This window comes from Paenibacillus sp. FSL H3-0302 (genome assembly GCF_037982245.1).
GTDB classification, from domain to species: domain Bacteria; phylum Bacillota; class Bacilli; order Paenibacillales; family Paenibacillaceae; genus Paenibacillus_AQ; species Paenibacillus_AQ odorifer.
In genome coordinates, this window is the sequence record NZ_CP150284.1 from 692,057 (window position 1) to 749,727 (window position 57,671).

Annotated in this window: 42 protein-coding genes, 3 rRNA genes and 3 riboswitches (2 of these 48 running past the window's edge); of the genes, 35 read left to right on the forward strand and 10 right to left on the reverse strand. The window is 46.8% G+C overall.

What is annotated here, in order from left to right; all coding sequences use genetic code 11:
• Positions 1 to 457, reverse strand: partial view of an alpha/beta hydrolase gene (locus tag MHH50_RS03065; RefSeq protein WP_139329954.1) — the start only. Its footprint begins 584 nt before the window's first position; the window shows 457 of its 1,041 coding nt (coding positions 1–457); it begins with the start codon at positions 455 to 457; the stop codon falls past the left edge of the window.
• 296 nt (positions 458 to 753) lie between these two features.
• Here MHH50_RS03065 and MHH50_RS03070 point away from each other — a divergent pair, with 296 nt between their 5' ends.
• Positions 754 to 1,497: an IclR family transcriptional regulator gene (locus tag MHH50_RS03070; RefSeq protein ID WP_076124389.1), complete on the forward strand. Its 744-nt coding sequence runs from the start codon at positions 754 to 756 to the stop codon at positions 1,495 to 1,497.
• 1,868 nt (positions 1,498 to 3,365) lie between these two features.
• Here MHH50_RS03070 and acnA read toward each other — a convergent pair.
• Positions 3,366 to 6,107 (reverse strand): aconitate hydratase AcnA, encoded by a 2,742-nt coding sequence (acnA, locus tag MHH50_RS03075; protein WP_038568617.1) that lies wholly within the window; start codon positions 6,105 to 6,107, stop codon positions 3,366 to 3,368.
• Between the two features lie 451 nt (positions 6,108 to 6,558).
• Between acnA and MHH50_RS03080 the strand changes: the two genes are divergently transcribed.
• From MHH50_RS03080 to MHH50_RS03120, 9 genes are all read left to right on the forward strand, one after another.
• On the forward strand, positions 6,559 to 7,593 hold the full coding sequence (locus MHH50_RS03080) for an amidase domain-containing protein (protein WP_036679850.1): 1,035 nt from the start codon (positions 6,559 to 6,561) through the stop codon (positions 7,591 to 7,593).
• A 20-nt stretch (positions 7,594 to 7,613) separates the two neighbouring features.
• On the forward strand, positions 7,614 to 8,705 hold the full coding sequence (locus MHH50_RS03085) for a D-alanine--D-alanine ligase (protein ID WP_076130522.1): 1,092 nt from the start codon (positions 7,614 to 7,616) through the stop codon (positions 8,703 to 8,705).
• Between the two features lie 45 nt (positions 8,706 to 8,750).
• Positions 8,751 to 9,068 carry a hypothetical protein gene (locus MHH50_RS03090; protein ID WP_036679853.1) on the forward strand — a complete coding sequence of 106 codons (318 nt, stop codon included), beginning with the start codon at positions 8,751 to 8,753 and terminating at the stop codon, positions 9,066 to 9,068.
• Positions 9,065 to 10,072, forward strand: coding sequence for a UV DNA damage repair endonuclease UvsE (gene uvsE, locus MHH50_RS03095; RefSeq protein WP_036679855.1), 1,008 nt, complete (start codon positions 9,065 to 9,067; stop codon positions 10,070 to 10,072). Before MHH50_RS03090 ends, uvsE begins: the two co-directional genes overlap by 4 nt.
• 268 nt (positions 10,073 to 10,340) lie before the next feature.
• Positions 10,341 to 11,225, forward strand: a complete 885-nt coding sequence (locus MHH50_RS03100; protein WP_036679857.1) for an inositol monophosphatase family protein — start codon at positions 10,341 to 10,343, stop codon at positions 11,223 to 11,225.
• Between the two features lie 15 nt (positions 11,226 to 11,240).
• Positions 11,241 to 11,507: a hypothetical protein gene (locus MHH50_RS03105; RefSeq protein WP_076130524.1), complete on the forward strand. Its 267-nt coding sequence runs from the start codon at positions 11,241 to 11,243 to the stop codon at positions 11,505 to 11,507.
• A 65-nt stretch (positions 11,508 to 11,572) separates the two neighbouring features.
• Positions 11,573 to 12,895 (forward strand): SGNH/GDSL hydrolase family protein, encoded by a 1,323-nt coding sequence (locus MHH50_RS03110; protein ID WP_340033917.1) that lies wholly within the window; start codon positions 11,573 to 11,575, stop codon positions 12,893 to 12,895.
• Positions 12,896 to 12,996: 101 nt separating this feature from the next.
• The gene (gene def / locus MHH50_RS03115) at positions 12,997 to 13,548 is read left to right on the forward strand and encodes a peptide deformylase (protein WP_036679906.1); all 552 of its coding nucleotides are present in this window, start codon (positions 12,997 to 12,999) and stop codon (positions 13,546 to 13,548) included.
• Between the two features lie 168 nt (positions 13,549 to 13,716).
• Positions 13,717 to 14,337, forward strand: coding sequence for a hypothetical protein (locus MHH50_RS03120; RefSeq protein ID WP_340033918.1), 621 nt, complete (start codon positions 13,717 to 13,719; stop codon positions 14,335 to 14,337).
• Positions 14,338 to 14,793: 456 nt separating this feature from the next.
• Here the strand turns inward: MHH50_RS03120 and MHH50_RS03125 are convergent, their stop codons facing one another.
• Positions 14,794 to 16,110: a glutamate-1-semialdehyde 2,1-aminomutase gene (locus tag MHH50_RS03125; RefSeq protein ID WP_076207520.1), complete on the reverse strand. Its 1,317-nt coding sequence runs from the start codon at positions 16,108 to 16,110 to the stop codon at positions 14,794 to 14,796.
• Positions 16,111 to 16,234: 124 nt separating this feature from the next.
• On the reverse strand, positions 16,235 to 17,281 hold the full coding sequence (locus MHH50_RS03130; protein WP_076220096.1) for an LCP family protein: 1,047 nt from the start codon (positions 17,279 to 17,281) through the stop codon (positions 16,235 to 16,237).
• Between the two features lie 105 nt (positions 17,282 to 17,386).
• On the opposite strand from MHH50_RS03130, the gene bcp reads away from it, so the two are divergent.
• The 4 genes from bcp (at position 17,387) to MHH50_RS03150 (ending at position 24,438) form a co-directional block, all read left to right on the forward strand.
• Positions 17,387 to 17,854 (forward strand): thioredoxin-dependent thiol peroxidase, encoded by a 468-nt coding sequence (gene bcp, locus MHH50_RS03135; RefSeq protein ID WP_076310657.1) that lies wholly within the window; start codon positions 17,387 to 17,389, stop codon positions 17,852 to 17,854.
• Positions 17,855 to 17,977: 123 nt separating this feature from the next.
• The gene (locus tag MHH50_RS03140) at positions 17,978 to 22,261 is read left to right on the forward strand and encodes a 2-hydroxyacyl-CoA dehydratase (RefSeq protein WP_081388233.1); all 4,284 of its coding nucleotides are present in this window, start codon (positions 17,978 to 17,980) and stop codon (positions 22,259 to 22,261) included.
• Between the two features lie 216 nt (positions 22,262 to 22,477).
• The gene (locus tag MHH50_RS03145) at positions 22,478 to 22,930 is read left to right on the forward strand and encodes a MarR family transcriptional regulator (RefSeq protein WP_076130529.1); all 453 of its coding nucleotides are present in this window, start codon (positions 22,478 to 22,480) and stop codon (positions 22,928 to 22,930) included.
• On the forward strand, positions 22,927 to 24,438 hold the full coding sequence (locus tag MHH50_RS03150; RefSeq protein WP_076106051.1) for a DHA2 family efflux MFS transporter permease subunit: 1,512 nt from the start codon (positions 22,927 to 22,929) through the stop codon (positions 24,436 to 24,438). Before MHH50_RS03145 ends, MHH50_RS03150 begins: the two co-directional genes overlap by 4 nt.
• Before the next feature lie 84 nt (positions 24,439 to 24,522).
• Here the strand turns inward: MHH50_RS03150 and MHH50_RS03155 are convergent, their stop codons facing one another.
• Positions 24,523 to 24,828: a zinc ribbon domain-containing protein gene (locus MHH50_RS03155; protein ID WP_052096752.1), complete on the reverse strand. Its 306-nt coding sequence runs from the start codon at positions 24,826 to 24,828 to the stop codon at positions 24,523 to 24,525.
• Between the two features lie 95 nt (positions 24,829 to 24,923).
• The gene (locus MHH50_RS03160; protein ID WP_340033919.1) at positions 24,924 to 25,865 is read right to left on the reverse strand and encodes a YafY family protein; all 942 of its coding nucleotides are present in this window, start codon (positions 25,863 to 25,865) and stop codon (positions 24,924 to 24,926) included.
• Between the two features lie 150 nt (positions 25,866 to 26,015).
• Between MHH50_RS03160 and MHH50_RS03165 the strand changes: the two genes are divergently transcribed.
• Positions 26,016 to 27,278 (forward strand): MFS transporter, encoded by a 1,263-nt coding sequence (locus MHH50_RS03165; RefSeq protein WP_340033920.1) that lies wholly within the window; start codon positions 26,016 to 26,018, stop codon positions 27,276 to 27,278.
• A 14-nt stretch (positions 27,279 to 27,292) separates the two neighbouring features.
• Here MHH50_RS03165 and MHH50_RS03170 read toward each other — a convergent pair whose 3' ends face one another.
• Positions 27,293 to 27,961: a DedA family protein gene (locus tag MHH50_RS03170; RefSeq protein WP_076106058.1), complete on the reverse strand. Its 669-nt coding sequence runs from the start codon at positions 27,959 to 27,961 to the stop codon at positions 27,293 to 27,295.
• 107 nt (positions 27,962 to 28,068) lie between these two features.
• Here MHH50_RS03170 and MHH50_RS03175 point away from each other — a divergent pair, with 107 nt between their 5' ends.
• The 3 genes from MHH50_RS03175 to MHH50_RS03185 all read left to right on the forward strand — a co-directional run bounded on the left by MHH50_RS03175 (position 28,069) and on the right by MHH50_RS03185 (position 32,923).
• On the forward strand, positions 28,069 to 29,442 hold the full coding sequence (locus MHH50_RS03175; RefSeq protein ID WP_340011883.1) for a polysaccharide deacetylase family protein: 1,374 nt from the start codon (positions 28,069 to 28,071) through the stop codon (positions 29,440 to 29,442).
• 132 nt (positions 29,443 to 29,574) lie between these two features.
• Positions 29,575 to 30,933: a DUF58 domain-containing protein gene (locus MHH50_RS03180; protein ID WP_076310655.1), complete on the forward strand. Its 1,359-nt coding sequence runs from the start codon at positions 29,575 to 29,577 to the stop codon at positions 30,931 to 30,933.
• Positions 30,902 to 32,923 carry a transglutaminase domain-containing protein gene (locus MHH50_RS03185; protein WP_340033921.1) on the forward strand — a complete coding sequence of 674 codons (2,022 nt, stop codon included), beginning with the start codon at positions 30,902 to 30,904 and terminating at the stop codon, positions 32,921 to 32,923. Before MHH50_RS03180 ends, MHH50_RS03185 begins: the two co-directional genes overlap by 32 nt.
• Positions 32,924 to 33,035: 112 nt before the next feature.
• Here MHH50_RS03185 and MHH50_RS03190 read toward each other — a convergent pair whose 3' ends face one another.
• Positions 33,036 to 33,224, reverse strand: coding sequence for a hypothetical protein (locus MHH50_RS03190; RefSeq protein ID WP_312151757.1), 189 nt, complete (start codon positions 33,222 to 33,224; stop codon positions 33,036 to 33,038).
• Between the two features lie 181 nt (positions 33,225 to 33,405).
• Between MHH50_RS03190 and guaA the strand changes: the two genes are divergently transcribed.
• From guaA to MHH50_RS03265, 15 genes are all read left to right on the forward strand, one after another.
• Entirely contained in the window at positions 33,406 to 34,944 is a 1,539-nt protein-coding gene (gene guaA / locus MHH50_RS03195; RefSeq protein ID WP_036679874.1) for a glutamine-hydrolyzing GMP synthase, read from the forward strand.
• A 147-nt stretch (positions 34,945 to 35,091) separates the two neighbouring features.
• Positions 35,092 to 35,556 carry a hypothetical protein gene (locus tag MHH50_RS03200; RefSeq protein ID WP_340033922.1) on the forward strand — a complete coding sequence of 155 codons (465 nt, stop codon included), beginning with the start codon at positions 35,092 to 35,094 and terminating at the stop codon, positions 35,554 to 35,556.
• Between the two features lie 202 nt (positions 35,557 to 35,758).
• Positions 35,759 to 35,858: riboswitch (purine riboswitch) on the forward strand.
• A 122-nt stretch (positions 35,859 to 35,980) separates the two neighbouring features.
• Positions 35,981 to 37,381 carry an NCS2 family permease gene (locus MHH50_RS03205; RefSeq protein ID WP_036679893.1) on the forward strand — a complete coding sequence of 467 codons (1,401 nt, stop codon included), beginning with the start codon at positions 35,981 to 35,983 and terminating at the stop codon, positions 37,379 to 37,381.
• Between the two features lie 400 nt (positions 37,382 to 37,781).
• Positions 37,782 to 40,037: a glycosyltransferase 87 family protein gene (locus MHH50_RS03210; RefSeq protein WP_340033923.1), complete on the forward strand. Its 2,256-nt coding sequence runs from the start codon at positions 37,782 to 37,784 to the stop codon at positions 40,035 to 40,037.
• Positions 40,027 to 41,805, forward strand: a complete 1,779-nt coding sequence (locus MHH50_RS03215) for a phospholipid carrier-dependent glycosyltransferase (RefSeq protein WP_340033924.1) — start codon at positions 40,027 to 40,029, stop codon at positions 41,803 to 41,805. Before MHH50_RS03210 ends, MHH50_RS03215 begins: the two co-directional genes overlap by 11 nt.
• Positions 41,806 to 41,902: 97 nt before the next feature.
• Positions 41,903 to 42,883, forward strand: coding sequence for a glycosyltransferase family 2 protein (locus MHH50_RS03220; RefSeq protein WP_036679898.1), 981 nt, complete (start codon positions 41,903 to 41,905; stop codon positions 42,881 to 42,883).
• Positions 42,870 to 43,277, forward strand: a complete 408-nt coding sequence (locus MHH50_RS03225) for a GtrA family protein (protein ID WP_076130538.1) — start codon at positions 42,870 to 42,872, stop codon at positions 43,275 to 43,277. The genes MHH50_RS03220 and MHH50_RS03225 overlap by 14 nt, the downstream gene beginning before the upstream one ends.
• A gap of 102 nt (positions 43,278 to 43,379) precedes the next feature.
• Positions 43,380 to 44,045, forward strand: a complete 666-nt coding sequence (locus tag MHH50_RS03230) for a class D sortase (RefSeq protein WP_340033925.1) — start codon at positions 43,380 to 43,382, stop codon at positions 44,043 to 44,045.
• Positions 44,046 to 44,158: 113 nt separating this feature from the next.
• A riboswitch (cyclic di-GMP riboswitch) is annotated at positions 44,159 to 44,241 on the forward strand.
• A 74-nt stretch (positions 44,242 to 44,315) separates the two neighbouring features.
• A riboswitch (cyclic di-GMP riboswitch) is annotated at positions 44,316 to 44,396 on the forward strand.
• A gap of 13 nt (positions 44,397 to 44,409) precedes the next feature.
• The gene (locus MHH50_RS03235; protein ID WP_038568647.1) at positions 44,410 to 45,219 is read left to right on the forward strand and encodes a transglutaminase-like domain-containing protein; all 810 of its coding nucleotides are present in this window, start codon (positions 44,410 to 44,412) and stop codon (positions 45,217 to 45,219) included.
• A gap of 366 nt (positions 45,220 to 45,585) precedes the next feature.
• Positions 45,586 to 47,143: ribosomal RNA gene (locus MHH50_RS03240) — 16S ribosomal RNA — on the forward strand.
• Between the two features lie 232 nt (positions 47,144 to 47,375).
• Positions 47,376 to 50,301: ribosomal RNA gene (locus MHH50_RS03245) — 23S ribosomal RNA — on the forward strand.
• A 128-nt stretch (positions 50,302 to 50,429) separates the two neighbouring features.
• A 5S ribosomal RNA gene (gene rrf, locus MHH50_RS03250) occupies positions 50,430 to 50,546 on the forward strand.
• The 16S, 23S and 5S rRNA genes sit together here, the layout of an rRNA operon.
• A gap of 238 nt (positions 50,547 to 50,784) precedes the next feature.
• Positions 50,785 to 51,537: an acyl-ACP thioesterase domain-containing protein gene (locus MHH50_RS03255; RefSeq protein WP_076279490.1), complete on the forward strand. Its 753-nt coding sequence runs from the start codon at positions 50,785 to 50,787 to the stop codon at positions 51,535 to 51,537.
• A 196-nt stretch (positions 51,538 to 51,733) separates the two neighbouring features.
• A complete protein-coding gene (locus tag MHH50_RS03260; RefSeq protein ID WP_076128449.1) occupies positions 51,734 to 52,321 on the forward strand; it encodes an RNA polymerase sigma factor in 588 nt (195 codons plus the stop codon).
• Positions 52,296 to 53,483, forward strand: coding sequence for a DUF4179 domain-containing protein (locus MHH50_RS03265; RefSeq protein WP_340033926.1), 1,188 nt, complete (start codon positions 52,296 to 52,298; stop codon positions 53,481 to 53,483). Before MHH50_RS03260 ends, MHH50_RS03265 begins: the two co-directional genes overlap by 26 nt.
• Before the next feature lie 107 nt (positions 53,484 to 53,590).
• On the opposite strand, the gene MHH50_RS03270 is transcribed toward MHH50_RS03265, so the two are convergent.
• Together MHH50_RS03270 and tsaA are read right to left on the reverse strand one after the other, a co-directional pair.
• The gene (locus MHH50_RS03270; RefSeq protein ID WP_340033927.1) at positions 53,591 to 54,508 is read right to left on the reverse strand and encodes an AraC family transcriptional regulator; all 918 of its coding nucleotides are present in this window, start codon (positions 54,506 to 54,508) and stop codon (positions 53,591 to 53,593) included.
• 50 nt (positions 54,509 to 54,558) lie between these two features.
• Entirely contained in the window at positions 54,559 to 55,005 is a 447-nt protein-coding gene (gene tsaA / locus MHH50_RS03275) for a tRNA (N6-threonylcarbamoyladenosine(37)-N6)-methyltransferase TrmO (protein ID WP_076128454.1), read from the reverse strand.
• Between the two features lie 127 nt (positions 55,006 to 55,132).
• On the opposite strand from tsaA, the gene MHH50_RS03280 reads away from it, so the two are divergent.
• The gene (locus MHH50_RS03280) at positions 55,133 to 57,268 is read left to right on the forward strand and encodes a DNA topoisomerase 3 (RefSeq protein ID WP_340033928.1); all 2,136 of its coding nucleotides are present in this window, start codon (positions 55,133 to 55,135) and stop codon (positions 57,266 to 57,268) included.
• A 161-nt stretch (positions 57,269 to 57,429) separates the two neighbouring features.
• Positions 57,430 to 57,671, forward strand: the 5' portion of a protein-coding gene (locus MHH50_RS03285) for an MFS transporter (protein WP_339281646.1). It continues 982 nt past the right edge of the window; 242 of the gene's 1,224 nt are visible here — the first part of the coding sequence; it begins with the start codon at positions 57,430 to 57,432; its stop codon lies beyond the right edge, outside the window.

Sequence of the window (57,671 nt, forward strand, 5' to 3'; positions counted from 1 at the left end):
GGGCAGCAAAGCCGTAATCAAACATCACGACATTGAAATTAAGACTGTGTGCATAGTGAGCGAGATCGTACATAGGTACCCAAGATTCTTCCCGGTTGGCGCCATAGCCATGGCTGAACACGATAGTTTTGGTAGCCCCTTCGGAGGGAATATACCAGCCGCTCATCATCCGACTTCCATCTTTAGCTGGAAACGTCACATCCTCGTATGCGAGACCTTTGGCCTGCATGGGATTGGAATACAGAGGTGCGACCGTTGGATTAGATAATACCCAGGCGATATAGCCATGAAGTGAGACAAAGCAGAAGGCTAAGAAGAAAAAAATAGATAATAGCAGTGCAACGATAATATGCTTCACACGAATCATCCGCAGCGATAGCCGGGACGAACTGCCTTGTTTAGGTAGTTTAGGTCGACGGGAGACGGTTGTGCCGGTTTGGCGAGTTGCCAGATCCATATGGTCCCCTCCTAAGAATGATGTGAGTACTAGTGCCTAGAAGAATTTGTAAAAATGATTCTAAAGCATCAGTAGATAATTTAATATGTTAATCGTATGAAAAAGCCCTTACAAAGTCAATGAATTAGATGCTTTTGTAATGTAACTGTAAAGTGCGGCCCAACCTTTTCCGGCACATTTTTGGCACAACTCCGGCGGAGTGAATATACTGGACTTTCCATAGAGTTTTGCACTAAGATAGAGTTAGTTATAATGTAACCGAGTTTCATTTGATGAAACACGAGGGGGAGATTGTCATGGAGGACCGAAAGCTTACAGTGCGTGCGGTAGAACGTGCGCTTGATATATTGCTTTGTTTTACGCAGGACAGAGATTTAGGGTTGACGGAGATCGCTTCAAAGATTGATTTACATAAAAGTACCGTCCATAGGTTGCTGGCAACCTTGGAGGAAAAGGGCTTCCTCATTCGTAATCCGGCCACTGAGAAATACAGCTTGGGTATACGAATTTGGGAATTGTCTACGCATTTGCCTGCTTTTGATGAGTCGGCCGCGGTATTATTGCCGTCAATGGAACGGCTGCGGGATCGGTTAGGGGAGACCGTTAGTTTATACTTACGCGACGGCATAGAACGTGTGCGGATTCAGGCGGTTCAGAGCCAGCAGGCCATCCGGCGAGTGGCGCAGATCGGTGCGAGATTGCCTTTATCTGTGGGCGCATCAAGTAAAGTGCTGGCAGCCTATGCTCCTCCAGAGGTGCTGAAAGAATTGCTGGAGAGTTCGGGATGGCCGGACTACGTTGAGAAGGATGTCTATCAAGAGCAGCTTAATGACATTATCCGGCTCGGATATGCCACTAGTTTCGAGGAACGCGAGCCCGGCGCGGCCGCGGTGGCGGTGCCTGTTACGGGCCGCGGTGGAAATGTGATCGCGGCGTTATCACTGTCCGGCCCAGTTAGTCGCCTATCCCGAGATACGCTAGTGGAATATGCCGCGGTACTGAAGGAAGCGGCTAGTGAAATGGGCATGATGATTCCTTAATTCGCTGGCTGAGACATACCTTGTTAAACAGCAAAGCAGCGATCTCTCCGTTACTGGAGGATCGCTGCTTTGCTGTTTTGGGGAGGGACTTAGCCGATTGTGGGTAAGTGGCTGAAAACTGATGGCTGAATGATGGGGGACTGACGGGTAACTGATGAGTAATTGAGAGTAATTGATGGCCTGATGAATGACTGACGAGTGATTGATGAGTGACTGACGAGTGGCTGATGAGTGACTGATGGGTAACTGACGGCTGACTGATGGGTAATCAACAGCTAACTGACGGCTAGCTAATGGCTAACGGCTCCCCTACCTTGCGTTGGTTTGGTGAGCTTCAGTGAATATACGTTTCTTTGGAATCCTCAGTAACTCGTAATGCTGAGGCTCGAGCGTTTGAACCCCGGGTCTAGATAGGCGGATGGCCGGAGGGGCGGGAGGATGGAAGGACGGGAAGGTAGAGAACCCACCATGAACCTACGAGCCAACGATCCTACGAGCCAACGAACCCACGAACCCACGAACCCACGAACCCACGAACCTACGAGCCAACGAACCTACGAACCTACGAACCTACGAACCTACGAACCTACGAACTAATGAACTTACGAACCAATGAACTCACAAATCCGCGAACCCGCGAACCCGCGAACCCACGAACCTACGAGCCCACGAACCCACGAACCCACGAACCTATGACCTCACGAATCCACGAACCCACGAACCCACGAACCCACGAACCCACGTATCTCATAACTCGTACACAAGTAATCTCGGGTTGTTATTTAGATATTCCCTGAGGCTTCCGGACTCAGAAGACGCTATTTGCCCATTTAAAGCCTTTTTGGCAGAGTTTCGGACCCCAGTGCAGCTATTCGGCAAAAATGGGCTCCTGTAGCGTGTTTTTCATGCCAATAGGGTCTATGGAGTCCGATCGCACGCCAAAAGTCGGATAATCGAGCGTATAGGGACATCTGGGTCCGATAGCGCCGAATTCTAAGCGTCCCCTGAGACGTGCGGACTCAGGGGACGCTATTTGCGAATTGACAGCCAGTTTGGCGTAGTTTCGGACCCCAGTGCAGCTATTAAGCAAAAATGGGCTCATTCAGCGTGTTTATCATGCCAATAGCGACTATGGAGTCCGATCGCACGCCAAAAGTCGGATAATCGAGCGTATAGGGTCATCTGGGTCCGATAGCGCCGAATTCTAAGCGTCCCCTGAGACGTGCGGACTCAGGGGACGCTATTTGCGAATTGACAGCCATTTTGTCGTAGTTTCGGACCCCAGTGCAGCTATTCGACAAAAATGGGCTCCTGTAGCGTGTTTTTCATGTCAATAGCGACTATGGAGTCCGATCGCGCGCCAAAAGTCGGATAATCGAGCGAATAGAGTCATCTGAGTCCGATCGCGCGGAATCCTAAGCGTCCCCTGAGACGTGCGGACTCAGGGGACGCTATTTGCGAATTGACAGCCAGTTTGGCATAGTTTCCGACCCCAGTGCAGCTATTCGGCAGAAATGGGCTCATTCAACATGTTTTTTATGCCAATAGCGACTATGGAGTCCGATCGCACGCCAAAATTCGTAAATTTGTTCATTTAGAGTCATCTGAGTCCGATCCCACGCCAAAAGTCGGATAATCGAGCGAATAGAGTCATCTGAGTCCGATAGCATGGAATCCTAGGCGTCCCCTGAGGCGCGCGGAATCCTAAATGTCCCCTGAGCCTCACGCAGCAATGGTGAAGATTCCAAAGACAACAGACAGAAGCACCCCACCCGCCACAAATTGGCTGCTGGAACGACTCCATAAAAAAGGGACTGCTCACAGCCACTCATGGCCGTGAAACAGTCCCTTTTTAAGTTACTTTAAATCTATTCTACCGACACCGCGGAAGAGTCTGTAGCATCTGCCAGCATCTGGCGAAGAACAGTCTGCAGGATACCGCCGTTGCGATAGTAATCAATATCGACTGTACTGTCGAGTCGTGCAATGACAGGGAAATCGAATTGTGTGCCGTCTTCACGGGTAGCCGTGACAGTTAGCTCTTGACTTGGTGCCACGTTGTTATCGAGACCAGTAATGTTGAAGGTCTCGCGTCCTGTCAGTCCCAAGCTGCTCCAGCCGTGGCCTTCTTGGAATTGAAGTGGGAGTACACCCATACCGACCAGATTGCTGCGGTGAATCCGCTCAAAGCTCTCAGCGATAACTGCTTTAACGCCAAGTAGAAGCGTACCCTTAGCCGCCCAGTCACGTGAGCTTCCTGTACCGTACTCCTTACCAGCGATGACGATCAGATTTTGTCCAGCATCCTGATAGAGCATGGAAGCATCATAGATGGACATAACCTCGTCGCTTGGCAAGAAGGTAGTAACGCCGCCTTCTGTACCAGGAGCTACTGCGTTACGAATCCGAATGTTAGCGAACGTACCGCGCATCATGACTTCGTGATTTCCGCGGCGTGAGCCGTAGGAGTTGAAGTCTGCACGTTCTACACCATGATCGCGTAAATATTCGCCAGCAGGACCAGAGGTAGAGATATTACCCGCTGGTGAGATATGGTCGGTTGTCACGGAATCAGCAAGCAGCGCTAGAACGCGTGCATCTTTGATATCCTTAATGTCTCCCAGACCGTCTGCCAGATGTTCGAAGAATGGCGGATTCTGGATGTACGTGGAATTATCATCCCACTCATACAGCTCGCCTTGCGGAACAGGAATCGAATTCCAACGTTCGTTAGCGGTGAATACATTTTCGTATTTGCTACGGAACATCTCCGGACTAAGGGAGAGACCAATGGCTTCGCGAATTTCAGCAGTGGTTGGCCAGATATCTTTCAGGAATACTGGCTCACCTTGCGGATCAAATCCAAGTGGCTCAGTTTGCAAATCGATATTTACTGTACCAGCCAGTGCGTAAGCAACTACGAGCGGCGGTGAAGCCAAGTAGTTTGCTTTTACCTGAGCATGTACGCGGCCTTCAAAGTTCCGGTTACCGGAGATGACTGCGGCTACGGTCATGTCATTGTCAGTAATGGCTTGACTAACTTCTTCAGGCAATGGACCGGAGTTACCGATACAAGTGGCACAGCCATAACCAGCCAAGTAGAAGCCCAGTGCTTCGAGTGGTTTCAGCAAGTCTGCTTTTTGCAGGTATTCAGTAACCACCAAGGATCCTGGAGTCAAGCTGCTCTTAACGTAAGCTGGTTTGGTCAGACCACGTTCCACAGCTTTTTTCGCCAAAAGACCTGCTCCAAGCATAACGCTAGGGTTGGAAGTATTCGTACAGCTAGTAATAGCTGCGATTACGACTGCGCCTGTGCTGAGCTTGCTGGTAGTATCATTTTTGTGCTGTACTTCTACGACTTGAGCGATTTTCTCATCGCTGAGACCATAACCGCCTTTGTCTACAGGTGTACGGATAATACCTTCAAAATTTTCCTTCATATGCGTAAGTTCGATCCGGTCTTGTGGACGTTTTGGTCCAGCCAAGCTAGGAACGACAGAAGCTAAGTCAAGCTCAATCACATCGCTGAACTCAGGGTCTGGCGTATCCGAGGTACGGAACATCCCTTGTGCTTTGTAATAAGATTCAACCAACGCCACCAGATCATCCGGACGGCCCGTGCTGCGAAGATAAGCGAGTGTCTCGTCATCTACAGGGAAGAAACCGATAGTTGCTCCGTATTCTGGCGCCATGTTGGCAACAGTTGCCCGGTCAGCCAGACTGATGTTAGCAAGGCCAGGTCCGTAGAATTCGACGAATTTGCCGACTACACCCTTTTTACGCAACATTTCAGTTACTGTCAGTGCCAAATCCGTTGCTGTAGCTCCTTCGATAAGGCTGCCTGTAAGCTTGAAGCCCACTACATCAGGTGTAACAAAATAGAGCGGTTGTCCAAGCATTCCTGCTTCAGCCTCAATACCGCCTACACCCCAGCCCACAACACCCAGACCATTGATCATCGTGGTATGGGAATCCGTTCCTACAAGGGAATCTGGATAAACGACAGTTTCACCATCGATAGTTTTAGTAGTGGCAACGGAAGCTAAATACTCTAGATTTACCTGGTGCACGATACCTGTTGCTGGTGGAACTGCACGGAAGTTGTTAAAAGCTGTCTGTGCCCAACGAAGGAAACGGTAACGCTCCTCGTTGCGTTCGAACTCAACGTTCATATTGTATTCCAAGGCGTCTGCTGTACCGAAAGCATCAACCATGACAGAGTGGTCAATTACAAGGTCAACCGGGACAAGCGGATTGATCTGTTTAGGATCTCCTCCGGCTTTTTTTACAGTATCACGCATAGCTGCGAGATCCACGACTACCGGAACTCCGGTGAAATCCTGAAGCACGATACGAGCAGGGATAAATGGAATTTCTTTATTACGGTCAATGTCACCTGACCAATCGGCCAGTTGTTTCACATGTTCTTCAGTAATTGCCCGTCCGTCAAACTGACGTACAGCAGCCTCTAGTAGGACTTTGATCGAAAAAGGCAGGGAAGAAATAGAGCCCAATCCTTGTTCCTCAAGGGACTTCAGATCATAATAGCGATAAGATTTGCCGCCTGATTCCAGGGTCCGAGCCAATGAAAAATGATCCTTGCTTGGCATATATGCGCCTCCTTGTTTCGTCTAATGAAACCCAATTTCAAATTGCTTCTAGCTTAATTATAACGGTTACAAAGTGGGGAGTAAAGTTTTTTTTCCTACATCTAAAGCCCGAATTATGCCTGAGAAAAATGCCAAGCTACCCTTCCATTGTTATATTGTATCGTTTCGGGATATTCTTTTTACCTCAAAAAGAGCCATTTAAAGGAGATAATTCGAAAGAATTCACCGGAATCCTTGGTTTTACTTAATTATTAGGCGAAATACACACTGAATTTCTCTTCCTCAGTCATTAGGTGATAGGGTCCTCGTTGTCGATATCGGATTGAGATGTCGGACTTGGGGTTAGAGTTTTTGCTTGAAACATTCTTAACTATTCGACCGATCTGTATAGCGGCCTGTTTCCTTTCATATACATAGAACAGCAGTTAAAAGGGAAAGAAGGGGCGCGAGTATAATGGAACAACAGTGGAAGCAAAGTCTTTATGTATATGTTGATCAAGTAAATAAGGCCAGGGTGGAGCCTAAGTCATCATCGCATACCGTTTCCGTGTCCGTTAAGGATCCGCGTTTTCTGGTAGAACAAGGGGAGCGTTCAAGACGTCTTGCGGAGTGGTATAAAGAACGTGGGATAACTCCTTTGCGCGGAGAGACAGGGGTTAAGACTTTGCGGACCGTCCGGCAGACTCCGACCGAGGTAGTAGCAGAGGTTACACTGCATAGTGCGCTTTATTATGAAAAAGGCGGCGTTAACCACCGCGAGGATATTATCGAGCTGGAGCGGCTAACCTTTGTACGGGACGGTGGGGGCTGGGAGATTGCTGGTGTGGAACGAAGTGTCCCTGAAAGAAATACGGTTCATCGGGCAGAGGTAGAGCTATCGGGCAGACTATCCAAATGGGGAGAGGCTTTGCCGGCACCGCTGCCATCACAGCCCCTGCTTAACCGGAATGTTCTCGGAGAAATTGCGGGTTCAAGAGAGGTTCGTTATAACCGTGAAGAAGCTGTGGCGTATGCCGACCGCTGGTGGAAAGACGGCAATCCGGAGTTCGAAACCTTCGAGGTGGATTGCACAAATTATGTCTCCCAATGTCTCTTTGCAGGGGGAGCACCTATCAACTATACTGGTAAAAGAGAAACGGGCTGGTGGTACAAAGGTTACCAAGGCAAACAAGAATGGTGGAGCTATAGCTGGGCTGTATCAGACAGTCTGCAACGCTATTTGAGCGGAAGTCGGAGCAGTGGCTTGCGTGCGGAAGTCATGGAGCGGCCGGAGCAATTGATGCTGGGCGATATCATTCAATATGACTGGGATGGCAACGGGCAGTATCAGCACAGCACAATCGTCACAGCCTTTGATGCAGGAGGTATGCCGCTTGTGAATGCACGTACCGTTAGCAGCCGTCATCGGTATTGGGATTATCGTGATTCCTACGCATGGACTGATCAAACGAAATACCGTTTTTTTCATATTAACGACTACTTATAGTACAGAAAGAGGTTAAGGGAATGGGGAACGCAAAACTAACCGTAGGGCTGGTGTACGGGGGCAAATCAGGAGAACATGAGGTATCGCTACAGACGGCTTTTGCCGTGATGAACTCATTTGATTATGATAAATATGAGATTATACCTTTTTACATTTCAAAACAGGGATTGTGGAAGGTTGGAGAGAAGTTATCAGCGCCTTACAGCCAAGTGGAGCAGCTCAAGCTTGCAGAAGCGACCGAAGATATGGGCACAGCCCTGAACGTGGTATTTAGTGGATTATCGGGTGCTGACCAAACAGTGGACGTAATGTTCCCGCTGTTGCACGGCACGTATGGTGAGGACGGAACGATTCAAGGGTTGTTCGAAATGGCGAATATTCCTTACATCGGTGCTGGTGTTCTTGCCTCTTCGGCAGGTATGGATAAGGTGGTCATGAAGAAACTGTTCGCTGATGCCGGTCTGGATCAATGCGAGTTTTGTTATTTCAACATCAGCGCTTGGAAAAGAAAACGTCATGAGTTGATTGTTGGTGTAGAGGATAAACTGGGATATCCGGTATTCGTGAAGCCTGCCAATCTAGGCTCAAGTGTAGGTATTTCTAAGGCTGCCGATAAGGATAGTCTTGTAAAAGCCATTGATTTTGCTTTCCGCTATGATACCAAAGTTATTATTGAGGAGTTTGTGGATGCGCGTGAGGTAGAGGTTGGCGTGCTTGGAAATGATGAACCAGAAGCCTCTGTTCCGGGTGAAATCGTTTCTTCTGGTGAATATTATGATTACGCAGCCAAATATACGGACGGCAAATCGCAAATGATGATTCCTGCACCAGTGGATTCTGAAGTGGCCGATCGTTTGCGGGAGTCCGCGATAGTTGCTTTTCGAGCGATTGAGGGCAGTGGAATTACCCGGGCAGACTTCTTCTTGCGAAAATCGGATGGTAAAATTCTAATTAACGAAGTGAACACGATGCCTGGTTTCACTCCTTACAGCATGTATCCGCTATTGTGGCGTGAGACGGGTGTATCTTATAGAGCTCTGTTAGACCGAATGATTGAGTTAGCCTTGGAGCGCTATAATTTTAAACAAGGTCTTAAGTACGACAACGAGTAATAGAAGCTATAGCGGGAATATCCCGACTGGAAGGAGAGAAGAAACATGGGTTTTCAAACAGAATTCAACTCCGTCTGCAAATTCAAGAGTGAACAAGAGCTGTACGAGCTGCTGGAATATGGGCGCACCAAAATGGTGAAGCAAGGCTTTCGTGTGTATCCGACGGGTCAAAAGGTTATTGCTTACACCCCTGAGAATGTAGCTGTAGCCATTGTCAAAATTTCAGCCTCGATTGCAGAGATTAATTTTCAAGGGCATGAGGTTACCGCGGTCGAGATGGAGCTTGTGCGTAAGCTGAATGAAGAAGAGTCCAGAGTGCAGACTGCTTTGGCTGAGGAAATGTTTTTCGGAGCACAGGGATGATTGTCCGCTTCGGATATGTAGCGATGTCCACCGTTATCAAAGACTGCTCCCCATCTAAGACAATGACGATGGCCTCTTTTAAGAAGCTGGATGACCGTGAAGCGGCACTTCGGCGTTTGGAGAACATCGCTAGAATGAATCTGCATAATACGCTGCGGTTGATGAAGCATAATGTGGCTTCGGACATCATGGTGTACCGCCTCACTTCCAAAATCATTCCTCTGGCGACGCATCCGGATTTGCAGGACTGGAATCCGTTTGCGGCGCTCGCCGAGGAATTTGCGGAAGTGGGCCAATATGTGAAAAAGCACGGGCTGCGTGTTTCTTTTCATCCAGATCACTTTACAGTACTTAGTACACCCCGTCCGGAGGTGCTGATAAACTCCGTACGGGATTTGCAGTACCATGTGGACATGCTAGTTGCTATGGGGCTTCCTGCCATGGCGAAGAACAATATCCATATTGGCGGAGCTTATGGGGACAAGCCTGTAGCGGCGAAGCGATTCGAGGAGCATTTCCGCGCGCTGCCGGCAGCGCTGCAGGAGCGTATAACGCTGGAGAATGACGATAAGACATTTACAGCTCCGGAGACACTGGCAGTCAGTCAGAGCGTAGGATTACCGATGGTACTGGATATTCACCACCAATGGGTGAATAATGAAGGAGAGCTCCCTTGGGAGCTGTGGCCTGACATTTTGCAGACATGGCGAAGCGAGCTAGCACAGAAGGACGTTCCTTCGGGAGAGCTTTTGCCGCCTAAGATTCATGTATCCAGTCCGCGCAGCCCGTCTGATCCGCGCAGCCATGCGGATGGCGTGGAACCTGCGCCTTTGCTGGCTTTTCTGAAACGTATTGCCGCAGATACGCCTGCTGTCGATGTTATGATTGAGGCGAAACTAAAAGATGGCGCGTTATTTGGATTGATGGAGGCTATGAAGGAGCTGGCTGAGGCTGGTAACGGAATTTCCTTATTAAATGGGGCAAGCGTGAATATTGAACCTTAAACAATGAAAATAAGGAGATAGGTCCCGAATACGGGTCCTATCATGACTTGATATGTAACTTGAAATAGGGTACGTTGAATGAAACTTTAATCGCTTATCGTCTTTATATGGACCTGGGGCATTTATGCTCGCAGATGAGAATTGGGTCCTCTTTTGGCGGAACTTTGGGAACTTGGGGAACGTTTTGACGTATTGCACGGTATTGTGAATAGGATTGCTTTAGAATTAAAGCCATTGGCGATTATGTTCAAGAAAGTGGAGTGAAGATATGAGTCCTTTAAATCCAGAGGGTAAGAATGAACGTGAACCCTATGTAGTAACAAGCAAGGGACATACGGCGGTGGCCATTAATGCGGCTGCCAAAGCAGGAGAATGGATAAAGAGCAGACAGGGTCTCGTGAAGGAGCTGAATACAAAAACTTCAGCACAAGATCTGGTTACGGAAGTTGATAAAGGCGTTGAGCAAATGATCCGCAGGCTGATCCTGACACATTTTCCCGACCATGCCATTCTCGGGGAAGAGGGGGTTTCGCCGGGAGCAGCAGCGGCTACCGCTGCATTGGAAGAAGCTCGTGAGCATGAATATTTGTGGATTGTAGATCCTGTAGATGGTACGACTAATTTCGTACACGGATTTCCTTTTTACTGTGTCTCCATAGCATTGGTGATTCGCGGTGAACTAACTGTAGGCGTTATTTATGATCCGACTCGTGATGAAATGTTCGTCGCTGAAAAAGGAAAGGGAGCTTACATGCACGGTGTTCCTACCTCGGTCTCTACGGAGACTGATTTTGGGGACAGCCTGATTGCTATGGGCTTTCCGCCGGATCGTGAGTTTGCACAACCTGTGAATATGGCAGGACTGCAAAGTATTCTTCCGCAGATTCGTGGTATTCGTGCCGGAGGCGCGGCTGCTCTACATTTAGCTTATGTGGCGGCAGGCCGTGTAGATGGCTATTGGGAAGTGGGCTTAAGCCCTTGGGACTGTGCAGCAGGAGTACTGCTTGTACTTGAATCAGGAGGCAAGATTACGGATACCCTAGGACGTTCATATGATATTGGTACACGCCATGTAGTAGCAAGTAATGGCCACATTCACGAATATTTGGTTTCGTCACTGAAGAATGCTGAAGCAACAGGATATAAGCTTTAGGGAGGACGATACAGCATGAGTGAGAAGGATGATTTGGAACGCAAGCTGAGCGAAATGTTGGTAGATGGTGAGATGGAACAAGGCGATCGTACGGCTAAGGAAATCCGGGAAATCTCACCTAAATATGAAATTCGTATTCAGACTACGCTCGATCCTATTGTGGAAGAAACATTACGTTATCGTAAGATTGGATATGAGCTGGATGACCGTTATGATAAATATCTGGAGCGTGCAGGGCAGAAGTTAGAGTCAGATGAAGATTCAGACAATAATAGCCAGTGATTTGCGAGGGGCGGTTTCCTGAATATAGGAGGCCGCTCTTTTGCGTTGCTATCCTGGATGGTAGAATGGAATTAGAACAATTTGGGAGGGATACGATGCTAGGCAATTGGAAAAAAATTTGGGCAGCTGGCATAAGCAGCCTGCTTTTGTTATCTGCGCTGATTAGCGTAGGAGCAGGCACGGCAAATGCGGCTGACACGACTGCAATACAAGACTCTGGGCAAGATGTCTTTCGCATCGTAGCTCTAGGTGATTCCATTACTGCTGGCTACGAGCCAGGAATGACGGACGTGAATACTAAGCCATACGGCTATGCGGAGAGATTGCTTGAGCAGGGCTGGTATCATGGCAGAAGTGCACTTACTAATTATGGTATTCTAGGGCTGACTACGGCCGGATTACGTAATTACACAGGAGCGATCAAGGATGGTTCAGTGATTACTGCTGAAGGAGTTCAGGCAGGTCTCCCAGATCCACGAATAGAGCAGTTCGTGAAGCTAACTCCGCAGATCGCAGCAGAGCTTAAGGAAGCTGATCTGATTACCATTACGATTGGTGGGAATGATGTAAGCAGTCTGTTCTTGCAGTTCAAGGAGCTGACGGATGCGGATTTCCAAACACAGCTGGACCAGCGGCTAGCGGATTATCAAACAAATGTGAAGGCAGTGCTGGAGAATATTCGTGCGGTAAGTCCGCAAACGACGATTATACTGGCCGATCAATATCAGCCTGCCCCTAAGGTTGCGCTTGGTCAAATGTACAACAGATTAATGACGGCAGCGGGCAAATTTACGGAAGCAGCGGATAGTGTAGCTGCAAGCGTGAACCAAGAGGGAGCGAAGGTGTTTGTAGCTCATGTTGCGGCAAAGTTTGCCGGGGTAGAAGGCTCGCTGACACATATTATTGGAGCAGGGCAAACTGATTTTCACCCGACGCAGCTTGGATACGAGACTATTGCTAAGGTCTTTGCGGAGTTACAATGGGGAGAGTATCGCGTTCCTAGTGTAGCTACAATGGCTACTGCATCGGTACCGATGTCGATTGTAGTGAAGGGCGTGGAGTTGAATACACCCAATAAGCCTATCCTTAAAAATGGGCAGAACTTTTTGGCGCTAAAAGATATTCTAAATGCTGTGGGCGCAAGCGGGAAGTGGGATAACAAAACCTCCAGCGCTACCATCGTGTATGGTGGAAGAACCGTTGTGATTACCATTGGCTCGAAATTTATTAAGGTGAATGGAGAGAACGTGGCTATTGATACTCCAGCTTTTCTGCAAAAGGTAGGCAAGGAGGACAAAACCTACTTACCCCTTGCCGCTTTGGCGACAGGACTTGGATTCGATGTTAATTACAGCAGCAAACTGCGAACTGCTTTCATAAATCCATAAAGCTGCATACTATACATCATAAGAAATTAAATTAAGCCCGTAAGGAAAAGGTGGATGGAATATTGTCTAGTTCAAAATATAATGCTGAATATATCATCACCATGGATGATATAGTGCGGGAGGGTCATCCCGTACTTCGTACCGTAGCACAACCAGTAGAGCTTCCATTACAGGCGGAAGATCGTGAGGCTTTGCAATGTATGCTTCAATTTCTGAAGAACAGTCAGGACCCGGAGATTTCCGAAGAATATAAGCTGCGCTCTGGCGTAGGTCTGTCGGCGAATCAAATCGGACTGGAGAAGCGTATGTTCGCGATGTATCTTACAGACGAGAGAGGGCGGGCTGTAGAGCATGCTTGGGTTAACCCTAAGATCATAAGCCACTCCTTGTCTATGGTGTACTTACCAGAAAGCGAGGGCTGTCTGTCCGTTGATCGTCCCGTGCATGGCTTTGTACCTCGGTATGAAACCGTGAAGGTGAAGGGTTATGATCTGGAGGGCAAGGAGGTTGTCCTTAAATTTAAGGGCTACCAAGCTATCATCATCCAGCATGAAATAGACCATCTCGATGGGATTATGTTCTATGACCGAATTAACAAGGAGAATCCGTTTAAGCTGCCTCAGGGCGTGGAGATCCGGAACTTATATGAGTAGGAGAGTAACTCTGAATTAAAAAGCGGGCGACCTTACAGCGTAAAGCTGATGGTCGCTTTTTTTTACCTATCGGCAAGATTATAATATTTCAAATATTTTACAAATTAATCGGAAGGATGTACCCTTACAATTAATGGATTTAAATTAGTAATAAGAGGAGGGCGTTAAATGAACTGGAGCAGAATGCCAATTAGAGGATTCGCCAACGAATACAATGATGAGGTTAAAAAGATTGATGAGCAGATTTTGAGTCTGATTCAGGAACGTAAAGCTATAACAGGCAAGAAACGATTATCCCCTGATAGTAAGCTACTTGAGGAATGGGCAACTAGATTCGAGATGAATACTACTCAGATTGTGCAGCATTTGCATCTTATGAATGAAACTGTACCTAGAAGACAATATTGGGAAGAGCCTGGTTTATTGCTGGGAGTGCTTCCGATTGTGAAGCGGACGGTCGTTGAAGAATGCGAGTATATACTTACGCATGCTATGCAGTATGAAGCCTTCAGCATAGTTACTGTGGAAATCAAATATTTAAAAGAAGCTGTAGGACATATCCATCTTCGAACGGCTTTAACGCTTGAAGTGGTGGGTGAGAATGAATATGAAGTGCAGCCGCATGGTGGTCATGGAGGTGGAGCGCATACACAAATGCAATTCTTGGTCGCCCCAACGCTGCCGGAGCATCTGGAGGGTGTAGAGTTTTCACTAGTGCCTGGGAGCGAGCAAATGTTAAGACCGTTAATGACTGAGATTACGTTGGACAAGCAGGTGGATTTTACATGAGAGCAGTAGAATATTTGGATTTCCAAACGCTGTTAGCGGATGAAATCCATAGATAAAAGTGGTCACTATCAACCTATATTCTCTGTAAATGAACAGAATTAGGGATTTCCTCCCTAAAAAATGATGTAAGTTCTTTGTTTTCCGCTAAATCAGCTAAATTATAGGGAGGGTTTCCCTAATTATCTATTCAAGCTCCCTAACCCTTGTACTAAACTCCGGGAAGGTCTGGCGATACCTGTTACGTAGCCTAGAGAAATTGACGCTTGAGATCGGCTGGCTTAAGCTTGCCACAAGCTACAGATGCAGACCGTGGATGAGTAAAAATGTAGAGCAGCGATCCTCCAATATAGGAGAATCGCTGCTCTTTTAACATTTGCGGTTTATGGGACTGGGACAGCCCCTTAATCTATGCAGCTATTATTCAGCTTATAGAGCACTGCGTTTCATAATCCATTCTTATTTCTCAGCCGCCATAGCGCGGAAGGATTCTTCAGCTGCGATAAGTGTAGCATCAATATCTGCATCAGTATGTGCTGTGGTCAGGAACCAAGCTTCGTATTTCGAAGGGGCAAGATTAATGCCACGGTTCAGCATATGCCGGAAGAAGCTGGCGAACAATTCGCCGTCTGTATCCTGAGCCTCGTCATAATTCGTAACCGGATGATTACAGAAATGAGTGGAGAACGAACCACGGATGCGGTTGATTGTCAGTGGAATGCCATGACGGTCTGCAGATGCTTGAAGTCCATCAGCGAGACGGATTGCAAGCCGATCCATTTCTTCGTATACACCCTCTGCACTCAGAACCTCTAAACAAGCAATCCCTGCAGAGATAGACGCAGGATTGCCCGCCATTGTGCCGGCTTGATATGCCGGTCCAAGTGGAGCTACCTGTTCCATAACATGCTTGCGGCCGCCGTAAGCGCCGATAGGCAGGCCGCCACCGATGATTTTGCCAAGTGCAGTAAGGTCAGGAGTAATGTCCTCATGATTATCCAGCCCCGCATAGGTTTGTGTAGAACCATAATGGAAGCGGAAGGCAGTAATGACTTCGTCATAAATAACAAGGGAGCCATTATCGTGAGCCAGCTTGCAAAGTCCTTCGAGGAAACCAGGCTTAGGCATCACCATGCCGAAATTCCCCACAATCGGTTCAACCATAACAGCTGCGACATCTTCGCCCCATTTCTCCAGCGCCTCTTTCAGGCTGTCCAGATCATTAAAGGGAACGGTGATTACCTCCTGGGCGATACTGCTTGGAACACCGGCACTATCTGGAATGCCAAGTGTAGAAGGTCCGGATCCTGCTGCTACAAGCACCAGATCAGAGTGGCCGTGGTAACAGCCAGCGAATTTTACGATTTTGCTGCGTTTTGTATAGGCACGGGCTACACGAATCGTTGTCATAACCGCTTCGGTTCCAGAATTGACGAAACGTACTTTATCCATAGAAGGAATGGCTTCTTTTAGCATTTTAGCAAGTTTAATTTCGAGCTGGGTTGGGGTTCCGTAAAGAACACCATTTTCTGCTGCTGTCGTAATTGCTTTGGTAATATGAGGGTGGGCATGGCCGGTAATGATCGGTCCATAGGCTTGGAGATAATCGATATATTCATTGCCGTCTTCATCCCAGAAGTGAGATCCACTGGCGCGTTTCATAAATACAGGTGCTCCGCCGCCAACGGCTTTGAAGGAGCGGGAAGGGCTATTTACACCCCCAACGATATGCTGGAGGGCTTCGTGATAAAGTTGTTCAGATGTGGAGCGATTCATAATGTGATCATCCTTTCGATTGTTGGTGCTCAAGGGAACGGGCGAACAACGGTGTTTTCCGTTGTCCGCCCGTATTATACCAAGTCACTGCTTTGTGTACATGTGAACTTTGCTTGTCAGGCCCTTAATGGGTCCCGCCAGAACTGCTATTGGAGGTGTTCTCCGGTGTAGGGGTTGGTGTTGGCTCAGGACCATTTATGGTATCCTGTATAAATTCTTTTAGCTTCTTTTCGCTACGAATTCCGATAACCTGTGATCCGTCACTTGTAGTCTCCTCAGTAAGCAGATCCATTGGCGGAATTTGCTCACTGCCACCCATACTGCTATTATACCCTACGCTTGCCAGCTTCCACATATCATTAACTGACATATTGGTTTCAATATAAGGCGTAACCTGCGACAGGATATTTGGCAGCTTGACAATGGAGGTGGTGCTGATCAGCTTATCAGCCACAGCCTTGAGAAAACCGCGTTGGCGCTCGGTTCGAGTGAAATCGGAGGTAGCGTCATGCCGAAAGCGAACATATTGTAGCGCCATGTTGCCGTCAAGATGCTGATATCCTTTTTTTAGATCAATATCATATTCCGGACCGTCTGCAACGGTTTTGTAGACCATATCTTTTTCGACTTCATAATCCACACCCCCAACGGCATCAACCAGCTTGATGAATCCTTGGAAGTCCGTGTAGACATAATATTGAATTGGGATACCGAGCAGATCGCTGACGGTCTGCATCGCAGTATTAGGTCCATAAATAATCGCTGTGTTAATACGTTTCTCGCCATGATCTGGAATCGGAACGTACGTATCTCTCAGTATTGAAAATACACTGATTTTCTTCTTCACAGGGTCAAGAGAAGCGACGAGCATTGTATCTGAACGGGGGATTTCCCCTTTCTTCACACCTCGGGCATCTACACCCATTAATAGGATATTAACAGGCTCTGTACCTTCCCACTTAGGAGGCTCAGGGGTATCGACATCAACGGTCTCTGCATTTTGAAAAGGTGAATCTTCAGTATTCGACATGCTACCAAGCTCATTGTAAATGGTTGTAATGTAGAAAATGGCCCCACCGATAATAAGGAGGAGTATAATGGCCAGCGTCCAAAGCAGCGGTTTCTTTTTTGACTTACCAGTCTTGGCGTGCCTTTTCTTTCTAGGTGGCATTTCTCGTTCTTCCTTTCGCATTCACGTTGACTACATTATAATTTCTTTTGGGGATACGTGCAATTTAGGAATAATTCCCCAATCTTAAGAAGGAGTGGATATATCTTGATCGAAGTAGCTATTGGACAAAAAGTACCCAATTTCACCCTTCCCTCTTCCAATGGGCATGAGGTTAGTTTGAGTGATTTCTTGGGCCGAAAGGTCATCTTATATTTTTACCCTAAAAATATGACACCAGCCTGCACGCAGGAGGCCTGCGAATTTCGTGATGCTTTTGATCAAATCACGGCGGTGGGTGCGGTTGTTCTGGGCATTAGTCCGGACTCTTTGGCCTCACACGCTAAATTTACAGAGAAGCATAGTTTGCCCTTTCCACTGCTGTCTGATGAGGATCATAAGGTATGTGAAATGTTCGGCGTATGGCAGCTCAAGAAACTTTACGGCAAAGAATTTATGGGAATTGTGCGATCTACTTTTCTGATTGATGAGCAGGGGATATTAGTGGAAGAATGGCGGAAGGTACGGGTAAAAGGGCATGTCGCAAACACGATAGCAGGAATAAGCGAATCATAAATTTTACTAATTACTTTTTATAGATGTCTATTACATTTTTAACAGCTTATATAAGGTGTTGTCATGATATAGTTTCCTCATAATTGCTTCAAATTTGGAGCAAGAAGAGGTGGTGGAGTGATAATGCTGCATATTGGGCTTGATATCGGATCAACTACTGCTAAATTAGTTGTCATAGAGCGGGACATCATTGTTTATCAAGACTATGTAAGACATTATAGCGATATTAAAAAAGCGGCCCTCTCTCTTCTGTCTGATGTACGCGACAGATTCCCAGAGAGGGGAGCTAGGCTTACTGTAAGCGGTTCCTCGGGGTTGTCTTTATCCAAATTAGGTGGAGTTCCCTTTATTCAGGAGGTGATTGCCTGTACGAAGGCGATCAGTGCGCTGATCCCGGAATGTGACACGGCGATTGAACTGGGTGGAGAGGACGCTAAGATAATATATCTTCGGGGCGGCATTGAGCAGCGTATGAATACAGCCTGCGCGGGCGGAACGGGAGCGTTCATCGATCAGATGGCAGCGCTGCTGCAGACCGATCCGGCAGGCTTAAATGTTTTGGCGGAGAAGCATGAGCGAATCTATCCCATAGCTTCACGCTGTGGTGTCTTTGCCAAAAGCGATGTACAGCCGCTGCTTAATGAAGGAGCACGCCGGGAGGATGTGGCGGCTTCGATCTTTCAGAGTATCGTTAATCAGACGATTAGCGGTCTTGCTTGTGGACGTCCGATTCGAGGACGGGTGGCTTTTCTTGGCGGCCCGCTGACCTTCCTGCCTGCCTTGCGGCAGCGTTTTGCGGAAACGCTGGAGCTGGCGGAGGAGGATATCCTGTTCCCGGAACGCTCACAGTATTTCGTGGCGATTGGAGCTGCGCTCTCCGAAGCTGATCCAGTCGTATTGCCACTTTCAAGCTGGATCACGCGAATTGCGGCGGTTGATTTTACTGCGGATCGAGCTGCGGATGCTGAATTGCCTCCGCTTTTTGAGAATGCCGCTGAGCTTGCAGAATTTCGGCTTCGTCACGGCAAAGCCTCTGCAGCGAGATCAGATTTAGCCTTATATCGTGGACCTTGTTATCTAGGAATTGATGCCGGCTCAACCACAACTAAACTCGTGTTAACCGGTTCGGCTGACGAAATTCTCTATACCTTTTATGGCAGCAACAAAGGCAACCCGCTGCATTCGGTCAGCGATGCACTGAAGGAGATCTACCGGGTTCTGCCTCAAGGCTGCCATATCGCAGGATCATATGTGACAGGGTACGGTGAGGGGTTAATCAAGGCCGCTCTGCGGACAGATGGCGGAGAAGTAGAGACTGTTGCACACTATAAGGCAGCTTCCAAGTTCATGCCAGAAGTAGATTTCATACTGGATATCGGTGGGCAGGACATGAAGTGCATCAAAATCCGTGGCGGTGCTATCGACAGCCTTATGCTCAATGAAGCTTGTTCAGCCGGTTGTGGCTCTTTTCTGGAGAGCTTTGCCTCTGCCCTCGGACTTGGGATCGAGGAATTTGCCAAAACTGCACTCGAAGCGACTCAGCCTGTTAATTTGGGCTCGCGCTGCACGGTGTTCATGAACTCTAAGGTCAAGCAGGTTCAGAAGGAGGGCGCATCATTAGCGGATTTATCGGCGGGTCTTGCCTACTCTGTGATCAAGAATGCTCTGCAAAAGGTAATTAAAATCCGCAATCCGGAGGACTTAGGGCGAAATATCATCGTTCAGGGCGGTACCTTCTATAATGAAGCTGTATTGCGCGCCTTTGAGTCCTTGACGGGGCGGACGGTGGTTAGACCGGATATAGCTGGCGTAATGGGAGCTTACGGCTGTGCACTGATTGCGCGTGAGCAAGCAGGGGTTAACGGATCCAGTACGCTGCTTGGAGCAGAGGAGCTTGCCAGCTTTAAATATGAGGTCTCCTCAGGCCGCTGTGGCCGCTGTGGGAATAACTGTGCGCTGACGATCAGTCGTTTTCCGGATAAGAGCTTTTATGTGACCGGCAATCGCTGCGAACGCGGCGCAGGAGTCAAAAAAGAGAAAAATGTCCTGCCGAATCTGATGCAGTATAAATATGAACGGTTTTTTGAGTACGAGAGTTTACCGGAAACAGGGGCATGGCGGGGGACCGTCGGGATTCCGCGTACCATGAATATGTTTGAGAATTACCCGTTCTGGCACACTTTTTTCACCAAACTGGGCTATCGGGTGATTCTCTCCCCTAAATCAAGCAAGAAGCTCTTCGAAAGCGGCATGGATACGATTCCTTCAGAATCGATATGTTATCCTGCGAAAATGGCCCATGGACATGTGCAAAGCCTGATCGGTAAAGGTGTCGATTTTATTTTTTATCCAGCGGTGGTGTATGAGAAAAAAGAAGATGAAGCTGCGGATAACCACTTCAATTGTCCAGTAGTCGCCTCTTATCCCGAAGTCATTCGCAACAATATGGATGGGTTAAAGGACAATGGAATCAAGCTTGTCAGTCCATTCCTGACCTTCGATGATATTTCTGCGCTGACCAAAGGGCTGGTGAAGACATTTACCAGCATTCCGCGAGAAGAGATTGCGTCCGCGGTGCAAGCGGGACTTACAGAGGCTGATAACGCCAAAGGTGATGTGCGTACCAAAGGGGAAGAGACCCTTGTGTACCTAGCTGATACTGGAACCAAAGGAATCCTGCTCTGTGGGCACCCTTATCATGCCGATCCTGAGATTAATCACGGGATAGCGGATATGATAACCGGGATGGGACTCGCCGTGCTGACAGAAGATTCTGTCTGCCATCTGGACCACAGCGAAGGGGATGTGGCTGTTGTTAATCAGTGGACCTACCATGCCCGGATGTACCGTGCAGCCCGCCTTGCTGCAGTCCGCTCGGATCTGGAGCTTGTTCAATTGACTTCCTTCGGCTGTGGGATCGATGCGATCACTTGTGATGCCGTACAGGATATTATGGAAAGACATAACAAGGTATATACATTGATCAAAATCGATGAGATCAGCAATCTTGGTGCAGCGCGCATTCGGCTTCGTTCATTGCTGGCGGCAATGCGTGAGCGTGAAAAAGGTAAGGTAGTGCCGCAAAAGCCGCCAAAAGTGCAGGCTAATGTGTTATTTACAAAGGAAATGAAAGAGACCTATACCATTCTTGCGCCACAGATGTCGCCTATTCATTTTGAATTGTTTGAGCAGGTGTTTCGCGATGCCGGATACCGCCTGAAGATACTTGAGACGACCGGACCCGAAGAGACAGAAGAAGGTCTGAGATACGTTAATAATGATGCGTGTTATCCGGCAATTGTGACGATTGGCCAGATTCTGTCGGCGCTGAAAAGTGGGGAATACGATCCGGATCGTACTGCTGTGATTATGTCACAGACGGGTGGCGGCTGCCGGGCTACGAATTATATTTCTTTGCTGCGCAAAGCCTTAAAGGATTCAGACCTTGAACAAATTCCGGTGATTTCACTCAACGCTTCAGGGATGGAGAATCAGCCGGGTTTCCGTATCAGTCTTAAGCTGGCGAATCGGTTGATAGCTGCCGCTTGTTATGGTGATCTTATGATGCGGATGTTAAATCACTTTAGGCCGCATGAGGTTGTTTCAGGAAGTGCGGAAGTTCTATTCCGCAAAGGGATGGAGCGTTGCAAGGCAAGCTTATCCAACTTTTCATTCCGAGAATACAAACGCCTGATTCGTGAGATTGTTGCAGAGTTCTGCAAGCTGCCCGTTACAGGTATTACTAAACCAAGAGTAGGCATTGTCGGTGAGATCCTGATCAAATTCCATCCGGATGCCAATAACCGCATTATAGAGATGATCGAGGCAGAGGGCGGGGAAGCGGTAATGCCGGACTTCCTGGATTTCATTTTCTATTGTGTATATAATCCGATCTACAAAGCTGAGCAATTCGGCAAAAGCAAACGGCTCGGCTATATCAATCCCATGCTGATCTCTTATCTGGAAATTTACCGTAAGCCGATTAAGGTTGCCCTTGAGGATGCGGGGCTGGCTAAAGGACGGGAGAATATTTATGGTCTTGCCGAGAAGGCCAGCCGACTGGTGTCCGTAGGGAATCAGATGGGTGAGGGCTGGTTTTTAACCGCAGAAATGATGGATTTGTTGGATAATGGTGTGAACAACATCGCCTGTATTCAACCGTTCGCGTGCCTGCCCAACCATATCACCGGGCGTGGGATGATTAAAGGTCTTAAGGAATTATATCCGGGTGCAAATATCGTGGCGATTGACTATGATGCTGGAGTTAGCGTAGTCAACCAAGCGAATCGGATTAAGCTGATGATGTCAATTGCCAGCAGCCAGGAAGAGACTAAGCCATCTAATTTAAAACTGCAGGATAAGCCTCAGCAGCAGACTTTACCTGAAAGTTCATACAGCTTAACCTGAGCATTGTTCAGACGAAAAAGCGGGCCAAGGATCTACCTTGGTTCGCTTTTTTTATGCTTTGTGCACTTATGTATGATTTTCATGTTTTTCCTGCAATATAAAATTACCTTTCAGAAAGTTACAGCAAAATATTGACCGAAATTTAGTTAAGGTGTAAAATAGTACGCATGCGAACTATTAGATGGTCTAACTAATTAATTCTTTGGAGGTGAAGATTTGGAAGATAAGGAGCAGCAATTAGATGATATATTCTCCTCTTTTCGCCGGATTAGCCATGCATTTCAGCAGCTGCTGTGGAAGGATGCTGAAGAGCTGGACATCACACCAACACAGTTGATGGTTCTCCGCAAAATATCTGCAAATCCCGATATTGGCATTACAGATCTTGCCGAGCTATTACATTTGGGGAACAGTGCAGCGAGCGGCGTAGTGGACCGGATGGTGAAAGCCGATTTGATCACAAGACAGCGCTCTGAGGTAGATCGGCGTATATACAACTTGGCGATTACTGAAAAGGGCAGAGAGATCAGGGAAAGAAGTAAGCAATCGCTCAGAAGACACTTACTTCCACTATCCAATATACCTGCCGAGGATGCAGGCGAATTACTTAGGATTCATACCGAAATCATTCAGATCTTAGAGCAGGGGAGAGACAAACAGAATTTATGAGTACAATTACAGGTAACGCTGCAGCGGCAACTAAGGGAATACGTAGAGGACCGATTATTGCAGCGCTCTTAATAGGTGCATTTGTCGCACTTTTGAACCAAACACTTCTTAATGTGGCATTGCCGAGCATAATGGACGATCTAAAAATCGCAACGAATACGGCACAGTGGCTAACAACGGGATTTATGCTCGTGAACGGTGTGCTGATACCGATTAGTGCGTTTCTGGTGGAAAAGTTTACGACCCGCCAGCTATTCATCACCGCGATGTCACTTTTTTCGTTAGGTACACTTGTCTGTGGAATCGGAACAGGCTTTGAAATGATCATGGTCGGCAGAGTCATTCAGGCGGTTGGCGCAGGGATTTTGATGCCGTTAATGAATATTGTGTTTCTTCGCATCTTCCCAATTGAAGAGCGGGGAAAAGCGATGGGGCTAATGGCGGTAGCCATGATTTTTGCTCCAGCTGTAGGTCCAACGTTGTCAGGGTGGGTAGTTCAGAACTATTCTTGGCGCGTATTGTTCTTTATCGTTCTTCCGCTGGCTATTCTTTCTACCTTGCTAGGTATGAAAACAATGCAAAATGTAGGGCAAACAACTTCTCCGAAGCTGGATAAAACGGGTGTTATCCTGTCTACCATTGGTTTTGGGGGATTGTTGTACGGCTTCAGTGATGCTGGAACCGATGGTTGGGGAAGTGCAACAGTCATTACCTGCCTCATTGTGGGTGTGATTGCACTGGCTTTATTCGTATGGAGAGAGCTTAAGGCTGAGACACCACTGCTTGAGTTCCGGATTTTCAGATACAATATGTATTCACTCACGACATTAATCAATATCATCATTACGATGGCTTTATATTCGGGTATGATTTTGCTGCCGATTTATTTGCAGACGATCCGTGGCTTTACGCCAATGGAGTCCGGGCTTATGCTGTTGCCGGGAGCCATTCTAATGGGAATTATGTCTCCAATCACGGGGATTATATTTGATAAAATCGGGGCAAGATGGCTGTCTGTGGTAGGCCTGATTATTACAGTAATTACGACCTGGCAATTCAGCCAGCTTACAGACAGTACGACGTATACGCATATGATTATTACTTACACGGTTCGGATGTTAGGCATGTCGATGTTATCGATGCCGATTGTAACGGCTGGACTTAACCAGCTTCCACAGCGTTTAAGCTCGCATGGTACAGCAATGTCGAATACGTTGCGGACGGTCGGAGGCGCGCTGGGAATGGCGTTGTTCGTCAGTCTAATGACCAATAAGACGAAGAGCACAATCACTGATACGCTTATGAGCGGAACGGTTTCGTTAAACGATAAAGCAGCGATGCTTAAGCTTACGCAAGAGGCTACAATTAGCGGGGTTACGCATGCCTTTAACATTGCTACCTGGATCACTGTAGTTGCTTTGGTATTGGCTTTCTTTATTAAAAAGACTTCACCGCAGCCAGACTTCCTGAAGACGGAAGAAGTGCAGCCACAGCAGGACAATCAATAAAAAACTGGGTTAACAAAGAATGGAAAAAGGAGCGTCCTACGAACTGTTATGGTTCCGTAGGGCGCTTCTTTTGTTGTGATGCTATTAGTTAGCTGGAGACACAGCTGCAGGATCGCTCCAACGTTTCAGATGTGGCAGCTGCTCCGCGAGAAGTTTACGGGCAACATTCTCATCCATTCCTTCTTCGACCATATAGCCTGTACAAATGTCAGCCATTTCTTGCAACGTGATGTTAGGCTGTTTGAATGCGCCATTCTCATAGCAGTACACGCAGTAATCTTCGATCTTGTTGCCATTCTGGTCCGTTCCAAGCAATTCCGCCGTAGGCATTGGCATTCCACAGCTTTGACAAATTTTAAGATCTCCTTGCTCTACATGTTCATGTCCCATATTTAACACTCCTTTAAAGGTATGCAAGCTCTCGAGCGCCCGCTTTAAGTTCAGTATAGAACAATAAACCTGACGACATTCCGTCAGGTTTATTGTTAGGTTGTATATTTTGCTGCTATGCCTGCTGCAAGCTGCCCCAGCTTTTGCCGAATATGCGGTGGCTCTAAGATTTCTACATGCATCCCGAAGCTTAGCAGGAAACCATACAGCCATCCATCCTCAGGATAGTTGATGGTAACCTTGTAACCTCCATTACCGTCGGGCAGTAGCTCGGTAGAATCAAACCGCTCTTCCGCTAGATGTTTGCTTTCAGCCTTAAACTGCAAAACGATGGGTGTTGCTGTTGTTACGGTTGATCTCTGATACTCGTTGCTCCAAGGCAGCTCGCTTGCATCCACATCTTTTGCAATAAAAACTTGGGTATTCTTAACGAGCTCTTTCATGCGCAACAGCTTAAATAGACGGAAATCCTGACGATTGAGACAAAATCCATATAAGTACCATGCTTGCCCCTTTAGCACTAAAGTATAGGGCTCTACCGAACGCTGGCTTGTCTGACCCGCAGCATCCACATAATTAAAGTTTACGGTCACGCTTTCCTCAAGTGCTTCTTTTAGAGTGGCAAGCTTTTCTTCCAGAATACGTTGAAGACCCCATGGGGAGAAGTCGATGATGAGCTGAGTCGTTTTGCTGCGGAAGGCGGCGGATTGGGAGGGCGGGATTACGCTGCTGATTTTTTCCATGAGCAGAGTATGTTCATTTCCTCCATAAGACGAGACGCTCTGCAGAGCCGTGAAAATATCCGCCAGCTCACGATCCGTCAAAACATTGCGGTCCAGCCGGTATCCTTCCATAAGCCCGATCCCACCGTTCGCTCCCTGATAGGTAACGATAGGAATTCCGGCCCCATTAATGCTTTCAATATCACGATAAATCGTGCGCACAGATACCTCGAACATATCGGCTAGCTCCTTCGCCTGAATTAGGCGGCGGTTCATTAGCAGGATAACGATAGAGAGCAATCGATCTATTTTCAAAAGACAATTCCTTCTTTCCCGGAGATTTCCGTGAAGTAATGCTGTATTTCATCTTAGCAAATCCTTGAAAATAAAGCATTGTCATAAATTAATGATTCGATTAATATCTAATTAGATATATGTATAAATAGATGAAATGAGGTTTATTTTATGAATAATCACTCAGCTGTTGCGATGTTTAGGAGTCATAAGGGATATTCACGATTGTTCACAGCCGGCTTGATCAATGGAATTGGTGATCGTTTTACTAGCGTTGCAGTACTAGCGCTGGTTCTGCAGTTGACGGGATCAGGCATGGCGGTAGGGATTTCGTTAGGTGTGAGACTGTTTCCTTATTTATTTCTGGCCCCGCTTGGAGGCATACTTAGCAGCAAAATTCCACGCAAATATATCATGATAGCTACAGATATGCTGAGGGTCCCAGTAGCCTTAGCCTTTTTATGGGTGGATGGGGAGGAGAAGCTGTGGTTGTTATATATGGCAAGTTTTTTGCTGGCAGCGGGTGAAGCCATTTACAGCCCTGTTCGTAAGTCCACTATCCCCTTGCTCGTCACCAAAGATTCTCTGCTGACCGTCAACGGACTAGAGCAGTTAATGAGCGGCTGCGTGCTGATCCTTGGAGCGTTCAGTGGAGGGGTGGTGTCGATGTGGTTTGGTCCGGAGGCAGCGTTCATTATGAATGCAGTGTCTTTTTTAATCGCAGCGATGTTAATTTACGGTATCGATTTTCCACAACATACGGAAATGGTGACGGTGGCTAAGAAGGCTACATATTCTCCTGAGGGGGACTTAGAAAAATCCGATAAAGAAGCACAATACGGTCGGCTGCGTGCTCTGGGAATGGTAATTGGCGGAAGCTTAACGTTGCAGGTCATTTTCGGTTATGAGCTGTTGGTGCCGTTGCTAAATGGTCTGGATAATGTACTGATCAGTGTCTATGCGATACAGGTATTTCACGCGGGGGATATTGGAGTGGGGGCATTTTATGCGGCGCTTGGCATCGGTCTTAGCCTTAGTTTTTTTACCTCACGTTATTTAAAAAAGGGGCTGCTGATTGTAGCCATCGGAGGGCTTTTACTAGAAGGTGTGTTACTCATGGGCATCAGTGTCAGCAATCATTTTGCGGCAGCATTTATGTTATACATCCTGCTGTCATTTGCCGGGGGGACGGGGAATGCCTGTCTGGATACGCTCGTTATGCAGGAAACCCCATCTGCTATGCAGCCCTTTGTGTTTGGACTCCTGTCTGCAGTAGGAAATACGCTGCTGGGATTATCTATGCTGTTCGCCGGGTGGCTATTAGAAGGGGTGGAACCAAGAATGGTAGGGTTTGCTGGGGGAGCGGGATTTGCCATAGTTGCGCTTTTACTCGCAGGATACGCGGGGGTACGCAGCAAGAAAAAACGTACTTAAAAAGGGCGGTGGCTTCACCGTCCCTTGGAAGTTTTTTTAACCTGAGTCTGTAGCTTTATGGCAGCTTTGCGCGGGAACAGGCGGATGCTTATCTTTTTGCGATAGCGATACAGGATTACAAGGGCAGCTATAGCTACACCGCCAGAGATAATCCATAGTGCATATAACTCGAATAAATGGAAAATACCCATCCACTGCGGACCAAATACCCGTCCTATGCCAAGAAACAGCACTACCCAGAATAACGCTCCACTATAAGCGTAGAGGGCGAATTTACGGAAGGGCAGCGCAACTATACCAGCAAAATAGCCGGTAAAGTGACGAACGCCTGGAATAAAATATCCGATGGAAATAAGGATACTGCCGTATTTCTCGAACCATTTTTGCGTTTTATCCAGCTTGGCAGGGGAGAACAGCAACCACTTTCCGTATCGCTGGATGAAGGGCATTCCGGCTTTTAAGCCGACAAAATAGGTGAGGGTCATCCCGGCTGTGGTCCCAGCAAACGCCACTAGAATCAACGTTATGAAATCAAGTCTTCCCGTATAGGAAAGAAAACCTGCAAAAGCCATGGTAGTTTCTCCGGGAAACGGCAAGGCAACGAATTCGAGCAGCAATCCAAAAAACAATACGCTATATCCATATTTGCTGAATAATTCTTGTATAAAGTTCAGCATTTCCATAAGATTCTCACTCTCCAAGGGGCAGTTGCCTTATTCTATTTTGAAGCTTGTCTTCATACAATCTACCAAATGGCTTTTGAGCCAATAGAATGCTGGAGGTAGAGAAGATGAAAGGTAACAAAAACACTCACGGCCGCCGAAACTTGATAAGCGGATTGCTTGTTATGGTTGTAATCGTCATCGTAATGCTGGGATGGAACGCAGGGGAGAGTGTAGATTCTTGGATGAATCGTTCATTACAGTCCGCAAGTGCGGAGTCTGTCTCTGTTAAGAATAATCTCCCGTTAGTGGCGATGCAAGAATTGCCTCCTAAAGCAGAGTCCATTGTGACTGCTTCTCCAGAAGTTAAATTGAATTCCAGTACGGCACAAGTATCCAAGGTGTCGACAACATATTCAGCAATTACGGCCGCAAAGAAAGCTTCAAAAACGGTCTATATTACATTTGACGACGGACCGAGTGACAATACCTTCAACGTTCTAAAAATTTTACAGCAGCAAGGTGTGAAGGCGACCTTTTTTGTCCTTGGTAATCAAGCGAAAAGCCATCCAGAGCTAATTAATGCCATATGGGAACAAGGACATGCTATTGGCAATCATACCTATAATCATAATTACCATGATTTATATAGTGGATTCACTGAATTTTGGAGCCAGATTAAAAAGACCGAAGAAATTGTTCGGGGCATTACAGGGGTTCGCCCACAACTTATCCGCGCCCCGGGCGGAACCTTTGATCACTTTGATAATACCTACTTCAATTTGTTGAAGCAAGCCGGTTATATCGTTACGGATTGGACGGTGGACAGCGGGGATTCTAAACGCAAAGGGGTACCGGCGTCAGAAATCTTAAAAGAGTCAACTGCAGACCTGAAGTCCTCTCGGGTTATTCTTCTGCTGCATGATGGCGGCGGCCATCAGGAGAGTGTTAAAGCACTGCCTGATATTATTGCGCGTTATAAGGCTGCTGGGTACAGCTTTGGCCTTTTAGATGAGACGGTGGAGCCTGTACAATTCAGAGTCTCCTCAAAAGCAAATAGCTTGGGCAGAGTGAAACCTTCGGAAGCTTGGATCACCTCGAATATCATACCGAATGCAGAGCTGTTTGCGCCCGGCAAACCTTTGGTGCTGGAGGTTGGAAAGCTGGAGACGAAGCTGGCGCCAGGTGAATATGCTCTGCAAAAAGGGAAATATATGGTGCCACTTCGCGCTGTGATCGAACGGCTGGGAGGGCAGATTAATTGGGATGCGGGCAGTCGCAGTGGGAAGATTGCCTGGAACGGCAAAGATATCATCGCGGATGTGGCGAACAAGGAACTCCTGTTAAATCTTCCTGATCATGTTCAAAAGATAAACGGTGCCAGTGTGGAGATGATTGGCGGTTCTATCTGGGTATCGCTGCGTGAGCTGCTGGAGACAGCCGATCATCCTCCTTTAAATATAAGCGTGACGGAAGGTGAGCGCCGGGTAATAGCCTTCTGAGATTTAGCGCTCAGGCAGTTTTTTTAAAAGAAAAAAACAATGTCTGGGCACCCTTTTTCATGGGAAGAATAGATAGTAATAAGTTCCTCAGCTGGGAACAAGTCTAGACCCAAAGGAAGGGTGTTCGTTCCATTGTCCTCTTCAAAAAAAGTAGAACACAAATTAAATAACAAGACTGAAAGAGTTAGAAGCTATCCGCGTAGCCGTAGTGCGTTGGCTGAATGGCTGCGGATGCTGACTGTGGCTGGAATTATAGGTGTTTTATATGCATGGCGCGGAGGTGCATCACTCTTATTTCTGCTGATCGCTGTAGGCGTTATCATGGTTGGCGGACTGATTGTTCAACTTTCAGGTCCACGGGCGATAAAGATTGAACGGACAATCACTCCAGTAAGACCGATAGCTGGAAGTACACTGCTTGTGAAGGTACGGGTGAATTTCTCTGCCCGGCTTCCACTGCCATGGCTGACTATCGCTGATTTTTGGAGGGATAGAGGACATCACAAGCTACTGTTTCCGGGATTCAGACGCTCTTTTGAATACACCTACCTTCTTGAGAATATGCCGCGGGGACATCATCATTTGCAGGGCTGTAGAGTAACCTGGGGAGATTTGCCCGGCTGGTTCACAGGCCGATCTGAGCCTGCTGAAGAGCATAGCGTTAAAGTGCTGCCAGCCCCCCTATATTATGGCGGAGCAGTCCCGGATAGCGGCTTTATTAGCGGTAATTCGCTCTATTCCAGAAGGGGAAGAAGCAGCAATGATGAGACCATGGAATCGCGGGAATATGAGCCCGGTGATCCGCTTAGCCGAATTCATTGGAAGAACAGCGCCCGGCTAGGAAATCTGCAGAGCAAAGTTCCAGAGCGTGAAAAGGCAAGAATGAGCTGTATCGTGTTGGCTAATGATCCCAAAAGCTATGAGATTCCAGCCAATGCACTTACACCTCGTGGCAGTCGGGAGGAGCAGCCTCCGGTATTTGAGAAGGCGGTGTCAACGGCGATGGGGCTGATGCTCTTTGCTGAGCAGTCAGGTGCTTATGTCCAGTTATTTAGCGGAGGCTGGCCGGAAGGAATGGCTAGGCATGAAGGACTGGGTAAAATCCCAGGGAGAGTGCTGGATATTCTAACTGATATTTCTCCGAATGGAACAAGAACCCTGTCCGAGCTGTTGGAGGATGCTTCTAGAGGCTGGATTCCGGGAATGACCGTTGCTATAGTGACCGGAAGATTAGAGGAACAATCCGCTAAGGTTATCGCTAAATTCTTAGTGCAAGGTGTAAAAGTTGAGCTCTATTATGCTTGGGATCAGCCAGCTCCGCTGCCTGCTGAGGTAATGCTGCAGGAGATCCGCCAGCCTGTGCGGGGAACGGTCGGGGATAGTCTGGGTCGTCTGGGAGCACGGATGTTTTGTCTGGATGATGCATTGCCAGCTTACAGGCTCAGGGAGGTAGAGTACCATGAATCATCCGGAAAACCAACGCTACGGTAAGCGGATACCGGGTGACACAAGCTTCTCTATGAATGAGCACAGTGGGAAGGAACCAAAGCAGCTCCATTTGGAAAAACTGGAGAACAGTCATGCCGGTAAACAGAGAAAGATACCTCTGTATTATCGCATGCTGTTCTCTTTGGCTATTTTGGGGCTGTTTTTAGAATGGCTGCTCCCTTTATATAGAACGACTTCATTGGAAGATACTGCTAGATTGCTGCAGATTCTGATGATTTCTGCTGCCGTGCTGTTGATGTGGGGAATCCTTCAGATTCCCGGGTGGCTATTGCTAAGTATCCAATGTTTGATGATCGGCACAGCTTGGCTATATCTATGCAGCGAGAGCGTAGGGACAGGATGGCTGGGCATTTATGCAGTAGAAATTCCAAATGATCTGATTTTGCTCTTTTCCGGGCATGTTTCTCAGCTAAGCGAGATCAGCAGACTTTTGATTTTGATTGTTGGCTGGGGGCTGCTGGTATCTTCGGTGCAGCAGCTTGCACTTTTCAGAGGTAGTACGCTGCTGTTTACAGCGGTGACCCTCATTTATCTATTAGTTCTGGATATTGGCTTTGGCGTTAATACGACAACGGATGTTGTAATATCAGTCGGGCTTATTGTATGGATGCAAGCAATGAGTGGTTTGCTCCGTCTGCGGGAACGGGTGGGCAGCATTCACCTGCCGTATGCCCGATGGGGAGTTTTGGCATTAGCAACTGCTATATTCGTCATGATGACAGCATGGTTTGGTGGGCAGGTATATGAAGTACGACCGCCTAACCAAACTACACTCCAGTCAACCTTTGAAAAGCTGCAGGAATGGGCTTCGGGCCATATGCCGGAAGATAATGAGGCTATACCTGCAGGAACAACAGGGTATAGTACAAATGATGGAGAACTGGGTGCTCCATTATCACGCAATACCGAGCCAGTCTTCACAGCATTGACCAGCCAGCGTACCTATTGGCGCGGGGAGAGCATTGCCTATTATGACGGTCGCCGTTGGATCAGAGGGGGTGAGGAGTTTACTCCGCTTAACTTGTCCAGCCTGCCTCAGATTCCGGCGACGGTAACCACCACTAATGGGGGGCGGACTTTGCAACAGCGGATACAATTTGCCAGCCCCTCTTCCGGCGGAATTCCTGTATTCAATGCGGGCACCCTAACAGATGTTGAGACAGTTCAACTATCCAATGGCAGCCAGCTTGGTTATGTTCTGGCGAATAAGGACAGGGATACCTTTCGTCTGCCAGATTCGGTGGGGTCAACTCGGATCACAGAGTATATAGTTGATTCTATACTTCCCGAGAGTAATCCAGTACTACTGCGCGGTTTGGGTGACGCTGATCCACAAGAAATAAAGAATAAATACTTGCAGCTGCCTGATTTATTACCTGAGCGAGTGAAAGCTCTGGCAGAGAAGCTCACAGCTTCCTCGGGCAACCGATATGACTCCGCAACCGCCATTCGGGATTATTTGCAAAACGGGTATTCTTACACGCTGGATACCATGGTTCCGCCAGCTGGGGCTGATTTTGTGGATCATTTCCTGTTTGAGACCAAACAGGGTTACTGTGTGCATTTTGCCACAGCGATGACCGTATTGCTGCGAAGCACAGGTATTCCAGCGCGGTATGTTCAAGGCTACGGACCTGGAACCCAGCAGGAGGAAGCCATGCCGGCGAAGTATTTAGTCACCCAAGGGGATGCGCATGCTTGGGTAGAGGTTTATTTTGCCGGCGCAGGTTGGGTTCCTTTCGATCCGACGCCGGGTCCTGCGCTTGCGGCTGGCTTCCCTGCGCCGGCACGGCCTGCGGCCGCAGCAGTCGCACCGCAAGCAACGCGCAGCGCGGAACTGCCCGCCCTGCCGCTGGCCGCAGCGGGCCCTTTTCAGCGCCGCTCGCTGCCGCGGCGCTGCTTCCCGCCGCCGCTTGGCGCTGGCGGCGCAGCCTGGCTCTGCTGCTGGCCGCGCGTCGCGGCAGCAGCTTGAGCCGGGAGAGGCAGCTGCGCGCGGCCTCTATGGCTTGGCACGGGTTGGCGGAGCGGTTTGGACCGCCGCCGCCCGGCGTTACTGGCAGGGAGTATGTGGACTCCCTGCGGATTTACGATGCCGGACTAGATGTAGCCGTCCGGCAGTTTGTCCGCCAGTGGGAGACCCTGGCGTACGCGCCAGCTTCGGCCTCCACAGCCGTGATCTCTGCCCGCGACAATCCCGTAGACTCCGCTCCCGCCCTTGGCGGCGAACCTGCGGCTTCTGATGCGGCCGCGTTTATTCGCGAATGTCTGCTCATTACCTTCCGTTTAACATAAACGGCTAATAACGCTTAGATCCGCTATCTAATTTATGCCATAGCAAGGAAGGTTCTGCATGAAGTTTTATCACTCTCTGATTATGAGAGGCGTGTCCTCCTTTCCTTGACGATGAGAATTAACCATGAGTATAATGAATCCAATAATCAAGGGAGGCACGTAATGAACAAGCCAAATGAAATTATCGTCGTTCTCGATTTTGGGGGACAATACAACCAACTTATCGCGCGCAGAATTCGGGACCTGGGAGTATACAGCGAACTTTTGCCGTACAATACGCCAGTTGACAAGATTAAAGCACTTTCGCCTAAAGGAATTGTCTTCTCTGGCGGACCTAGCAGTGTATACGCTGAAGATGCACCACACGTAGATCCGGCTATTTATGATCTAGGAGTGCCGATCTTCGGTATTTGTTACGGTATGCAGCTGATGGCTCATCAGCTTGATGGTAAAGTAGAACGTTCGGCTAAACGGGAATATGGTAAAGCTGATGTTGACTTTGCAGAAGGAACTGCTTTAGTTGCAGGATTGGAGAACCGCCAGACTGTATGGATGAGCCACGGTGACCATGTAGTTGAGCTTCCAACAGGCTTCAAGCTGGATGCAGGTACAGAAAGTGCTCCAATTGCAGCAATGAGCAACGCGGAGCGCAAACTGTTCGCTGTGCAATTCCACCCAGAAGTACGTCACTCCGTTCAAGGTAACGAGATGATCTCGAACTTCTTATACCAAGTTTGTGGTTGCGACGGCAAATGGACAATGGAATCGTTTATCGATGAAGCCGTTCAAGATATTCGCAATCAAGTCGGAGATAAAAAAGTACTCTGCGCTCTTAGTGGCGGAGTGGATTCTTCCGTTGTGGCTATGCTTATCCACCGTGCAATCGGAGATCAATTGACCTGTATGTTTATTGACCACGGCCTTCTGCGTAAAGGTGAAGCAGAAAGCGTTATGGAGACTTTCGTAGGCAAATTCGATATTCATGTAGTGAAAATCGATGCACGCGATCGCTTCATGAGCAAACTTGCAGGTGTTGAAGACCCTGAGCAAAAACGTAAAATCATTGGTAACGAGTTTATCTACTGCTTCGACGAAGAGTCAGCTAAGCTCGGAGATTTTTCATTCCTTGCACAAGGTACGCTTTATACGGATATCGTTGAGAGTGGAACAGCTACAGCGCAAACCATTAAATCCCACCACAATGTGGGCGGCCTGCCAGAAGATATGAAATTCAGCTTGATCGAGCCGCTAAACACCTTGTTTAAGGACGAAGTTCGTAAACTCGGTGAAGAGCTTGGCATGCCACGTGCGATCGTATGGCGTCAGCCTTTCCCAGGTCCAGGTCTTGCTATTCGTGTCTTGGGTGAAGTAACAGAGGACAAGCTTACCATCGTTCGTGATTCTGACTACATTCTGCAAGAAGAAATTGCTAAAGCGGGATTAGACCGTGAAATTTGGCAATACTTCACTGCCCTGCCTAACATGAAGAGTGTCGGAGTTATGGGTGATGCTCGTACGTATTCCTACACAGTAGGTGTTCGTGCAGTAACTTCCATCGATGGCATGACCGCTGACTGGGCACGTATCCCATGGGATGTTCTTGAGAAAATCTCTGTACGTATTGTCAACGAAGTTGAGAATGTAAACCGCGTAGTGTATGACATTACTTCGAAACCACCTGCAACGATTGAGTGGGAATAGCATATAGCAATAACAAACCTGCAGCTCCTTATTTATTAAGGGACTGCAGGTTTTTTTTTATTAACCGTGAAGCTTGTGACGGACCCTATATAGCAACTTTAGAGAATGTGATAAACTGGGAAAAATAAACTTACAGGAGCCATTAGAATGGGATTCTCACTTATTGGAACACTAATAGCTATGGTTATTCTTGCCCCAAGTTTACTGATGATTAAGTTTCCGCCCGATCATGTTCCCAGCGGTTTAAAAGATGCCGGTATCTTTTACACTCTTTTGGAGAGAGTAGGGCAGTTGGGGTGTATAGCCATTCTTGCGATTTCAAAGGATGACTTTGAAAATGTAGAATTCGGGATCTGGGCTGTACTTATCTTTGTGTTTATCACGATTTATTACGGTTTATGGATTCGTTATATGGTTAAGGGGCAGCAATTTAGATTATTATGGGCTCCATTATTGTTTCTTCCGATTCCCATGGCAGTTCTCCCTGTTTGTGCATTTGGATTTGCGGCTATATGGGGCAGATCTTTCTGGTTGGGTATTGCAGTGATTTGTTTAGTTATAGGGCATTTTGCTAATTCTTGGCATAGCTATCAGTATTCCAAAGGGCAATAAGCCAGGGAACATCGAAATCGTTTTGTAGGGAAAAATACCCATTTGATAAGGCTTTTGATAGTTAATAAGCTGCATGATTTAAAGGATTTTGGGGTTGAAGTTAAAGATAAAAATGTATGAATTACGAACAATAGAAAAAATAAAGTCGAAAATGTTCGCTTTTTTCATTGACAACTTATGTGATGTCCACCTAAAATGATAAAGCACAACAACATAATTCTTTCGTATATTTCCGGGAATAGGCCTGGAAGTTTCTACGAGGTCACCGTAATGACCTGGCTACGATTAAGAAGAGCTGAGCAACCCGTATTGTCCTGAATCTAGGGCTATAGTCATGGGTGCTACTCTTTTTTTCGAGCCGGTGTCGATCAGATACCGGCTTTTTGTTGCTGTCAGCCACAACATACCTTAGGGGGAGAACAATTTGAATCGGTTTTTCAAGTTGAAAGAGAACGGCACTACAGTACGTACAGAGATAATGGCCGGCTTGACTACGTTCATGGCTATGGCTTACATCCTGTCGGTTAATCCGAGCACATTAACAGCATTTGGCCGCATCGATATGGGCTGGTACTCTGTATTTCTAGCGACTGCGCTGGCAGCAGGTATTTTCACCATTGCAATGGGCGTGTTTATAAACTTTCCAGTAGCATTGGCACCAGGTATGGGACTTAATGCATACTTTGCTTCCGTAATTTTGTCTTCTGCAACCTCAGAACATCCATTCACTTGGCAAATGGGTCTGACCGCAGTATTTATTTCCGGTTTGATCTTCATCCTGCTCACGGTTACCCGAGTGCGGCAGATCTTACTGACAGCCATTCCTGACAGCTTGAAGCATGCCATTACCGTAGGTATCGGGATGTTCATTACAATCCTTGGGCTTAAGAACAGTGGTTTGATGACGATTGGTGTCGAAGCTGGTAAAGATATTTCCGCCAATACATTCACAGATGTCCTATCCTTTGAAACAATCATTCATATGGGTAGTCTAGAGAACACTGATGTACAGTTGGTAATTATCGGATTGCTTCTTATTTCCATCCTGATGGTACTGCAAGTTAAAGGTGCGATTTTATTCGGTATCTTGGGTACAACCCTCGCGGGTATACTGATGGGTGTAGTTGATTTTGGCTCTTTGTCCAGTCCGACAACCCCTTGGGTGCCTGACCTGACGCAATTGAACTTTTTCGAATTTGACTGGGATGGTATCCTGCACACCGGTATTGTTTCAGCAATCGCAACATTCACTTTTGTAGAATTGTTCGATACATTTGGTACACTTGTAGGTACTGCTCAACGCGCTGGTATTATGGACAACCCTGAAGAAGGTAACAAACGTGTAGGTAATGCAATGTTTGTCGATGCCATTGCTGTTGCTGGTGGTGCGGCATTGGGTACTTCCACTACTACTGCTTTTGTAGAAAGCGCGGCAGGTGTTGCTGAAGGTGGACGTACAGGTCTTACAGCTGTAACAACGGGTGTGTGCTTCTTGCTTGCGTTGTTCCTAGCACCAATAGTTGCTCTGATCCCTGGATCTGCTACAGCCGCAGCATTGATTGTCGTAGGCGTGCTCATGGCACAATCGATTCGCGAAATTGATTTTCAAGATATGGTTGTTGCGATTCCAGCGTTCCTTACTCTAGTAATCATGCCTTTCACTTATAATATTGCTAATGGTATTTCCTTTGGTATCGTAACTTATGTAATCCTTGCTTGTGTAGCTAACCTTGCTGGCAAGAAAAAATACGATATTCACTGGATGATGTGGGTACTTGCTATTCTGATTATTCTCCGTTATGTATTTCTTGGTAGTGCGGGCTAACTCATATATAGCATACAGATGTGCATTCAACGGCTCCTTCATAACTGAGGGGGCCCTTTTTTTATATTTTTGTTGGCACTTAACCATTCAGGCTAGTCTATGTTTCTAGCTTTTCATCATCTATGATTTAGATTATATTGTTGAAGAGGTGATGTTCAGGACGAGGCAGCCTTGGCGTTAGAGTCCAATTTGTTCCCTCCTTGATCCTGATCTCTGTTTATTTTGTACTGAAAATACTTCAAACCCCTAGATGGTCCTATGGTCTTACCATTTTGTTAGTTCTCTCGCTTTATGCTGATAGAATGGCCTGTTTTTTTGCTCCGGTATTTGCTTTAGCCACTGCGATTCTTCTATTCTATATAAGAGTCTATATAAGAAACTTGAAGCTTAGAGCGATCCTATGGAATGGAATATTGTGGATGGAAGGGTCTGCGATCCAGATAAGGTTAACATACCCTATATTTATATGCTCTTTTATGAGAAAATCAATCCAAATGATTTCTTAGCAACGGTGAAATACACTAATTCGGGAGCTGTTTTTCAGAAGGGATATGCTTTTGGCTGGACTAAGATGAATATAGGACGAGGTGAGGTTGGGACGATGATCAAGAGTACACGTGCGGCCGTAATGACTGTATTGATGCTGTTATTGTTTGTGCTTCCTGTAACAAGCATTTATGCAGAGGGGAATCTATTGCAGAACCCTGGCTTTGAGGAGGGGGGAGATGATGCGCCTTCTAACTGGACTAAGGATATGTGGATTTCAGGAGACAACTCAGCTCTACTTTCAATCCAATCGGAGGAAGTTCATTCCGGCAGCAAGGCGGCAGTCATTGAGAATATCGAGCCCAATCATTCGAAATGGGTGCAGACGATTGAGGCTACGCCGAATAGTTATTATAAAATCTCTGGATGGATCAAAGTAGTAAGTACAGCAGGCGAGGGAATGGGCGCCAACATTCTTGCCGTTGGAGTAGGCGGGGGGTATCCCAGCGTAACTGATACGGCAGGTGAATGGCAGTATCTTGAATATATCGGCCAGACAGGACCGGAGCAGAAGTCATTTGGCATAGGCGCAAGTCTGGGCGGCTACTCTAGCTTGATTCAAGGTAAGGCTTATTTTGATGATTTTGCTGTAGAAAAATTAGACGCGGCTCCCGAAGGGGCTAACGTCATTTCGCTGGATAGTTCAGCGGTTAGTCCAGATGCCGGCGATAAAAAGGCAGACACTCCACATAAAGTATCTCCAACTAAGATGTTGCTGATCTCAGCGCTGTTTAGCGTGTTTTTTGCAGTGCTTTATACTAAGGCATTCCGTAGTGAGAAGCTTATGAAGCAGCCTGAGAATATTTATTCCAAATGGCTGAGCATTGCCATCGGAATTGCTTTTATCCTGAGAGTGTGGATTGGTCTTACCGCGCAAGGATATCAGAATGATATGAATACCTTTATTTCTTGGGGACAGCGTATGGTGGATTTAGGTCCAGGCAAATTTTATGAAGAAGGTTATTTTGCCGATTATCCTCCTGGCTATTTGTACATATTGTACGTGCTTAGCGCCATTCGTGGCGTTTTAGGATTCACTCAGGGCTCAGGTGGAGAGAATTTGCTCTTCAAGCTCCCTGCGATCCTTTCTGATTTGGTGCTCGGCTACTTCATTTATCAAATGTCACGCAAAAAACTCGGCACAGGAATAGCTTTCGGCTTAATGTTGTTGTTTCTGTTTAACCCAGCGGTACTTATTAATTCAGCGGCTTGGGGACAAGCAGATTCATTCTTTTTGATCTTCCTGCTGCTCAGTATCCATGGCGCTGCGAACAAAAAGTTTGTCCGCTCCGCAATTTTGTTTGCCTTAGCGACGCTAATTAAACCGCAAGCGTTGATATTCACGCCGGTATTGTTGTTTGCTTTTTATCATCACCGCGCTTGGAAGCAGCTTGGATTCGGAGCTTTGTATGGATTAGGGATCTTCGGATTGCTTGCGGCACCGTTTTTCTGGAATAACGGAGGATTGGTAGGGGTTATTGATCTTTACAAGAGTACGTTATCTTCCTATCCGTATTCTTCAGTGAATGCATTTAATCTGTATGCACTGACTGATCCGATGTGGTCATCCCTTGATCTAACCTGGCTTGGCATTCCATACCGTGTATGGGGCTTCATATTTATTTTAGTGGCTGTAGCTGTTGCGGCATTTTATTCCTTTAAAAAGGATCGCTTGGACCTGACCAAATCCTATTTTATCGGGATGGTGCTTATAGTAGTGGTCTTTGTGCTTGGCACCAAAATGCATGAACGTTATATGTTCCCTGCTCTTATTCTTTGTTTGTTTACTTATATAGAAAGTCGGGACCGCCGCTTTTTATCGCTATTTCTCGGATTCAGCTTAACGCAATACACCAATGTGGCGTACACCTTATCCCACCTGAATGCAGATGTTAGCCCGGGTGCAGACGGAATCGTATTAGTGACTGCTATAGCTAATCTAGCATTACTGCTTTATATGCTGAATATCGGATACGATGTGTATGTCCGCAAGGGAATAAAACCTCTTCCAGCGCCAATTACACCGGAAGAACAGTATGAAGAAGATTTGAGAGTTGTCGGGCAAATTAAACCGCATCAGAAGGGAGGGCGATTTAACGATGAAGTTTAAGCGTATAGATTGGATATGCATAATAGCTATTACGGCCGTTTACGCAGCGCTTGCTTTATATAATCTTGGCTCTACTAAATCTCCAGAGACCTTATGGGAGCCTGCTGCCAGTGGTGAAAGCTTCTATGTAGATTTGGGGCAGAGTAAACCATTGGAACGGGTCAATATCCTTGGTGGCGTGGGCACGGGTAAGTTCAAGCTGGAATTCAGCGACAATCCTGAGGTCTGGAGCAGTCCGATGGATGTCAGTGAGGATGTCGGGAATGTCTTCATCTGGAAAAGCCAACCCCTGAACGTTACTGCGAGATATGTGAAGTTTACAGTTACCTCTCCAGGGTTCACTTTGAACGAAATGGCCTTTTATGAGCAGGGGGGAGAAAGAATCCCCCTTCCTATTGCCGGTGTGACACCGGATGCTAACGCTGTACCTAAAAGAGGAGCAGCGGCCAATCTTTTTGACGAGCAGGCGCTCATTCCGGAATATTCTAACTTTATGAATAGTACTTATTTTGACGAGATCTATCATGCGCGAACAGCTTATGAATATACACACGGGATTGTGCCTTACGAGAATACGCATCCACCGCTTGGCAAGCTGTTGATTGCCATAGGTATGGAGCTGTTCGGAGTCAATCCATTCGGCTGGCGTATTATCGGAACATTGTTCGGAGTTGCCATGTTACCTCTTATATATGTAATGGCGCTGCGTTTGTTTAAGAAAAGCAAATACGCCGCCCTCGCGGCAGGATTGTTTGCGCTGGATTTCATGCATTTCACACAGACAAGAATCTCCACGATTGACGTATACGGAGTATTCTTCATTATGTTGATGTTCTATTTTATGCAGCGGTATTACACAATGAATTTCTACAAGCAGCCTTTAAGAAAAACATTAATTCCGTTATTCTGGTCTGGCTTATTCTTCGGAATCGGCGTAGCTTCGAAATGGATTGTGCTCTATGGAGGAGCAGGGCTGGCCATTATGCTGGCTATCTCCCTTTGTGAACGCTACAGAGAATACCAAGCCTCCGGACGCCTGCTGGCAGAGGGGAAGATTAAAGACAAGGAATTGCTGGGCACCTGTCGTGAAGCAGTAGATTCTTTTTGGAAAAAGACTATTATTACGTTGGCTAGTTGTATCGGGTTCTTTGTAATTATTCCAGTAATTATTTATAGCTTATCTTTTGTGCCGGGGTTATCTGCATCAGCAGAGGGCTTCACTATAAAAGGTTTGATTGATTCCCAAAAGAATATGTACAACTACCACAGCCAGCTTGTAGCTACACATCCTTTTGCTTCCTCATGGTGGCAATGGCCGTTTATGAAGAGACCGGTCTGGTTCTTTAGCGGCGGTGAAGGTTTGCCGGAAGGTCAGGTCAGCAGTATAGTGACTATGGGGAATCCTCTTATCTGGTGGACGGGTATTTTTGCGATGCTGGCAACGCTGTGGATTACGCTGAAACGTAAAGATAAGAACCTCTACATGATCTGGATCGCCTTCTTCTCGCAATATGTTCCGTGGATGCTTGTCCCAAGAGAAACGTTTATTTACCATTATTTTGCTATGGTGCCATTTATGATTCTTGGTATTGTATATATAATGAAGTTGCTGGATAGTAAATTCCCTGAGGCCCGTTACGTACAGTATGTCTATGTAGCTGTTGCTTTGCTGCTCTTTATTGCTTTCTACCCGGTACTGTCAGGGATGCAGGTCAGTGGAGATTACGTGAAAGATATGCTGCGTTGGTTCCCAACTTGGGTTTTCTAGGATTTAATAAAAATCTATAAAATAAGTTTATGCATGCAGCGTTATTATGAAGTGTAGATGGATGTAACGCTCCAAAAAGCTTGTAGGAGGAATAAAGGTGAAAGCCAGATATAGTGTGATTGTACCCATGTTCAATGAGGAGCAAGTAATTAGCCATACTTATGAACGTTTGAAAAAAGTAATGGACGAGTGCGGCGATACTTATGAGCTGGTCTTCGTCAATGACGGCAGTCGTGATCGTTCCGCCCAGATGATTCGGGAGATCTGTGAACGAGACGAGCATGTCAAGCTGATTGACTTCTCGCGTAATTTCGGACATCAGGTAGCGATTACAGCTGGCATGGACTATGCCGAAGGTCAAGCGGTTGTTGTTATTGACGCTGATCTTCAGGATCCTCCGGAGGTCATTCTGCAAATGATCGAGAAGTGGAAAGAGGGCTACGACGTTGTATATGCGAAACGCCTGAAGCGCCACGGAGAAACGATGTTCAAAAAGGTCACCGCGAAGCTTTTTTACCGCCTGCTCAGCAGTATGACAAGTGTAGATATTCCTACGGATACAGGCGATTTCCGTCTTATTGACCGTAAGGTATGTGATGTCCTGCGGGGACTTAAAGAAAAGAACCGCTATGTCAGAGGTTTGGTGAGCTGGGTTGGCTTCAAGCAGACTATGGTGGAATATGAAAGGGAAGAACGTTTTGCTGGAGAAACCAAATATCCGCTGAAGAAAATGATTCGTTTTGCGTTAGATGGCATCACCTCTTTTTCACATAAGCCGCTTAAGATTGCTACGTATATTGGATTCTTTCTTTCATTTTCTAGCTTTCTCTATTTATTTTTCGTCTTGTTCCAAAGGATATTTTTCACCTCCTGGACGGTTCCGGGCTGGGCTTCCATTGTAGGTGTCAATCTGCTCTTTAACGGTATTGTTCTGATGCTGTTGGGTGTGATTGGGGAGTATATCGGACGGATTTATGACGAGTCTAAAGATAGACCGCTATATATTGTTAGTGAGACTAAAGGCTACCAGAACGAAGAACAACTGGACCGCCGGAAGGACCACAATGATGTCAGATAAGAACTTGCGCGCTGCATTCATACAGTTCCTCAAATTTAATGCCGTAGGTTTGCTCAATACGCTTATTGATTTTGTGATTTTCACATTGTTGAATTCACTAGGGATGGTATACGCATTGGCGCAGGTGATCTCCTATAGTGCAGGCACGGCGAATAGCTTTATTTTGAATAAAAAAGTTACCTTTCGTGATCGCAACCGGGGGAATAAAGAAGGCTTCGACCGCGTACAGCTGGTCAAGTTTATCGTGCTGAATCTGGTAGTGCTCGGAATATCACTGTTGTTAATGCATCTGTTGACAGATAAACTAGGTATTCAAGTCTTGATCTCCAAGGTGCTGGTTACCTTTATCACGGTGATCATCAATTTCTTTGGAAGTCGTAAATGGGTATTTTAAACATTAATTTCAGGCAGAAGGAGTTGCTATGCTTAAAGGCAAGTAGCTGTTTCTGCTTGATTTGTATATAACCATAGAAACAATATACGGAGGTGAATAACATTGCGTAAATTCTCCTATCTACTCATACTGGCTGGGATACTTATCATGTTATATCCGACAGCTAACGAGTGGTACAACGACAGGCAGCAGGAGAAGTTATTAGAAACGGCTGAACTAAGCACTGCCGATAGTACTCCCCAGCCAGATCTAAAGAGCAGGTATGCTGAAGTTACTCAGCTGTTAGCAGAGGAATCGGTTCTGGATGCTCAGGCACAGCCCCAACCCCAAGAGACAGAAAAGCCTGAACCGGAGATTGAAGTCGGTGGCAAAGTAATCGCACTAATTGAAATCGATAAGATTGATTTGAAGCTGCCTGTATTAGAAGGGGCTACAAAAGCTAATATGAAACATGCTGCAGCCCATATGAAAGAAACGGCACCCCTTGGAGAGATCGGGAATGCTGCAATCGCGGCGCATCGGGCTAGAACTACGGGTCGTTTGTTTAACAGATTGAATGAGGTTGTTGTGGGGGACGTCATCACGATAAAGACTAGTGATCAGGTGTTTAACTATGAGGTGTATGATATTTCTGTTGTAGATCCGAGTGACGTCTCCGTTCTTGACGGGAATAACAAGGATAAGATTCTTACTCTGATTACATGTGATCCGCTAGTGAATCCAACGCATCGGCTGATTGTTCATGCCAAATTAACAAAAGGAGAATAGTGAATGACAAGAAAACACAAATACCGGGAGATATTTATAAAATAATGGGTAATCTAGTAAATTAGGTCTTGTTCACAACTATAAATATGATAGTATTATACTATGAAAGCTAAACACGATAACGGCAAACCTTCCGAAAGGTAGGGACGCAAAGCTAAAGGGCCTTTTCCCGAAAGGATGGCAGCCAGCTACCGAATGAAGAGGCTTTTTTTGTTTGTTTCGAATGGATTCTATCAATTATATCTAGTAAAGCTAGAACAGATAGAGCTTATACGATAACGGCAAACCTATCGAAAGGTAGGGACGCAAAGCTAAAGGGCCTTCCCGAAAGGATGGCAGCCAGCTACCGAAAGGAGTTTTATCCGTGAAAAAGGTTTATTTTATGCTGGTGGCGTTGTTCGTCCTAATGACTTCAGTTCCGGTAAGTACAGCTCAAGCTGCAAGTGCAGATGCCAGTTGGTTGATTACATCCAAAGTGGCTCAAGGTGTGATTGGTATTAACTATGATATTCCGAAAGATAAAAGAATCAAACTCATGATCACCAAAGATAACAGCAGCTATACATATAACTTGTATGCTTCTGGACAAGCTGAGGACTTCCCTTTGCAACAAGGAAATGGGACTTATAAGGTTTCTGTTCTGGAGAACACAACCGGTAATAAATACAAAGCATTATATTCCGAAGTAGTAGACGTAACCATGAGTGACTCGAATTCCGTATATTTGGGCTCCGTACAGAATGTGAAATGGAGTTCTTCTGATAAAGCGATTGTCAAAGCTAAACAATTAGTACAAGGCAAAACAACAGACGAAGAGAAAGTTAAAGCGATCTATAACTATGTAGTTGCGAATGTACAATATGATTACTCTCTTGCTAATAGTGTAACTACTGATTATATTCCAAGCATCGATAAGACATTGACTACTAAAAAAGGGATTTGCTATGATTACGCTTCTCTTTTTGCCGCAATGCTGCGGAGTGTAGATGTTCCTGCTAAGTTGGTAATGGGGAATACAAGCTACGTTACGCAATATCATGCCTGGAACGAAGTGTTGCTTAATGGGAAGTGGGTTACCATTGATACTACAGTGGATGCAGGACTTGCAAAGAGTGATAAGAAAACCGATTTAATTAAAGCCTCAAGCAAATATACTGCGGCAAAATACTATTAAGTTCGTCGCTAGAAACATAACTCTATTAAATAAACAACTAGCTTAATTATTAAGCTAGTTGTTTATTTTTATATTAGGGGTTGCTTTTCTATTAATAGTTGGGGTATTATAGGTAAGCGTTGTTAGACAGCGTACAGGCGATATAGACGAGGCTGATAAAAAGCTTCGAAAAATAAAGCTTGCATTTCTGAAAACAACATGATATATTATAAGAGTTGCTGCTGAGACATTAAACGGCGCCAACGAGAACTTGATCTTTGAAAACTGAACAACGAGTGAGTAGGAAATCACGCAAGTGAAATCCAAATTAGAGAATTAATTTTCTCGTCAGATGTTTCAAAATGAGCATATCGCTCTTTTCAATACTAATTGGAGAGTTTGATCCTGGCTCAGGACGAACGCTGGCGGCGTGCCTAATACATGCAAGTCGAGCGGAGTTATTTTGAAAGCTTGCTTTCAAAATAACTTAGCGGCGGACGGGTGAGTAACACGTAGGCAACCTGCCCTTCAGACTGGGATAACTACCGGAAACGGTAGCTAATACCGGATAATTTCTTTTTTCTCCTGAGAGAAGAATGAAAGACGGAGCAATCTGTCACTGAGGGATGGGCCTGCGGCGCATTAGCTAGTTGGTGGGGTAACGGCCCACCAAGGCGACGATGCGTAGCCGACCTGAGAGGGTGAACGGCCACACTGGGACTGAGACACGGCCCAGACTCCTACGGGAGGCAGCAGTAGGGAATCTTCCGCAATGGGCGAAAGCCTGACGGAGCAACGCCGCGTGAGTGATGAAGGTTTTCGGATCGTAAAGCTCTGTTGCCAGGGAAGAACGTCCGGTAGAGTAACTGCTACCGGAGTGACGGTACCTGAGAAGAAAGCCCCGGCTAACTACGTGCCAGCAGCCGCGGTAATACGTAGGGGGCAAGCGTTGTCCGGAATTATTGGGCGTAAAGCGCGCGCAGGCGGCTATTTAAGTCTGGTGTTTAAACCTTGGGCTCAACCTGAGGTCGCACTGGAAACTGGGTGGCTTGAGTACAGAAGAGGAAAGTGGAATTCCACGTGTAGCGGTGAAATGCGTAGATATGTGGAGGAACACCAGTGGCGAAGGCGACTTTCTGGGCTGTAACTGACGCTGAGGCGCGAAAGCGTGGGGAGCAAACAGGATTAGATACCCTGGTAGTCCACGCCGTAAACGATGAGTGCTAGGTGTTAGGGGTTTCGATACCCTTGGTGCCGAAGTTAACACAGTAAGCACTCCGCCTGGGGAGTACGGTCGCAAGACTGAAACTCAAAGGAATTGACGGGGACCCGCACAAGCAGTGGAGTATGTGGTTTAATTCGAAGCAACGCGAAGAACCTTACCAGGTCTTGACATCCCTCTGAATCTGCTAGAGATAGCAGCGGCCTTCGGGACAGAGGAGACAGGTGGTGCATGGTTGTCGTCAGCTCGTGTCGTGAGATGTTGGGTTAAGTCCCGCAACGAGCGCAACCCTTAACTTTAGTTGCCAGCAGGTAATGCTGGGCACTCTAGAGTGACTGCCGGTGACAAACCGGAGGAAGGTGGGGATGACGTCAAATCATCATGCCCCTTATGACCTGGGCTACACACGTACTACAATGGCCGGTACAACGGGAAGCGAAGCCGCGAGGTGGAGCCAATCCCATCAAAGCCGGTCTCAGTTCGGATTGCAGGCTGCAACTCGCCTGCATGAAGTCGGAATTGCTAGTAATCGCGGATCAGCATGCCGCGGTGAATACGTTCCCGGGTCTTGTACACACCGCCCGTCACACCACGAGAGTTTACAACACCCGAAGTCGGTGGGGTAACCCGCAAGGGAGCCAGCCGCCGAAGGTGGGGTAGATGATTGGGGTGAAGTCGTAACAAGGTAGCCGTATCGGAAGGTGCGGCTGGATCACCTCCTTTCTATGGAGAATCGTTCTCTGCAATGAGAACATTCAAATCGGAAGTTTAACTTCCAAAACTCAGGTTTAGGCCTGTTACTCACTCGTTGCTCAGTTTTGAGAGTTTAAGCTCTCAAGTAAGACTTGATCCTTGAAAACTGGATACCGAAACGAATTTGCGTTTTAGAACATCTTTTAGCAACTTGTGTAAACAAGTAAATGTTATTAGTGAGATTTTTCTTCGGAAGAATCAAGGTTAAGCTAATAAGAGCACACGGAGGATGCCTAGGCGCCAGGAGCCGACGAAGGACGTGGCGAACAACGAAACTGCCTCGGGGAGCTGTAAGCAAGCTTTGATCCGGGGGTGTCCGAATGGGGAAACCCAGCTGTGGTAATTCGCAGTTACTCATTTCTGAATACATAGGAAATGTAGAGGCAGACCAGGGGAACTGAAACATCTAAGTACCCTGAGGAAGAGAAAACAATAGTGATTCCGTCAGTAGCGGCGAGCGAACGCGGAACAGCCTAAACCTAAGAGCTTGCTCTTAGGGGTTGTGGGACGTCTCACATGGAGTTACAAAGGAATATGGTAGGTGAAGAGGTCTGGAAAGGCCCGCGATAGAGGTAAAAGCCCTGTAACCTAAACTGTATTCTCTCCGAGACGGATCCCGAGTAGTGCGGGGCACGTGAAACCCCGTATGAATCCAGCAGGACCATCTGCTAAGGCTAAATACTACCTGGCGACCGATAGTGAAACAGTACCGTGAGGGAAAGGTGAAAAGCACCCCGGAAGGGGAGTGAAATAGAACCTGAAACCGTGTGCTTACAAAAAGTCAGAGCCCTATTAATGGGTGATGGCGTGCCTTTTGTAGAATGAACCGGCGAGTTACGTTTAACATGCAAGGTTAAGCCGAGAAGGTGGAGCCGCAGCGAAAGCGAGTCTGAATAGGGCGAATTAGTATGTGGACGTAGACCCGAAACCGTGTGATCTACCCCTGTCCAGGGTGAAGGTGCGGTAACACGCACTGGAGGCCCGAACCCACGTACGTTGAAAAGTGCGGGGATGAGGTGGGGGTAGCGGAGAAATTCCAATCGAACTCGGAGATAGCTGGTTCTCCCCGAAATAGCTTTAGGGCTAGCCTCGGTATAAGAGTAGTGGAGGTAGAGCACTGATTGGGTGCGGGGTCCGCAAGGATTACCAAGCTCAGTCAAACTCCGAATGCCATATACTTATTGCCGGGAGTCAGACAGTGAGTGCTAAGATCCATTGTCAAAAGGGAAACAGCCCAGACCATCAGCTAAGGTCCCCAAGTGTGTGTTAAGTGGGAAAGGATGTGGAGTTGCACAGACAACCAGGATGTTGGCTTAGAAGCAGCCACCATTGAAAGAGTGCGTAATAGCTCACTGGTCGAGTGACTCTGCGCCGAAAATGTAACGGGGCTAAACACACCACCGAAGCTATGGCTAGATGCTTTGCATCTGGGGTAGGGGAGCGTTGTGTAGGGGTTGAAGGTGTACTGAAAAGAGCGCTGGACACTACACAAGTGAGAATGCCGGTATGAGTAACGAAAAGATCAGTGAGAATCTGATCCGCCGAAAGCCCAAGGTTTCCTGAGGAAGGCTCGTCCGCTCAGGGTAAGTCGGGACCTAAGGCGAGGCCGAAAGGCGTAGTCGAAGGACAACAGTTTGAAATTACTGTACCACCGTAATCCGCTATGAGCGATGGGGTGACGCAGGAGGGTAGTGACGCGGACTGATGGATGTCCGTCTAAGCAGTGAGGCTGATGTGTAGGCAAATCCGCACATCGATAAGGCTGGGCTGTGATGGGGAGCGAAAATTGTAGTAGCGAAGGTCATGATCTCACACTGCCAAGAAAAGCCTCTAGCCAGGAGAAGGTGCCCGTACCGCAAACCGACACAGGTAGGCGAGAAGAGAATTCTAAGGCGCGCGGAAGAACTCTCGTTAAGGAACTCGGCAAAATGACCCCGTAACTTCGGGAGAAGGGGTGCCCCGGTAGTGTGAATAGCACGAGGGGGCCGCAGTGAAAAGGCCCAAGCGACTGTTTAGCAAAAACACAGGTCTGTGCGAAGCCGCAAGGCGAAGTATACGGGCTGACGCCTGCCCGGTGCTGGAAGGTTAAGGGGAGTGGTTAGGGGTAACCCGAAGCTATGAACCGAAGCCCCAGTAAACGGCGGCCGTAACTATAACGGTCCTAAGGTAGCGAAATTCCTTGTCAGGTAAATTCTGACCCGCACGAATGGCGTAACGACTTGGGCGCTGTCTCAACGAGAGATCCGGTGAAATTTTAATACCTGTGAAGATGCAGGTTACCCGCGACAAGACGGAAAGACCCCATGGAGCTTTACTGCAGCTTGATATTGAATTTGGGTACGATCTGTACAGGATAGGTGGGAGCCGTAGAAATCGGAGCGCAAGCTTCGGTGGAGGCGCCGTTGGGATACCACCCTGATCGTATCTAGGTTCTAACCTAGTACCCTTACCGGGTACGGGGACCGTGTCAGGCGGGCAGTTTGACTGGGGCGGTCGCCTCCTAAAGAGTAACGGAGGCGTTCCAAGGTTCCCTCAGAATGGTTGGAAATCATTCGCAGAGTGCAAAGGCATAAGGGAGCTTGACTGCGAGACCTACAAGTCGAGCAGGGACGAAAGTCGGACTTAGTGATCCGGTGGTACCGCATGGAAGGGCCATCGCTCAACGGATAAAAGCTACCCTGGGGATAACAGGCTTATCTCCCCCAAGAGTCCACATCGACGGGGAGGTTTGGCACCTCGATGTCGGCTCATCGCATCCTGGGGCTGAAGTAGGTCCCAAGGGTTGGGCTGTTCGCCCATTAAAGCGGTACGCGAGCTGGGTTCAGAACGTCGTGAGACAGTTCGGTCCCTATCTGTCGTGGGCGCAGGAAATTTGAGAGGAGCTGTCCTTAGTACGAGAGGACCGGGATGGACGTACCGCTGGTGCACCAGTTGTTCCGCCAGGAGCATGGCTGGGTAGCTACGTACGGACGGGATAAGCGCTGAAAGCATCTAAGCGTGAAGCCCCCCTCAAGATGAGATTTCCCAATTAGTAAGACCCCTTGAAGACGACGAGGTAGATAGGTTGGAGGTGGAAGTGCAGCAATGCATGGAGCTGACCAATACTAATCGGTCGAGGGCTTATCCTATACTTAGAATGCAAATTCGTTTCGGATTCAGTTTTCAGGCATCAAGCCTGTAACACGCTTAGAAATTCATTGTCACTTCTGGTGATGAACCGAATTTCACGCGGCAGCGTCTGTTTCACAGACGCATGTTTGGTGGCGATAGCGGAGGGGTTCCACGCGTACCCATCCCGAACACGACCGTTAAGCCCTCCAGCGCCGATGGTACTTGGACCGAAGGGTCCTGGGAGAGTAGGACGTTGCCAAGCACACGAAGCCATTGTTGATTTATCAACAATGGCTTTTTTGTTCCCTTTACCGCTTAATTTTAAAAATGTGGATAAGTTATGGGGAATTAACGAAATTATAAAAGTTACTAACATGTGGATGAAATAATAAAATATATTCAAAAATGAAAGTAGTCCCCAATTTATGTGGATAGAGCAGTGGTATATGTGGATACTTCAAGTAAATGCAAGGATATTTTGCATGGCAGGAGGATAAACAATGGACAACAGTAGCAATCTTGTGTGGATAGAAGATTTTTCTGTACATGCGAGCGACACGGATTATCGTTCGCAGGGTAAGTTATCCTTTGTTCTGGATATCATGCAATGTGCGGCAGACTTCGCAGTGGGTAATTTGGGGATAAGTGTGGAAGAAATTCTGAATGCAGGAATGGGCTGGATGATGATCACGTTAGATCTTGATTTTAAGCGTATTCCCCGCCCGAATGATGTGCTTAGCGTACATACCTGGAGTAAAGGCACTAAAGGGGCACTGTGGCAACGGGATTATCGTATTTTCGATGCAGATCATATAGAAATCGCCACAGCACGATCCATATGGGCTTTAGTAGATATTGAGAAGAGAAAGATACTTAGACCGAATGCCCTTCCAGTTCAGGTTAAGCACTATAATGGCGATTCAGTAGGCGATATGCCTGTTAAGGTAACAATCCCTTCTGATATTACTATGGAAGAAGCTTATCGGTATCAGGTAAGATATAGTGGGCTGGACAGCAACGGACATTTGAATAATGCCCGATACGGGGATTTATGTTGTGATGCGCTCACTTTAGCGGAATGGGATAATGCAGAGTTTACACGCTTCCGGATTACTTATCTACAAGAAGCTAAGTTTGGGGATGAACTGACTATTTTACGTTCAGCTGTAACGGATGATGGTATATATGTACGCGGTCAGAATAGTGATACTGTATATTTTGAAGCATGTATAGCGTTAAAAAGTGTCCAATAGTACGAATAAGTAAGTGATTTATAAATATGGAATATTATTATAAAAGCGATTTCTCCGAACATCAATCGGGGCAATCGCTTTTTTTATTGAAAACGGATGATGTTTCTAACATATTTGGAAAATTTTTTTGAGCCTGTCACAATTAAAGGGATCACATTCGTTATATAGTTGTAGTCAATAACAAGGAGGTGATTCTTTGGAACGTCGCAGCCCCGGGGTCCAAGTGAATCAAACAATAATTGAAGAGGCTATCGATCAGGTTCTTGCGGGTAACCGCGAAGCCTATAGAACTATAATACAAGCCTATGAAAGAAAGATTTATACGTATTGCTATTATATTTTGAGAAGTCATGAAGAAGCAGAGGATGCTGTGCAAGATATATTTGTAAAAGTGTATCAGGAACTCAGACGTTATGAGAAACGAGTCTCTTTTAGTGCATGGCTGTATAAAGTGGCCTATCATCATTGTCTGGATCAGGTTCGCAAACGCAAGCGAAGAAACCGTCTGTTGTCGCTATATAAAGAGCAGCAGCCCAAAGCCTATTATAATCCTAACGATGAGGAGCCATTGCAGAAGTTATTTATGGATGACCTGACAGCCGAAGAGAGCAATCTCCTGATTCTTAAGGTGGTTGAGCAGTACAGCTTTGAAGAAATGGGTCAGATTATGGATTGTAATTCAGCTACTTTACGCAAGAAATTTGAACGTCTACGCAAAAAGTTAGTCCGGCAAAGAATGAATGAAGGAGGCAGCCCTCATGGAGAAATGGCAAGATCGAACTGAAAGTCAGAAGATGGAGCACATTCGTCAAACATTCCAAAATCATGAAATGCCGGTAGATAGTTTCAGCGATTCAATTATGAAGCGAATAGGAGACGAGGGAATGGAAAAACGAGCGTCAAGAAAGAATGGAAATAAGTTTCTGAAAAAATCATTGGTGGCTGCCTCGGCAGCAGCAGTGTTGGGTGCGGGGATAATCGGTAGCGGATTTGTATCCCCGGTCATGGCTGAAACATTGAAGCAGATTCCTGTTGTAGGAAGTATTTTTAAGGGGATTGACGATAAAGGTCTAAATGCTGCTGAGGAAAAAGGATTATCTACTGCCCCTAACCAAAGCGTTACCCATGATGGAGTGACCTTAAAGGTTACCGATGCCTATTATGACGGCTCGCGGTTGGCTTTTGCGATTGAACGGGAAGGCATTGATAATGATAAGATGATGGCTGAGATGATTATTGAACCGATTGAGTTCGATCCATCGCTAACAGAACAACATGCGAAAGTGACAATGAACCAGTCCGAAAAAGGGTTGTTGGGTTCAGCAGAAGTGAAATTGCCGAATGGGAAAAAACTGGAGAGCCAAATGTCATCTTTTGGTGATGTTGAGGGAAAAAAGAATGCTATTTTATACGATTACAGAAATCTAAATAATATAGAGGCTTTGGGGGATGAATTTGAATTAAGCATCAGTGTGCCGGTTACACAAATTGCAGAGCCTTTTGTAATCAAGGTGCCGGTGAAAAAAGTAACGGAAGGAATTATCAAGCTTGATCTGAACCAAACAAAAGAGGTAGAAGAATTCAGTTATACGATTACCAAGCTGGAATTAACTCCAGCCACAAGCAGATTACAGCTCAGCGAAGAAGGTAAAGCGCCAACTGTGAAAGAAAAGGATGGATACACAACCTCTGAAATGTTCTATGAAATCGTTGATGAACTAGGTAATGCGTTCTCATCGGGTGGTTCATTTAACTTGCCAGCTATAGTCTATCCTTTGGTAGACAAAGATTTCATACCGTTCGCGCAAACACCAAAGACAATTACAGTTAAGCCGTTTACTTACTCCATTGATGAAAATCATAAAGCATTAAGGGATGAAGAAGGAAAACAAGTTAAACATTATTATCCGGAGCTTGAACAAACGATTCAGGTGGAGCAAAAGTAACTATTAATCCCATAAGCAAAAAGAAGCCCGTGTCTGCATAGCAGATACGGGCTTTTTGTTAAAAAATGAGAATTTATAAGCTGAAAAACTATAATATCTTTATATTTCTAAGAGTAACGGTTGTCATCTATAAAAGACGACAACGTAGTCTCTTCTTGTAAAAATTCTAATGGAATGTAGATTTCACTCACCGAGTTTTCGTTATCTGGTCCAAGGTACAATTCACCATAATATTCTAATTCAAATGGAATGGACATCCTGTATTCTGTTTTCGGCAGCCAGATTCCGTAGATATATTTATAGGTAGAAGGGATATCACAAGAGCGGCCTTTATGGATGAATTTCAGATAACGTATGGGTGGTAAGATCTGAAGGGGGAAAGTCTGATTGTGGTCTGCTTTTATAGGACTGAGTTCGCAGGCACACATGATCGAAAACCCATTACTCTCATAGTCATCTGGCCAGAAGCCAAGCTGATAATATTTTTCAGGCTGTATTCTATCCGATATAGTGACTACCTTATTGAAAAGCAAAGGCCAAGTATCAGAAATGACGGAGAAATCATGGTCTACTTTAACTATGGGTCCTTGAAGTATAATTTCTCCGAAATCAACGAGCTGGGGGTAGAGATCACTATCAGAAAGGACTTGAAGTAGATCCTGTTCATATAGTCTAGGGAGCAAAGGGAGTTTCGTTTCAGTAAGTCTTTTTCGAACAAGAGAGGGAGTCGTGTGCAGCATTCTTTTGAAGGCACGCGTAAAGGTCTCATAGTTACTAAAGTTATAGTCTAAGGAGATGTCCTGGAGTGAACGTTCTGGCATTCGATGAATGTCTAAGGCTGCTTCAGTGATTTTGCGTCTGGCTATATAGTCGCCGGGTGCTATCCCAGTGACTGCTTGAAATAGACGGGTGAAATGATAAAGGGAGTATCCCATTTCTTTGGAGAGGACAGCTACAGGAAGAAACGTAGTTAAGCGACCCTCAATGAGATCTAAGGCTTGAATGATTAGTTGGCGATTGTTCAAGAGATGTCCTCCCATAACAGTTAATAGAAATGGTGTCTAGCACGATTACTTCAATGATTTGCTGTCCAGTCGCCCCAAGCAGCAGCCCAATCGGGAACAGTCACTTCCATTACGCGATCTGCACTAGGAAAATAGGCTTTGATGTCGAGAACCGGTGTGCCCGGATAGGCATCAAGCCCGGCCACCTCTACTATTCCAGAGTCTACATCGACAGACAGGATTGCTGCTACACTTAGCCCAATCGGATTAGGGCGAATAGGGGAACGGGAAGCGAATACTCCAGTTAAGGTCGCATCATAAGGAGGCTGAATCTGTGTAGTCTGCCGGAAATGATCCTCTGCAAACTCATGCAGCCACCAAAGCACTTGGCAATGACTAAACTGAGATAAACCTTTAAGCGCTGGTCTGAATTCCGGGTTGATTTCAAGCCGCAAATTATGTGCTGTACCTCTAACCGATCCTATAGATAATATATTATAGCTTTCTTGTTCATTCATTGACTATGACTCCTTTCGGGTATCAGATATGATCTAGTGTATAACAGAGGCATACGGTAAAGCCTGACGATATTTGCTAACATTCATTTAATGCTATAATGAAATTTGATGTGGAAAGGGGAGCATTATGAAGACATTAGTATTGGCTGAGAAGCCGTCTGTTGCACGCGAGATTGCACGGGTCATGGGATGTAATAATAAACAGAAGAGTTATATTGAAGGTCCAAAATATGTGGTTACCTGGGCGCTGGGTCATTTGGTCGGCCTGGCAGAACCAGAGGATTATAATAAAAAGTTTGCAACTTGGGCCTTGGAGGATCTGCCGATTTTGCCGGAGAAGACCAAGCTGAAGGTGCTGCGGGAGACCAACCAGCAATATAAAGCTGTCCAGCACCTAATGAAGCGTCAGGACATTGAGGAGCTTATTGTTGCTACAGATGCTGCCCGTGAAGGGGAGCTGCTGGCTCGTTGGATTATGAATATGGCAGGGTGGAAAAAGCCATTCCGGCGGTTATGGATATCCTCGCAGACTGATAAGGCAATTAAAGAGGGATTTGCAAAACTCCGTCCGGGCCGGGAATTTGATCGGTTGTATGAATCTGCACGGTGCCGCGCAGAGGCGGATTGGATGATTGGACTGAATGTCACAAGAGCTTTGACCTGTAAGTTCGGTTCGCCGCTCTCAGCAGGACGGGTACAAACGCCGACATTAGGGATGATCATGGATCGTGAACAGGAGATTACGGGTTTCCGTTCCGTCGATTTTGAGACGCTGACTGCTGATTTTGGGGATTTCCAAGCGGCATGGCGGGCCAGTAACGGTGATGGTCGAATATTCGAAAAGGATAAGACAGCCAGCTTAAAGGATAAGCTTACAGGACGCAGCGGCCGTATTATTAAGGTACAGAAGAGTGAGAAAAGTGAACCTCATCCACTGGCTTATGATCTGACTGAACTGCAGCGTGATGCGAACCGGAAGTTCGGCTTCTCCGCGAAGCAGACCTCCAGTGTGCTGCAGCGGTTATATGAGCAGCATAAACTTGTCACATACCCGCGTACGGACAGTCGTTACTTAACTTCAGATATGACGGGCACACTCAAGGAAAGACTGGATAGTGTTGCGGTCGGTCCATATGCAGCGTTAGCACGTCCATTGCTGCGCAAGCAGCTGCCGATTACGAAGCGAATCGTGGATGACAGTAAAGTCAGTGATCACCACGCTATTATTCCTACAGAACAGACCGTATTGTTAAATGGTCTGAGTACTGAAGAACGTAAGTTGTATGATCTGATTGTGCGGCGTTTTATAAGCTTGTTCTATCCGCCAGCTCGTTATGATGCGGTAGCTGTAACCGTCAATGTGGAACGCGAAAGCTTCCATGTCAAAGGGACGACAGTAAAAGATGCCGGCTGGCGCGAAGTATACGGCGGGGATATGAGTAGTGATGACGAGGAGGAATCTGCGGACGAGCCGGCAGCGGGCAGTGTAAAGCTGCCTGAGCTGCGCGAAGGGGCTGCTGTCACGATTGGCCGCTGTATGGTGCGTGCTGGCCGAACACAGGCACCGAAGCGTTATAATGAAGCTTCGCTGTTGACGCAAATGGAGAAGCACGGCCTCGGAACCCCGGCTACACGCGCGGATATTATTGAGAAGCTGGTAAGCTCCGATACGATTGAGCGGCAAGGTAATCTCCTGCATCCGACAGGAAAAGGTAAGCAGTTAATCGAGCTGGTATCCACTCAGCTACGAACCCCGGATCTAACCGCACGTTGGGAAGCTGAGCTGGAGAAAATAGCGCGTGGTCAAGGCAAACCGGAGCTCTTTTTACAAGGTATCCGCAGTATGGCACAGGAATTGGTAACAGGTGTGAAAACTAGCGGAGCAGAATATAAGCCGCATAATGTCTCTAACAGTCATTGTCCGGAATGCGGTACAAGACTGCTCGAGAAGAAGAGCAAACGAGGGAAGCTGCTGGTGTGTCCTGCAGATAACTGTGGTTACACCCGTGCAGGTGAGAAAAGACTATCGAATCGCCGCTGCCCACAGTGCCATAAGAAAATGGAGCTTAAAGAGGGTAAAGCAGGCATGTTCGTACAATGTCTAGGCTGTGGAATCACAGAGACCTTAGATAAGGATCACAAGCATGTTAATAAACGTGAACAGCAAAAGCTGGTGCAGCAATACAGCAAGCAGGAAAGCATTGGTTCTAACCTTGGGGAACTGCTGAAAGCAGCGCTTGAAGGACAAAAGAAGGATAAGTAGTAGGAATCATCGGATGGTTAGCTTCAATTAAAACGAATGATTAGAATAATGAAGGCTGCTGAGTGTGCTCAGCAGTCTTTTTTCTATCCTAGTAAGTTTATGTGGTCTACGGATAGGCTTTGAATTAGAATGGTAAGCAAATGAGTGGAGCAGGTGATTAGGTGGCAGCTGAGCAGCAGGCGAATCCGTTGAAAGCGGCAGATCGCCCACAGGGGCAAGGAAGCAGCAGGTTTTTCTTTTTGGTTATTGTATTTATGTTTTGGTTCTCTTCTTATATTTATGTGCCGGTGCTTTCACCATATGTTGAGCATTTGGGAGCATCGTATTTTATGGTGGGCATGGTGCTTGGGATATATGGGTTAATGCAGATCCTATTCCGTATACCCATTGGCATCGGTTCAGA

Excerpts from the sequence above, each read along its gene's own strand:
- MHH50_RS03070 (WP_076124389.1), top strand. The coding sequence starts at position 754 with ATGGAGGACCGAAAGCTTACAGTGCGTGCGGTAGAACGTGCGCTTGAT.
- acnA (WP_038568617.1), bottom strand. The coding sequence starts at position 6,107 with ATGCCAAGCAAGGATCATTTTTCATTGGCTCGGACCCTGGAATCAGGC.
- MHH50_RS03085 (WP_076130522.1), top strand. The coding sequence starts at position 7,614 with ATGGGGAACGCAAAACTAACCGTAGGGCTGGTGTACGGGGGCAAATCA.
- MHH50_RS03090 (WP_036679853.1), top strand. The coding sequence starts at position 8,751 with ATGGGTTTTCAAACAGAATTCAACTCCGTCTGCAAATTCAAGAGTGAA.
- uvsE (WP_036679855.1), top strand. The coding sequence starts at position 9,065 with ATGATTGTCCGCTTCGGATATGTAGCGATGTCCACCGTTATCAAAGAC.
- MHH50_RS03100 (WP_036679857.1), top strand. The coding sequence starts at position 10,341 with ATGAGTCCTTTAAATCCAGAGGGTAAGAATGAACGTGAACCCTATGTA.
- MHH50_RS03105 (WP_076130524.1), top strand. The coding sequence starts at position 11,241 with ATGAGTGAGAAGGATGATTTGGAACGCAAGCTGAGCGAAATGTTGGTA.
- MHH50_RS03110 (WP_340033917.1), top strand. The coding sequence starts at position 11,573 with ATGGAATTAGAACAATTTGGGAGGGATACGATGCTAGGCAATTGGAAA.
- def (WP_036679906.1), top strand. The coding sequence starts at position 12,997 with ATGGATGATATAGTGCGGGAGGGTCATCCCGTACTTCGTACCGTAGCA.
- MHH50_RS03120 (WP_340033918.1), top strand. The coding sequence starts at position 13,717 with ATGAACTGGAGCAGAATGCCAATTAGAGGATTCGCCAACGAATACAAT.
- MHH50_RS03125 (WP_076207520.1), bottom strand. The coding sequence starts at position 16,110 with ATGAATCGCTCCACATCTGAACAACTTTATCACGAAGCCCTCCAGCAT.
- MHH50_RS03130 (WP_076220096.1), bottom strand. The coding sequence starts at position 17,281 with ATGCCACCTAGAAAGAAAAGGCACGCCAAGACTGGTAAGTCAAAAAAG.
- MHH50_RS03140 (WP_081388233.1), top strand. The coding sequence starts at position 17,978 with ATGCTGCATATTGGGCTTGATATCGGATCAACTACTGCTAAATTAGTT.
- MHH50_RS03150 (WP_076106051.1), top strand. The coding sequence starts at position 22,927 with ATGAGTACAATTACAGGTAACGCTGCAGCGGCAACTAAGGGAATACGT.
- MHH50_RS03155 (WP_052096752.1), bottom strand. The coding sequence starts at position 24,828 with ATGGGACATGAACATGTAGAGCAAGGAGATCTTAAAATTTGTCAAAGC.
- MHH50_RS03165 (WP_340033920.1), top strand. The coding sequence starts at position 26,016 with ATGAATAATCACTCAGCTGTTGCGATGTTTAGGAGTCATAAGGGATAT.
- MHH50_RS03170 (WP_076106058.1), bottom strand. The coding sequence starts at position 27,961 with ATGGAAATGCTGAACTTTATACAAGAATTATTCAGCAAATATGGATAT.
- MHH50_RS03175 (WP_340011883.1), top strand. The coding sequence starts at position 28,069 with ATGAAAGGTAACAAAAACACTCACGGCCGCCGAAACTTGATAAGCGGA.
- MHH50_RS03185 (WP_340033921.1), top strand. The coding sequence starts at position 30,902 with ATGAATCATCCGGAAAACCAACGCTACGGTAAGCGGATACCGGGTGAC.
- MHH50_RS03190 (WP_312151757.1), bottom strand. The coding sequence starts at position 33,224 with ATGAGCAGACATTCGCGAATAAACGCGGCCGCATCAGAAGCCGCAGGT.
- guaA (WP_036679874.1), top strand. The coding sequence starts at position 33,406 with ATGAACAAGCCAAATGAAATTATCGTCGTTCTCGATTTTGGGGGACAA.
- MHH50_RS03200 (WP_340033922.1), top strand. The coding sequence starts at position 35,092 with ATGGGATTCTCACTTATTGGAACACTAATAGCTATGGTTATTCTTGCC.
- MHH50_RS03210 (WP_340033923.1), top strand. The coding sequence starts at position 37,782 with ATGGAATGGAATATTGTGGATGGAAGGGTCTGCGATCCAGATAAGGTT.
- MHH50_RS03215 (WP_340033924.1), top strand. The coding sequence starts at position 40,027 with ATGAAGTTTAAGCGTATAGATTGGATATGCATAATAGCTATTACGGCC.
- MHH50_RS03225 (WP_076130538.1), top strand. The coding sequence starts at position 42,870 with ATGATGTCAGATAAGAACTTGCGCGCTGCATTCATACAGTTCCTCAAA.
- MHH50_RS03255 (WP_076279490.1), top strand. The coding sequence starts at position 50,785 with ATGGACAACAGTAGCAATCTTGTGTGGATAGAAGATTTTTCTGTACAT.
- MHH50_RS03265 (WP_340033926.1), top strand. The coding sequence starts at position 52,296 with ATGGAGAAATGGCAAGATCGAACTGAAAGTCAGAAGATGGAGCACATT.
- tsaA (WP_076128454.1), bottom strand. The coding sequence starts at position 55,005 with ATGAATGAACAAGAAAGCTATAATATATTATCTATAGGATCGGTTAGA.
- MHH50_RS03280 (WP_340033928.1), top strand. The coding sequence starts at position 55,133 with ATGAAGACATTAGTATTGGCTGAGAAGCCGTCTGTTGCACGCGAGATT.